General features: G+C 70.4%; 40 protein-coding genes. 24 read left to right on the forward strand and 16 right to left on the reverse strand.

Features of this window, described 5'->3' with window-relative positions; all coding sequences use genetic code 11:
- The coding region (alaS, locus tag OPU66_RS10150; protein WP_498553512.1) for an alanine--tRNA ligase at positions 1-2557 on the reverse strand (2557 nt) is incomplete at its 3' end.
- Between the two features lie 160 nt (positions 2558-2717).
- Positions 2718-3167 carry a glycine zipper 2TM domain-containing protein gene (locus OPU66_RS10155; RefSeq protein WP_498553513.1) on the reverse strand — a complete coding sequence of 150 codons (450 nt, stop codon included), beginning with the start codon at positions 3165-3167 and terminating at the stop codon, positions 2718-2720.
- Between the two features lie 137 nt (positions 3168-3304).
- Between OPU66_RS10155 and OPU66_RS10160 the strand changes: the two genes are divergently transcribed.
- Positions 3305-4258 carry an aspartate carbamoyltransferase catalytic subunit gene (locus tag OPU66_RS10160; protein ID WP_498553514.1) on the forward strand — a complete coding sequence of 318 codons (954 nt, stop codon included), beginning with the start codon at positions 3305-3307 and terminating at the stop codon, positions 4256-4258.
- Positions 4255-5490 (forward strand): dihydroorotase, encoded by a 1236-nt coding sequence (locus OPU66_RS10165; RefSeq protein WP_498553515.1) that lies wholly within the window; start codon positions 4255-4257, stop codon positions 5488-5490. The genes OPU66_RS10160 and OPU66_RS10165 overlap by 4 nt, the downstream gene beginning before the upstream one ends.
- A gap of 36 nt (positions 5491-5526) precedes the next feature.
- Here the strand turns inward: OPU66_RS10165 and OPU66_RS10170 are convergent, their stop codons facing one another.
- Genes OPU66_RS10170 through OPU66_RS10180 form a run of 3 tightly spaced genes read right to left on the reverse strand, consistent with a single transcriptional unit; the run spans position 5527 to position 8189 of the window.
- A complete protein-coding gene (locus OPU66_RS10170; protein ID WP_498553516.1) occupies positions 5527-6867 on the reverse strand; it encodes an SPOR domain-containing protein in 1341 nt (446 codons plus the stop codon).
- A gap of 21 nt (positions 6868-6888) precedes the next feature.
- Positions 6889-7455, reverse strand: a complete 567-nt coding sequence (locus OPU66_RS10175) for a hypothetical protein (RefSeq protein WP_498553517.1) — start codon at positions 7453-7455, stop codon at positions 6889-6891.
- 14 nt (positions 7456-7469) lie between these two features.
- Entirely contained in the window at positions 7470-8189 is a 720-nt protein-coding gene (locus tag OPU66_RS10180; RefSeq protein WP_498553518.1) for an AAA family ATPase, read from the reverse strand.
- A gap of 149 nt (positions 8190-8338) precedes the next feature.
- Here OPU66_RS10180 and OPU66_RS10185 point away from each other — a divergent pair, with 149 nt between their 5' ends.
- Positions 8339-9364: an SPOR domain-containing protein gene (locus OPU66_RS10185; protein WP_498553519.1), complete on the forward strand. Its 1026-nt coding sequence runs from the start codon at positions 8339-8341 to the stop codon at positions 9362-9364.
- A gap of 6 nt (positions 9365-9370) precedes the next feature.
- Complete coding sequence (locus tag OPU66_RS10190; RefSeq protein ID WP_498553521.1) at positions 9371-10549, forward strand: aspartyl/asparaginyl beta-hydroxylase domain-containing protein; 1179 nt, start codon at positions 9371-9373, stop codon at positions 10547-10549.
- Between the two features lie 28 nt (positions 10550-10577).
- Here the strand turns inward: OPU66_RS10190 and serB are convergent, their stop codons facing one another.
- On the reverse strand, positions 10578-11474 hold the full coding sequence (gene serB / locus OPU66_RS10195; protein ID WP_498553522.1) for a phosphoserine phosphatase SerB: 897 nt from the start codon (positions 11472-11474) through the stop codon (positions 10578-10580).
- Between serB and miaA the strand changes: the two genes are divergently transcribed.
- The 5 genes from miaA to OPU66_RS10220 all read left to right on the forward strand — a co-directional run bounded on the left by miaA (position 11473) and on the right by OPU66_RS10220 (position 16573).
- On the forward strand, positions 11473-12414 hold the full coding sequence (miaA, locus tag OPU66_RS10200; protein WP_498553525.1) for a tRNA (adenosine(37)-N6)-dimethylallyltransferase MiaA: 942 nt from the start codon (positions 11473-11475) through the stop codon (positions 12412-12414). The genes serB and miaA overlap by 2 nt on opposite strands.
- 39 nt (positions 12415-12453) lie before the next feature.
- A complete protein-coding gene (locus OPU66_RS10205) occupies positions 12454-14202 on the forward strand; it encodes an acetolactate synthase 3 large subunit (protein WP_498553526.1) in 1749 nt (582 codons plus the stop codon).
- A 4-nt stretch (positions 14203-14206) separates the two neighbouring features.
- Entirely contained in the window at positions 14207-14722 is a 516-nt protein-coding gene (ilvN, locus tag OPU66_RS10210; protein ID WP_498553527.1) for an acetolactate synthase small subunit, read from the forward strand.
- A gap of 73 nt (positions 14723-14795) precedes the next feature.
- Positions 14796-15815, forward strand: coding sequence for a ketol-acid reductoisomerase (gene ilvC, locus OPU66_RS10215; RefSeq protein ID WP_498553528.1), 1020 nt, complete (start codon positions 14796-14798; stop codon positions 15813-15815).
- Positions 15816-15919: 104 nt separating this feature from the next.
- The gene (locus tag OPU66_RS10220) at positions 15920-16573 is read left to right on the forward strand and encodes a YceI family protein (RefSeq protein WP_498553529.1); all 654 of its coding nucleotides are present in this window, start codon (positions 15920-15922) and stop codon (positions 16571-16573) included.
- A gap of 185 nt (positions 16574-16758) precedes the next feature.
- Here the strand turns inward: OPU66_RS10220 and OPU66_RS10225 are convergent, their stop codons facing one another.
- A complete protein-coding gene (locus OPU66_RS10225; RefSeq protein ID WP_498553530.1) occupies positions 16759-17154 on the reverse strand; it encodes a BLUF domain-containing protein in 396 nt (131 codons plus the stop codon).
- Between the two features lie 193 nt (positions 17155-17347).
- On the opposite strand from OPU66_RS10225, the gene leuA reads away from it, so the two are divergent.
- From leuA to aroB, 6 genes are all read left to right on the forward strand, one after another.
- On the forward strand, positions 17348-19051 hold the full coding sequence (leuA, locus tag OPU66_RS10230) for a 2-isopropylmalate synthase (protein ID WP_498553531.1): 1704 nt from the start codon (positions 17348-17350) through the stop codon (positions 19049-19051).
- A gap of 68 nt (positions 19052-19119) precedes the next feature.
- Positions 19120-20415, forward strand: a complete 1296-nt coding sequence (locus OPU66_RS10235; protein WP_498553532.1) for an MFS transporter — start codon at positions 19120-19122, stop codon at positions 20413-20415.
- Positions 20412-21332, forward strand: coding sequence for a cysteine synthase A (gene cysK / locus OPU66_RS10240; RefSeq protein ID WP_498553533.1), 921 nt, complete (start codon positions 20412-20414; stop codon positions 21330-21332). The genes OPU66_RS10235 and cysK overlap by 4 nt, the downstream gene beginning before the upstream one ends.
- 128 nt (positions 21333-21460) lie before the next feature.
- The gene (locus tag OPU66_RS10245; protein ID WP_498553534.1) at positions 21461-22612 is read left to right on the forward strand and encodes a cell wall hydrolase; all 1152 of its coding nucleotides are present in this window, start codon (positions 21461-21463) and stop codon (positions 22610-22612) included.
- 39 nt (positions 22613-22651) lie between these two features.
- Positions 22652-23224 carry a shikimate kinase gene (locus OPU66_RS10250; RefSeq protein WP_498553535.1) on the forward strand — a complete coding sequence of 191 codons (573 nt, stop codon included), beginning with the start codon at positions 22652-22654 and terminating at the stop codon, positions 23222-23224.
- Complete coding sequence (aroB, locus tag OPU66_RS10255; RefSeq protein ID WP_498553536.1) at positions 23221-24306, forward strand: 3-dehydroquinate synthase; 1086 nt, start codon at positions 23221-23223, stop codon at positions 24304-24306. The genes OPU66_RS10250 and aroB overlap by 4 nt, the downstream gene beginning before the upstream one ends.
- On the opposite strand, the gene OPU66_RS10260 is transcribed toward aroB, so the two are convergent.
- Genes OPU66_RS10260 through radA form a run of 5 tightly spaced genes read right to left on the reverse strand, consistent with a single transcriptional unit; the run spans position 24303 to position 28888 of the window.
- Positions 24303-24662, reverse strand: a complete 360-nt coding sequence (locus tag OPU66_RS10260; RefSeq protein ID WP_498553537.1) for a DUF423 domain-containing protein — start codon at positions 24660-24662, stop codon at positions 24303-24305. The two genes, aroB and OPU66_RS10260, sit on opposite strands and share 4 nt — an antisense overlap.
- A gap of 8 nt (positions 24663-24670) precedes the next feature.
- A complete protein-coding gene (locus OPU66_RS10265; RefSeq protein WP_498553538.1) occupies positions 24671-26461 on the reverse strand; it encodes a monovalent cation:proton antiporter-2 (CPA2) family protein in 1791 nt (596 codons plus the stop codon).
- Between the two features lie 16 nt (positions 26462-26477).
- Positions 26478-26915, reverse strand: coding sequence for an iron-sulfur cluster assembly scaffold protein (locus OPU66_RS10270; protein WP_498553539.1), 438 nt, complete (start codon positions 26913-26915; stop codon positions 26478-26480).
- Positions 26916-26974: 59 nt separating this feature from the next.
- Positions 26975-27505 (reverse strand): CvpA family protein, encoded by a 531-nt coding sequence (locus tag OPU66_RS10275; RefSeq protein ID WP_498553540.1) that lies wholly within the window; start codon positions 27503-27505, stop codon positions 26975-26977.
- A 9-nt stretch (positions 27506-27514) separates the two neighbouring features.
- A complete protein-coding gene (radA, locus tag OPU66_RS10280) occupies positions 27515-28888 on the reverse strand; it encodes a DNA repair protein RadA (RefSeq protein ID WP_498553541.1) in 1374 nt (457 codons plus the stop codon).
- 78 nt (positions 28889-28966) lie between these two features.
- On the opposite strand from radA, the gene OPU66_RS10285 reads away from it, so the two are divergent.
- The 9 genes from OPU66_RS10285 to OPU66_RS10325 all read left to right on the forward strand — a co-directional run bounded on the left by OPU66_RS10285 (position 28967) and on the right by OPU66_RS10325 (position 37942).
- On the forward strand, positions 28967-29731 hold the full coding sequence (locus tag OPU66_RS10285) for an endonuclease/exonuclease/phosphatase family protein (protein ID WP_498553543.1): 765 nt from the start codon (positions 28967-28969) through the stop codon (positions 29729-29731).
- A gap of 2 nt (positions 29732-29733) precedes the next feature.
- Positions 29734-32013, forward strand: a complete 2280-nt coding sequence (locus OPU66_RS10290) for a patatin-like protein (protein ID WP_498553545.1) — start codon at positions 29734-29736, stop codon at positions 32011-32013.
- 82 nt (positions 32014-32095) lie between these two features.
- On the forward strand, positions 32096-32446 hold the full coding sequence (locus OPU66_RS10295) for a hypothetical protein (protein ID WP_498553546.1): 351 nt from the start codon (positions 32096-32098) through the stop codon (positions 32444-32446).
- Positions 32443-33120, forward strand: coding sequence for an orotidine-5'-phosphate decarboxylase (gene pyrF / locus OPU66_RS10300; RefSeq protein WP_498553547.1), 678 nt, complete (start codon positions 32443-32445; stop codon positions 33118-33120). Before OPU66_RS10295 ends, pyrF begins: the two co-directional genes overlap by 4 nt.
- Positions 33121-33127: 7 nt before the next feature.
- The gene (locus tag OPU66_RS10305; protein ID WP_498553548.1) at positions 33128-33763 is read left to right on the forward strand and encodes a phosphoribosylanthranilate isomerase; all 636 of its coding nucleotides are present in this window, start codon (positions 33128-33130) and stop codon (positions 33761-33763) included.
- Positions 33760-34992: a tryptophan synthase subunit beta gene (gene trpB, locus OPU66_RS10310; RefSeq protein ID WP_498553549.1), complete on the forward strand. Its 1233-nt coding sequence runs from the start codon at positions 33760-33762 to the stop codon at positions 34990-34992. Before OPU66_RS10305 ends, trpB begins: the two co-directional genes overlap by 4 nt.
- A complete protein-coding gene (gene trpA, locus OPU66_RS10315; RefSeq protein WP_498553550.1) occupies positions 34989-35807 on the forward strand; it encodes a tryptophan synthase subunit alpha in 819 nt (272 codons plus the stop codon). Before trpB ends, trpA begins: the two co-directional genes overlap by 4 nt.
- Positions 35804-36655, forward strand: a complete 852-nt coding sequence (gene accD, locus OPU66_RS10320; protein ID WP_498553551.1) for an acetyl-CoA carboxylase, carboxyltransferase subunit beta — start codon at positions 35804-35806, stop codon at positions 36653-36655. The genes trpA and accD overlap by 4 nt, the downstream gene beginning before the upstream one ends.
- A gap of 12 nt (positions 36656-36667) precedes the next feature.
- Entirely contained in the window at positions 36668-37942 is a 1275-nt protein-coding gene (locus tag OPU66_RS10325) for a bifunctional folylpolyglutamate synthase/dihydrofolate synthase (protein ID WP_498553552.1), read from the forward strand.
- 3 nt (positions 37943-37945) lie between these two features.
- Here OPU66_RS10325 and OPU66_RS10330 read toward each other — a convergent pair whose 3' ends face one another.
- The 4 genes from OPU66_RS10330 to OPU66_RS10345 form a co-directional block, all read right to left on the reverse strand.
- Entirely contained in the window at positions 37946-38848 is a 903-nt protein-coding gene (locus tag OPU66_RS10330; RefSeq protein WP_498553553.1) for an iron-containing redox enzyme family protein, read from the reverse strand.
- Between the two features lie 68 nt (positions 38849-38916).
- Entirely contained in the window at positions 38917-40248 is a 1332-nt protein-coding gene (locus tag OPU66_RS10335) for an AmpG family muropeptide MFS transporter (RefSeq protein ID WP_498553557.1), read from the reverse strand.
- 117 nt (positions 40249-40365) lie between these two features.
- Complete coding sequence (locus tag OPU66_RS10340) at positions 40366-42087, reverse strand: putative bifunctional diguanylate cyclase/phosphodiesterase (RefSeq protein ID WP_498553554.1); 1722 nt, start codon at positions 42085-42087, stop codon at positions 40366-40368.
- Positions 42088-42154: 67 nt separating this feature from the next.
- Positions 42155-42571: Smr/MutS family protein (locus tag OPU66_RS10345; protein ID WP_498553555.1), on the reverse strand; the 417-nt coding region annotated here is incomplete at its 5' end.

Below are 42571 nucleotides of genomic sequence, written 5' to 3' on the forward strand. Positions count from 1 at the left end.
GCCGGCCGCCGCCGCCCTGCCCGCCCAGCGCCGCCACCGCCTCGCGCACCAGCGCGACCGCGTCGATCCGCCCGGCAAGATCGGCGGTGACACCGACCGCGACCGAGGCCCGGCCGTCATTGACCGCGACCAGCGCCGCGACGCCGGAGCCGAGCCGCGCCTTCAGATCGTCGACCGCGCCGCGCAGCCCCTTGGGGTCCAGCCCCTCGACCACCTGACCGATAAAGCCATGCCCGCCGACCTGTTCCGGGCCGGGTGCTGCGGCCCCGCCGCCGCCCCCGCCCAGCGCCAGCGCCTTTTTCGCCTCGGCCAGTTCGCGTTCCAGCCGCCGCCGCTCCTCGATCAGCGCGGCGACGCGCGCCGGCACCTCGTCGGGCGCGGCCTTGAGCGCCGCCGCCGTCTCGCGCAGCCGCTCGTCGCGCTGCGCCAGCCACAGCCGTGCCGCCTCGCCGGTCAGCGCCTCGATCCGGCGCACACCCGACGACACCGCGCTTTCGGCAACGATCTTGAACAGCGCGATGTCGCCGGTCGCATTGACATGCGTGCCGCCGCACAGTTCGACCGAATAGGCCGAACGGCCCATGGTCAGCACGCGCACCTCATCGCCATATTTCTCGCCGAACAGCGCCATCGCCCCGGCGGCAATCGCATCCTCGGGCGTCATCAGCCGGGTCGTCACCGCTTCATTGTGGCGGATCTGCGCGTTCACATCCGCCTCGATATCGGCGATTTCGGCGACGCTCAGCGCGGCGGGGTGCGAGAAATCGAAGCGCAGCCGGTCCGGCGCGACCAGCGAGCCTTTCTGCGTCACATGGCCGCCCAGCCGGCGGCGCAGCGCCGCATGGAGCAGGTGGGTGGCGCTGTGATTGGCGCGCACCTGATCGCGGCGCGCGGCATCGACCGACAGATGCACGGTGTCGCCCACCGCCACCGTCCCCGCCTCGACATGCAACTGGTGCGCGTGCAGCCGCCCCAGCGGCTTGGCGGTGTCGGCCACCCGGCCCGCCAGCCCCTTGTCGGAGGTGACGGTGCCGGCATCGCCGGCCTGGCCGCCGCTTTCGGCATAAAAAGGCGTCTGGTTGACGAGCAGCAGCACCTCCTCGCCCGCCTCGGCGCGGTCGACCGGCTGGCCGTCGCGGACGAGCGCGACCACCTGTCCCTCGCCCTCGGTGCCGGTGTAACCGATGAACTCGGTGCCGCCATGCGCCTCAGCCAGATCGAACCACACCTCTTCGGACGCCTTGGCCCCCGATCCCTTCCACGCCGCGCGGGCCGCCGCCTTCTGTTCGGCCATCGCCGCGTCGAAACCGGCACGGTCGACCCCCAGCCCCTGGGCGCGCAGCGCATCCTCGGTCAGGTCATAGGGAAAGCCATAGGTGTCATAGAGGCGGAACGCGACCGCGCCCGGCAGCGTCTGGCCGGGGGCCATGCCCGCCACCGCCTCGTCGAGCAGCTTCAGCCCCTTGTCGAGCGTCTGGCGGAAGCGGGTCTCCTCCTGCTCCAGCGTCGCCTCGATCAGCGGCTGGGCGCGCACCAGTTCGGGATAGGCGGCACCCATTTCAGCGACCAGAGCCGGCACCAGCCGGTGCATCAGCGGGTCCTTCGCCCCCAGAATATGGGCATGGCGCATCGCCCGGCGCATGATCCGGCGCAGCACATAGCCGCGCCCTTCATTGGCGGGCAGCACGCCGTCGGCGACCAGAAAGCCCGATGCACGCAGATGATCGGCGATCACCCGGTGGCTGGCGAGCGCCGCGCCTTCAGCCGGGGTGGCGGTGAGCGCGGTCGAGGTGCCGATCAGCGCGCGGAAGGTGTCGGTGTCGTAGTTATTGTGCACCCCCTGCATGACGGCGGCGATGCGCTCCAGCCCCATGCCGGTGTCGATCGAGGGGCGCGGCAGATCGCGGACGATCTGATTGTCCTCCTGCTCATGCTGCATGAACACGAGGTTCCAGATCTCGACGAACCGGTCGCCATCCTCGTCCGGGCTGCCCGGGGGGCCGCCGGGGATGTGCGCGCCATGATCGTAGAAGATTTCCGAACACGGGCCGCACGGGCCATTGTCGCCCATTGCCCAGAAATTGTCCTTGGTGGCGATGCGGATGATGCGATCATCACCCAGCCCGGCGATCTTCTTCCACAGCGCGAACGCCTCGTCGTCGGTGTGATAGACGGTGACGCACAGCCGGTCCGGGTCCAGCCCCCATTCGCGGGTAATCAGCCCCCAGGCGAGGGCGATCGCGCGCTCCTTGAAATAATCGCCGAACGAGAAATTGCCCAGCATCTCGAAAAAGGTGTGATGCCGCGCGGTATAGCCGACATTGTCGAGATCATTGTGCTTGCCGCCCGCACGCACGCACTTCTGCGACGACACCGCAGTCGAATAAGGCCGTGTTTCCAGCCCGGTGAACACATTCTTGAACGGCACCATGCCCGCATTGACGAACATCAGCGTGGGATCGTTCTGCGGCACCAGCGGCGCAGACGCGATGCGGGCGTGCCCTGCGGACTCGAAATAGTCGAGGAAGGAGCGGCGGATGTCGTTGGTCGCGGTCATGCTCCGCGATGTAGGCGAGGACCGCCGCGCGCTCAACCGTCGTGCTTATTGTGTGGTGTGGTGCGGGCCGGTGCCGTTCTCCCTGAACAAAAACACCCGGTGCAGCGACCAACCAAACACCCCCGGTGCCGGTCTTCCCGGCCACCCACCCCGGCCAGCGTCAGCGGCAGCGGTCCGAGCGGTCGACCTCGCGGCCGAGCAGCGCGCCGCCTGCCGCGCCCAGGATCGTCCCGACCGCGCGGTTGCGGCCGCCATCGACCGCCCGGCCGAGCAGCGCGCCCGCCGCACCGCCCAGGATCGCCCCGGTGGTGCCGCTGTCGCGGCGGCAGCGCTGGCCCGCCCAGGCGCGGCGGTCACGACGATCCCAACGTCCGTCGTCCCAGTCGCGGTCGCGCCCAGCCCAACGCCGGTCATTCCAGCGGCGATCATCGCGGCGGCGGTCGCCGCGCCAGTCGCGGTCATCGTCCCAATCGCCCCGATCCCAGCCTGCCCGATCCCAGCCTGCACCTTCCCAGCCGGCCAGCTGCACACCCGGATCGGCCGCCGCCGGCGCGCCAAACGCCGACAGCCCAAGGCCCGCAGTGGCGATCATGAGGATCAGTTTGCGCATGGTCCGTTCCTTGTCCGAAAACTTCATGCCGCCCTTGTGCCCGATCCTGTCTGAACGGGCTTTGATCGCGCCGTTCATCTGGCGAACAGGTGCGGGCGGAGGTGACGCGGTCGGCTGGCGGCGCTATCAGCGCGGCCATGTCCGCCCTTTTCTTTCCGCACCGCCATCTGCTCGGCATCGCCGGGTTGCAGCCGCACGAGATCGGCTTTCTCCTCGACGAGGCCGAACAATGGGTGACGATGAACCGCGCCACCCAGAAGCATGACAACCGGCTGCGCGGGCTGACGCTGATCAACGCCTTTTTCGAAAACTCGACGCGCACGCTGCTGTCGTTCGAAATCGCCGGCAAAAGGCTGGGCGCGGACGTGGTCAACATGCACGCCGCCCAGTCGAGCGTGAAGAAGGGCGAGACGCTGATCGACACGGCGATGACGCTCAATGCGATGCGCGCCGACATGATCGTGATCCGCCATGCCAGCTCGGGCGCGGTGCGGCTGATCGCCGACAAGGTCGACTGCCCGGTGCTGAACGCCGGCGACGGGCGGCACGAACACCCCACTCAGGCGCTGCTCGACGCGCTGACCATCCGACGGCGCAAGGGCGCGATTGCGGGCCTTGTGATCGCGATCTGCGGCGATGTGCTGCACAGCCGCGTCGCCCGGTCGAACATGCTGGCGCTGACTGCGCTTGGTGCCGATGTCCGCGTCGTCGCGCCGCCGACGCTGATCCCGCCTGATCTCGACCGGATGCATGTCCGCCAGTTCACCGACATGGATGCCGGGCTGGACGGGGCCGATGTGGTGATGATGCTGCGCCTGCAGACCGAGCGGATGGCCGGCGGCTTCGTGCCGTCGCTGCGCGAATATCACGCATTCTGGGGGCTGACGCCGGAACGGCTCGCCCGAGCCAAGCCCGATGCGCTGGTCATGCATCCCGGGCCGATGAACCGGGGGGTCGAAATCGCCTCCAGCGTTGCCGACGATCCGGCGCGCTCGGCGATCACCGAACAGGTTGAAATGGGGGTGGCGGTGCGCATGGCCTGCCTTGACGTGCTGACGCGCCGCGCGCGCGGAATGGAGGGCTGGGCATGACGGGCCGGGGCATGACGGGTCTGGAGACGACCGCGATCCTCGGCGCGCGCCTGCCCGACGGCAGCACAACGGACATCCTGATCGATCGGGGCGTGATCGCGCGCATCGGCGCGGTCAGCCCGCCAGCGGGCGCGCGGGTGATCGAGGCGGCGGGCGCGCTGCTCGCCCCCGGCATTGTCGATCTGGGCGTGTTCCGCGTCGACGGTCCGGCCTTTCGCTTTGGCGGCATCGTGCGCGCGGCGCTGATGCCCGATCAGGGACCGCCGCTCGACGATCCCGGGCTGATCCAGCGCGCCGCCTATTCGGGCAAGCCCGATATCTGGGTGCATCCGCTGGCGGCGGCGACGCGCGGGCTGGCGGGCGCGGAGCTGGCCGAAATCGGGCTGATGAAGGCGGCGGGCGCGCGCGGCGTCGCGACCGGGCGGCGCTGGATCGCCGACAGCGCGGTGATGGCGCGGGTGATGGCCTATGCCCGCGCCTTTGACCTGCCGGTGATCGCCCATGCCGAGGATGGCGGGCTGGCGGCGGGTGCGGTGGCGACGGCGGGCGAGACATCGACCCGGCTGGGCCTTGCTGCCGCACCGGCAATGGCAGAAGCGATGGCGATTGCCCGCGACCTGATGCTGGCCGAGGAAACGGGCGCGCGGCTGCACATCCGTCAGGTGACGACGGCGCGCGGTTTCGATCTGGTGCGCGCGGCCAAGGCGCGCGGCCTGCCGGTCACCTGCGGGATCACCCCGGCGCATCTGTTCCTGTCGGATCTGGCGACCGCCGATTTCCGCACCTTTGCCCATGTGTCGCCGCCGCTGCGCAGCGAGGCCGACCGGCTGGCGGCGCGCGCGGCGGTTGCCGATGGCACGGTCGACGTCATCGCATCGGGCCATGATCCGCGCGGGCCGGAAGACAAGCGTCTGCCCTTTGCCGATTCGGCGCCGGGCGCGGCGGGGGCGGAAACGCTGCTGCCGCTTGCGCTCAATCTGGTGCGCGACGGGCTGATTGACATGGGCCGGCTGTTCGAGCTGCTGGCCACGCGGCCGGCGGCGATCCTGGGGCTGGACGGCGGCGTGATCGCCGAGGGCGCGCCCGCCGATCTTGCGCTGATCGATCCCGATGCCCCCTGGCAGGTGTCGTCGGAGCGGATGAAGGCGGCGGCGGGCAACACGCCGTTCGACCGGCTGCCGGTGCAGGGCCGGGTGCTGCGCCTGTTCAAGGGCGGGCGCGAACTGGGCTGAGGCGGGCGGGCGCGGCCCGCCCCTTCATAAATCGGTTCAGCGCGCGGCGAGGCGCACGCCCGGCTTTGCCGCCCAGCGCGGCGTCATGTCGCCCGCGACCGGGCGGATGAAGCACTGACCGCCACGGGCGCGCAGCTTCAGGCACAAGGCGGCGGCATCGGCGCGGCTGTCGAACCCCGCCACCGCCAATCGGTAGACCAGCCCCGTGCCGTGGCGCGCGGTGGCAATCGCCGGGCTGTGGGTGCCGAGCATCGCCATGCGGCCGACCGCCGCCTGCCAGCCGGCCTCGGCGCGGGCGACGCTCGAATAGGCCCCGAGCTGGACGGCGAAGCGGCCCGAGGCTGCGGGCGTATAGGTCGCGCGCTGCAACCGGGCGATGGGCGATGGGCCGGACAGGACGACAGTGCGGGCGGCGGCACGCACCGCGCCAGCACTGGCCGGGACAGGCTGCACGATCTCGGCCGCGGGCGCGAACCGGATCGCGGGCGTCGGGGCGACCGGCATCACCGCGACCGGCACCGCAGCGGCGGGAACCGCAGCGACCGCAACCGGCGGCGGCGCGATATCGTCATCAAGGCGGCGCGGCGGCGGCGGCGCGGCGGCAGCCACGCGCTCGGCACTGGCCACAGGTGCGGCCGCGGGCAGCAGCGCCAGCCGCTCGGGCATGCCGGCATCGGGAACCGGGGTGATGCGCAGCATCGCGGCGACGCGCATCGCCGGGCGCGCTTCGGCGGCAAGGTCGGACCATGCGAGCAGCCGCCGGGCCACCAGCTGCGGCTTCAGGTCGAGCGAGGCGGCCAGCCGCGCCTCTGCCCAGCGCCCGGCCAGCGCATAGGCAAGCGCGAGATTCTGCCGGCTCTGCGGCGTCGACCGGCCGGTCTGCACCAGCTCTTCGAGCAGCGCCGCCCCCGCGCCCGGATCGCCGGCAAGGGCGAGCGCCAGCCCCCGGTCGGCAGCGGGGATATGGTCGGCATGTGCAGCGATCAGCGTGCGCGCGCCCTCGGCATCGCCGGTGCCGAGCCGGGCGAGCGCGCGCTTCAGCGCCGCGCCGGGATGGGCGGGATCGAGCGCGAGCGTGTCGGCAAAGGCCTGTTCCGCCGAAGCGAGCCGCCCGGCGGCCAGATAGGCGCGGCCGAGCAGCATCCGCGACCCGGCATTGTCGGGCACCAGCGCCACCGCATGTTCGGCCTGGATGACCGCCATGTCATGATCGCCGCGTGCCAGCGCGCGGGCCGCGCGTTCGGCGGCGCGCCCCGCCTCGCGCACCGCCTGGGCGGCGGGCGGCGCGGCGAAATCGGCATAGGCGTTCTGCGCAACGGTCAGCCCGGCCACGACCATCGAGGCGGCGGCCAGATGAAGGGACAGGCGGTGGCGCATGGGTGATGTCCTCTGGTGGCGCTAGCTGGCGGCGCGGGCGGGCACATGCCCGGCCAGCTCGTCCAGCTCGGGCATGGCGGCGAGAAACTGGTCCAGCGCCTCGGTCACGATCTGCTGGGCCGAGCGGTTGCGCACTGCCGAGGCCAGCCGCAGCCGCAAATGCCGGTCGCCATCGAGGCGCAGCGTGAACGCGGCCTTGCGGCCATGATCCGCGCGCAGCTGATCGGCCGGCAGGGTCGCCGGGCGGATGGCGGCGCGGCGCGGCGCGCGCCGGGCCGGACGGTCGGCGCGGACGATCGGCAGCACTGCGGCTTCGACCGCCGCTTCGGCGACCGGTGCTTCGATGGGCTGAACTTCAGCGGGCGCGGCAGCCGCGACCGGCAGCGGCGTCATCGCCAGCGGCACGGGGTCGACCGGCTGCACCGGCGCGGGCGGCACGTCATAACCCATGTCGTTCCAGCCCAGATCGTCGCGGGCGGCGGCGGCCATGCCGAACCCGGCAAAGCCTTGCGGGCGCATCGCGGGCTTGGCCTGACCCTTGCGGGCGAGCAGGCCGGACGACAGCGAGGCGAAGGGCTTGGCTTCCATGGCCCCCTCCCCGCTTACTGGCCGACGACGCGGCGGCCGAAGCCGCCAACGGGCCGCGCGCCGACCGCCGCGTGCGGCGCAGCGCCGGGCACGCTGAACACCGTGCGGCGGAAATTCTTTTCCAGCCGGTCGGCGACATAGGTCCAGAGTTCCTCGACCTCGCGGGCCGATTTGCCCGACGGGTCGACCTCCATCACCGTGCGGCCGTCGATCATCGAGGCGGCGAAATCGGTGCGGTGGTGGATCGTCACCGGGGCGACGGTGCCGTGCTGCGACAGCGCAACCGCCGCCTCGGAGGTGATGCGCGCCTTGGGCGTTGCGGCATTGACGACGAAGATCAGCGCCTTGCCCGCCCGGTCGCACAGATCGACGGTCGCGCCCACCGCACGCAGATCGTGCGGGCTGGGGCGGGTCGGGATGACGATCAGCTCGGCAACCGCGATCACGCTCTGGATCGCCATGGTGATGGCGGGCGGCGTATCGATCACCGCCAGCTTGAACCCCTGCTGGCGCAGCACCTCAAGATCGGCGGCAAGCCGGGCGACCGTGGTTTGCGCAAAGGCCGGATATTCGGCTTCGCGCTCGTTCCACCAGTCGGCGAGCGAACCCTGCGGGTCGATATCGATCAGCACGACCGGCCCGGCACCGGCCCGCTGGGCCTGCACGGCGAGATGGCCGGACAGGGTGGTCTTGCCCGATCCTCCCTTTTGCGATGCCATCGCAAGAACGCGCATGATGGTCCTCTCGGGGTGTTGCAGTCAGCCCGAGAGGTCGCATGCGAGGCGCTAAGATAGGGTTAAACCGGGGCTGTCGCGCCCCCGCGCGGCCCGGCGGCAAAAGGGGCGGAAATCCGGCTGGAACGATGCTTGGCGGCGCGTTAGGGATGATCGCTGCGGGGGAAAAAATGGCGCTCAACTCACGGTTCCGGCACAGGATATCGGCATTTGGCGGGCGGGTCTGGCCGGTCGCGGCGGTGCTGCTGCTGGCCGCACCGGGCAATGCATCGGCACTTGCGGCGACCGCGCCCGGCCAGGATGCGCCGCCCCCCGAACAGGCGGCAACGCCCGCCGCCGATCCCGCACAGATCACGCTGTGGCGGCGGCTGGCAGCGAGCGGCAATGCCGAGGCGCAATACCGGCTGGGCGATGCGCTGCGCCGGGGCATCGGGGTCGCCGCCGATGCGGCCGAGGCCGAGCGGATGTTCCGCGCCGCCGCCGGTCAGGGCCATGGCCCGGCAGGCGACGAGCTGGGGCTGCTGCTGTTTGCGACCGGCCGTCATCACGAGGCGATGGACTGGCTGGGCCGCGCGGCGGAACGCGGCGATCCGCGCGCGCGCTACATCTATGCAACCGCGCTGTTCAACGGCGATTATGTCGCGCGCGACTGGGGCCGCGCCTATGCGCTGATGGCGCTGGCGGCGCGCGACGGCCTGCCCGCCGCGCAGACCAGCCTGGCGCAGATGGACCGCTATATCCCCGCAAGCGACCGCGCCGCCGCGCTGCGCGCGGCCGGGCTGGACGGGACGGCCGGCAAACGCCCGGCCCCGACCCCGATCCGCCCCACGCCCGCCACCACCCCGCCCAGCCCGGCTGCCGCAACGCCCAAAGCCGTGGCCGCCCCGCCGCGCCCCGCCGCCCCTGCCCCGTCACAACCCGCCGCAACAGCCGCAAAGCCGGCCGGGCGCTACATCGTCCAGCTCGGTGCCTATGCCGGGCGCGCGCTGGCCGAGGCCGAGTGGCGAATATTCACCCGCCGCTTCCCCGAGCTTGCACCGCTGGGGCCGGCGATCAGCAGCGCCGGGGCGCTCACCCGGCTGCGCGCCGGGCCATTTGCCGACCGCGCGGCGGCCGAGCGGCTGTGCGCGCGGGTGACGGCGGCGCGGCTGCCCTGCCTTGTGCTCAAGGACTGACCGGCCATGACCCTGTCCCCCGCCGAGACCGACCGGCTGCTGCGCGAGGGCGTGGCGGCGATGCAGCGCCACGATGCCCGCGCCGCGCGCCATGCGTTCGAAACTGTCGCCGCCGCCGTGCCGCCCGGCCAGCCCGGGCCATGGCTGCTGATCGCCCAGGCCTGCCGGCTCGACCGCGACGATGCGGCCGAGCTGGCGGCGCTCGACCGGCTGCTCGCCGAACAGCCGCGCCATGTGCGCGGGCTGATCATGAAGGGCGATCTGTTCGACCGGCAGGGCGATGGCCGCGCCGCGCAGAGCTTTTACCGGCTGGCGCTGAGCGTCGCCGAGGCCGGGCCGCCCCCGCCGCCGGCACTGGCCGCCGATCTGGAGCGCGCGCGGCAGGGCGCGGCGCGGGAATCGGCGCGCTACCGCGCCCATCTGGACGAGACGCTGACCCGCGCCGGGCTGACGCCGGGCACGATGAGCGGGCGGGTGCAACATGCGCTGGCCCTCGCCAATGGCGAGGCGCGGCTGTTCCTGCAGGAACCGAGCAGCTTTTATTTCCCCGGCCTGCCGCAGATCCAGTTCTATGATCCGGCCGAGTTCGAATGGGCGGCGGAGATCGAGGCGCGGACCGAGGCGATTGCCGCCGAACTCGATGCCGTGCTCGCCCGGCGCGGCGACTTCGATCCCTATGTCACCAACGATCCCAACCGGCCCGGCAAGACCCACCGGCTGGTCGACAATCCCGATTGGGGGGCGTTTCACCTGCTGCGCGCCGGGCCGGTGCCGGGCAATGCCGACCAATGCCCGCAAACGCTCGCCGCGCTGGCGCTTGCGCCCCAGCCGGTGATCACCGGGCGCTCGCCCATGGCGCTGTTTTCACTGCTCAGGCCCGGCACGCATATTTTCGCGCATAACGGCATGCTCAACACCCGGCTGATCTGCCATTTGCCGCTGATCGTGCCGCCGGGCTGCCGGCTGCGGGTGGGCAGCGAGACGCGTGCATGGGAGCGCGGCCGGCTGCTGATCTTCGACGATTCGATCGAGCATGAGGCGTGGAACGACAGCGCGGAGACGCGCGTGATCCTGCTGTTCGAAATCTGGCGGCCGGAAATCTCGGCCGATGAACGCGCGGCGCTGACGGTGCTGTTCGAGGCGATCGACGCCTATCGCGGCGCCCCGCCCGACATGGATGGCTGAGGGTATGTGTGGCTGACCGGCAGGCCGCTCAGCCAATCCATTGCGCGCCGGGAATCCCCAGCGCGTGGAGGATCGCGGTCAGGTCGCCATGCCTGATCCCGGCATCGGCGGCAGCATGGGCGACGGGCTTGGCACGATAGGCAAGCCCCAGCCCGGCCTCGACCAGCATCGGAATGTCATTTGCCCCGTCGCCGACCGCGACCACCCGGTCGGGCGCGATCCCCAGCGCCGCCGCCTCGGCCAGCAGCCGCTGCCGCTTCGCCTCCGCCCCCAGGACCGGGGGGATGACCCGGCCCGTCAGCCGCCCGTCCGCCAGCTCGAGCACATTGGCAAAGGCAGCGTGAAAGCCGATCTCGCGCGCGACACGGTCGGCAAAAGAGGTGAAACCGCCCGACACCAGCACGCAGCGCACCCCGCGCGCCGCCAGCGTCGCCACCAGCGTGCGCGCGCCCGGCATCAGCCGCACCCGCTCGGCATGGCAACGGGCGAGCACCGCCTCCTCAAGCCCGGCGAGCAACGCCACCCGCGCCGCCAGCGCGGCGGCGAAATCCAGCTCGCCGCGCATCGCCCGTTCGGTCACCTCGGCCACCTCGGCCTTGACCCCGGCATAATCGGCCAGCTCGTCGATGCATTCGACGGTGATCATCGTCGAATCCATGTCGGCGACGAACAGGCCGGGCGGCGTGCGCGGCCAGCGCTGGACCAGAATATCGCACCCCGCCAGCGCCTGCCCGTCGGCGGCCGCGGCCTCGAGCGCGGCGCGGGCTGCCGCGCGGTCGCCGCCGAACACCAGATCCACCGCCCCGTCGCGCGCATGGCTGTCGGTGATTGGCGAGTCTGTCGCCGCGAGCACAGCGCGCGCGGCCGCGACTTGATCTTCGGGCGCGTCCGGCGTTGGAAGGAGCGTGGCAACGGATAACGACATGACGGCAATGGTCATTGCAGGCCCGACGGCCAGCGGCAAGAGCGCGCTCGCGCTGGCGCTGGCGCGGCTTGGCCCGGTGACGATCATCAATGCCGATTCCGCGCAGGTCTATGCCGATCTGCGCGTGCTGAGCGCGCGGCCGGGCGATGCCGACATGGCGGCGGCGCCGCACCGGCTGTTCGGCCATGTCGATGGCGCGACCGCCTGTTCGGCCGCGCATTGGGCGGCCGAGGCGCGCGCCGAAATCGCCGCCGCCCATGCCGCCGGGCGGCGGCCGGTGCTGGTCGGCGGGACCGGGCTTTACCTGCGCACGCTGCTCGACGGCATCGCGCCGGTGCCCGCGATCGATCCCGCCGTGCGCGCGGCGGTGCGGGCGCTGCCGGTTGCCGACGCCCATGCCGCGCTTGCCCGCGAGGATCCGGCGGCGGCGGCGCGGCTCAACCCGGCCGACACCACGCGCATCGCCCGCGCGCTCGAGGTGGTGCGCGCGACCGGGCGGCCGCTTGCCGCCTGGCAGGCCGAACGCGTGGGCGGCATTGGCGACCGGCTGGCGCTGACCGCGGTGGTGCTGACGCCGCCGCGCGACTGGCTCTACCAGCACTGCGACACCCGCTTTGCCGCGATGCTGGACGAGGGCGCGCTGGACGAGGTCGCCCGGCTGGTCGCGCGCGGGCTTGATCCCGCGCTGCCGGTGATGCGCGCCATAGGCGTGCCCGAAATCACCGCTCTGCTCGCCGGCACCATGACGCGCGACGAGGCGGTGGCGGCGGGCAGCCTCGCCACCCGCCGCTATGCCAAGCGCCAATATACCTGGTTCCGCCACCAGCCGCCGCCGGGCTGGCTGCGGATCGACCAGCCGCTCGATTCCGCCGCGCTCAAGGAACAAGCAATAAAGTTATACGAAATGGCGTTGACGCGACCGAATATTGCGGGTAGCTGACCGCTCCCCGCATCGTTCGAGCAGCAAAGGACCGACATCATGACCCGCGAGCGTTCAGGCGCAGACATCCTTGTGGAGGCGCTGACCGATCTCGGGGTGGAGGTCGTGTTCGGCTATCCGGGCGGCGCGGTGCTGCCGATCTATGACGCGCTGTTCCGGCAGAAGCGCATCCGCCACATCCTTGTCCGCCACGAACAGGCCGCCACCCATGCCGCCGAGGGCTATGCCCGCGCGACCGGCAAGCCCGGCGTCGTGCTCGTCACCTCCGGCCCGGGTGCGACCAATGCAGTGACCGGCATCACCGATGCGCTGATGGATTCGATCCCGATGGTCGTCATCACCGGTCAGGTGCCGACCAGCCTTATCGGCACCGATGCCTTTCAGGAGGCCGATACCGTCGGCATCACCCGCCACTGCACCAAGCATAATTATCTGGTCAGCCACCCGTCGCGGCTGGGCGCGATCGTGCATGAGGCGTTCCATATCGCCACCTCGGGCCGCCCCGGCCCGGTGGTGATCGACATTCCCAAGGACGTGCAGGTCGCGACCGCCACCTATGCCCGCCCCGGCCCGATCCAGCACAAGACCTATCGCCCGCAGGTCAAGGCCGAACCGGCAAAGATCGAAGCGGCAATCGACATGCTGGCGGCGGCGGAGCGGCCGATCCTCTATACCGGCGGCGGCATCATCAATGCCGGGCCGGGGGCGAGCCAGCTGCTGCGCGAACTGGCGCGGATCACCGGCGCGCCCGTCACCTCGACGCTGATGGGGCTGGGCGCCTATCCGGCCAGCGACCCGCAGTTTCTGGGCATGCTCGGCATGCACGGCACCTATGAAGCCAATATGGCGATGAACCGCGCCGATGTGATGGTCTGCCTCGGCGCGCGGTTCGACGACCGGGTGACCGGGCGGCTGGATGCGTTCAGCCCCGGGTCGCGCAAGATCCATGTCGATATCGACCGGTCGTCGATCAACAAGACGGTCAGGGTCGATCTGGGCATCGTCGCCGATGTCGGCCGCGCGCTTGAGGACATGGTCAGGGTGTGGAAGGCGCGGCAGCACCCCCGCCCCGACCTGTCCGGCTGGTGGGCGGAGATCGATGGCTGGCGCGCGCGCCAGTGCCTTGGCTTTCGCGAGGACGGGCCGGAAATCATGCCGCAGCGCGCGATCCGCGCGCTGTGGGAGGCGACGCGCGACAAGGCGCCGATCGTGTCGACCGAGGTCGGCCAGCACCAGATGTGGGCGGCGCAGCATTTCGGGTTCGAAGCGCCCAACAAATGGCTGACCTCGGGCGGGCTGGGCACCATGGGCTATGGCCTGCCCGCCGCCATCGGCGCGCAGATCGGCCATCCGGGCGCGCTCGTCATCGACATTGCCGGCGAGGCATCGATCCAGATGAACATCCAGGAACTGGCGACCGCGACCCAGTATCGTCTGCCGGTCAAGGTGTTCATCCTCAACAATGAATATATGGGCATGGTGCGCCAGTGGCAGGACCTGACCTATGGCGGCCGCCATGCCGAAAGCTATTCGGACGCACTGCCCGATTTCGTGAAGCTGGCCGAAGCCTATGGCTGGAAGGGCATCCGCATCGAAACGCGCGACGAACTGGACGACGGCATTGCCGACATGCTCGCCCATGACGGGCCGGTGATGGTCGATTGCCGGGTGGCCAAGCTTGCCAATTGCTTCCCGATGATCCCGTCGGGGGCCGCCCATACCGACATGCTGCTCGACCAGGCCGAAGTGTCCGGCGAGATGGACGACGAAGCCAAGGCCCTGGTGTAAGACGATGCGCCTGAAAGAAGCCGCGCGCGAGCGCCACACTTTGTCCGTGACCGTCGACAATGAAGCGGGCATCCTTGCCCGCATCGCCGGCATGTTTTCCGCCCGGGGCTACAACATCGAAAGCCTGACGGTCGCCGATGTGACCGAGGATGAAAGCATCAGCCGCATCACCATCGTGACGTGCGGCGCGCCGCCGGTGATCGAACAGATCATCGCCCAGCTCGACCGGCTGGTGCCGGTGCACAAGGTCACCGACCTGACCGAGCTTGGCCCGCATGTCGAGCGCGAGCTGGCGCTGGTCAAGGTCGCGGGTCAGGGCGATCAGCGCATCGAGGCGCTGCGCCTGGCCGATGTCTACCGCGCCCGCGTGGTCGATGCGACGACCGGCAGCTTCGTGTTCGAAGTCACCGGATCGTCGGAAAAGGTCGACACGTTCATCGCCCTGATGCGCGAGGTCGGGCTGGTCGAGGTGGCACGCACCGGCGTCGTTGCCATCGCGCGCGGCCGCGAGGCGGTCTAGGGTCATCACGCAACAGGATTGCGGGCCGCGCCGCTGATGGCCGGTCCGCGCACATGGAAAGGGGTCAATCGGAATGCGCGTTTATTATGACCGGGATGCGGATATCGGGCTGGTCAAGGGCCGGAAGATCGCCGTCCTCGGCTATGGCAGCCAGGGCCATGCCCATGCCCAGAATCTGCGCGATTCAGGGGTCGCCGAAGTCGCGGTCGCGCTGCGCCCCGGCTCCGCCACCGCCGCCAAGGCCGAGGCTGCGGGCTTCAAGGTGCTCGCCAATGCCGAAGCCGCGCGCTGGGCCGATCTGATCATGATCCTCGCCCCCGACGAGCATCAGGCCGCAATCTATGCCGAGGATCTTGCCCCCAATATGAAGCAGGGGGCGGCCCTTGCCTTTGCGCACGGGCTCAACATCCATTTCGGGCTGATCGAGCCGCGCGCCGATCTGGACGTGATCATGATCGCGCCCAAGGGGCCGGGCCATACGGTGCGGTCCGAATATCTGAAGGGCGGCGGCGTGCCGTGCCTGATGGCGGTGCATCAGGACGCCTCGGGCAATGCGCATGATCTGGCGCTTGCTTATGCCTCGGCGATTGGCGGCGGCCGCTCGGGCGTGATCGAAACCAACTTCCGCGAGGAATGCGAGACCGACCTGTTCGGCGAGCAGGCGGTGCTGTGCGGCGGGCTGAGCCACCTCATCACCGCCGGCTTCGAAACGCTGGTCGAGGCCGGATACGCGCCCGAAATGGCCTATTTCGAGTGCCTGCACGAAGTGAAGCTGATCGTCGACCTGATGTATGAAGGCGGCATCGCCAACATGCGCTATTCGATTTCCAACACCGCCGAATATGGCGACATCACCACCGGCCCGCGCATCATCACCGACGAGACCAAGCGCGAGATGAAGCGCGTGCTCGAGGATATTCAGGCCGGGCGCTTCGTCAGCCGCTTCGTGCTCGACAACCGCGCCGGCCAGCCCGAGCTGAAGGCGGCGCGCAAGCGGGCGGCCGCGCATCCGATCGAAAAGGTCGGGGCGGAGCTGCGCGCGATGATGCCGTGGATCGGCGCGAACAAGCTGGTCGACAAAAGCCGCAACTGACGCGCCCGCGGGGCTTGAACCGCGCCGCACCACCCCCGACATGCCGGGTCGCCCGCCGCTCAACCGGCCGGGCGACCCACAAGCCTGATCCGGGAGGACCACCGATGACGCGCCTTGCCCCTGCCGCCGCCATGCTGCTTGCCCTGCCCGTGCTGGGCGGATCCTTCGCCACCGGCCTCACTGCCGTCGCCCAGACCGCCCCTGCCACGCCCGGCGCGGTCGATCCGTCGCGCGTCGCGCCCGGCCGCTATGCCACCGATCCGTCGCACACGCTGATCGGCTATTCGGTCAACCATTTCGGGTTCAACGATTATTTCGGCATTTTCGGCAACGCGACGGGCACGCTCGACATCGATCCGGCGCGCCCCGAACAGGCCAAGGTCGCGATTGACGTGCCACTGACCGGGCTGGTCAATGCCAGCGCCAAGCTGACCGAACATATGCTGGGCACCGATTTCTTCGACGCTGCCCGCCATCCCGGCGCGCGGTTCGTGTCGACCCGGATCATCCCCGATGCGGCCGACCGCACCAAGGCGCGGATCGAGGGCGAGCTGACGATCCGCGGCGTCACCCGCCCGGTCACGCTCGCGGCGCGGTTCACCGGTGCGGGCGTCAACCCGATGTCGCGCAAGGCGACCATCGGCTTTCAGGCCGAAGCGGTGATCAAGCGCTCCGAGTTCGGCATGACCTATGCGCTCGGCCCGGTCGGCGACGCGGTGACGCTCGACATCAGCGTGGCGTTCGAAAAGCAGGGCTGATAGCTGCGGCGCGGCTTACGCCGGGTTTGTCTGTTGCGCGCCTCACGGCGCGGGGGCGGCACCGGCCCGCACCCCCACCCGGCCTCCCATAGCGTATCCTGCCGTTGGGAGGCCGGGTGGGGGTGCGGGCCGGTGCCGTTCTTCCCAGCTGACAACTCCCGCTGCCGTTCTTCCCGGGCAGTCTCTCAGATCGCCGCGTAGCTGGTGAACAGCGCCCGCACCGTCGCCGATGCGCTGCCGGTCATCTTCTCGGCCAGTGCCGCCAGATCGCCGCCGGCGGCGATTTCGCGATAGGCCATGTCCCAGTCGCCGAAATCGCGGCTGTCGATCTCGCGCTCGCCCAGCCGCACCATCGCGAAATGGCGGGGATCGGCGGCGATACGCTGATAGGTGGTGCGCACCGCCTCCGCCTCGCCCTCGATCACCTGCAGGAACCGGCGGCCGTTGAACAGCAACAGCCCGGTCAGCCCGGCCTTGGGATTGTTGCGGCGCGAGGCGGCGAGGATCGCGTCGACCAGACCGGGCTCGACCGGCTGGCGGGCGGTGCTGATATAGCTGAGCTGGATCATCGCTTTGGCCACCGGGCGGGGAGTTGGGCGGCGAGTTGGACAGGGTTTGCGCGGTCGCTCATTCCCTTCTATAGAGCGGAAATGATCCGCGCCGGCCTTCTGCTGCGACTTACGCGCCCTTAGGCGCGCCCTTCGCTGCGGCTGCGGCCGCCCTCGCGCCTAAGGGACATTTCCCCGCCCCTCCCGCCCGAGAGCGACACCGACCATGCTGCGCGACCCGTCTGTCAAATACCGTCCCTTCCCCGCCATCAATCTGCCCGACCGGCAATGGCCGGGCCGCACCATCACCCGCGCCCCGCGCTGGCTGTCGACCGACATGCGCGACGGCAATCAGGCGCTCGCCGACCCGATGGATGCGGAAAAGAAAACCCGCTTCTTCGACCTGCTGGTACGGGTCGGGCTGAAGGAGATCGAGGTCGGATTCCCCTCGGCCGGGGCGACCGAGTTCGATTTCATCGCCGATCTCGTCCGCTCGGGCCGCGTGCCCGAGGATGTGACCGTGCAGGTGCTCACCCAGTCGCGGCGCGACCTGATCACGCGCAGCTTCGATGCGCTGGACGGCGCGCACCGCGCCATCGTCCATCTCTACAACGCCGTGTCGCCGGCCTGGCGGCAGATCGTGTTCGGGCTGGACCGGGCGGGGGTGAAGGCGATTGCCGTCGAGGGCGCGTCGATCCTGCGCGACGAGGCCGGCAGGCGTCCCGGCACCGACTGGCGGTTCGAATACAGCCCCGAAACCTTCTCGACCGCCGAACTCGATTTCTCGCTCGAGGTGTGCGAGGCGGTGATCGACATTCTCCGCCCCACGCCCGAGCGGCCGCTGATCCTCAACCTGCCGGCGACGGTCGAGGCAGCCGGTCCCAATGTCTATGCCGATCAGGTCGAATGGTTCTGCCGCCATATCAGCCGGCGCGACAGCGTCGTCATCAGCGTCCATCCGCACAATGACCGGGGCACCGGCGTCGCCGCCGCCGAACTGGCGCTGATGGCCGGGGCGGACCGGGTCGAAGGCTGTCTGTTCGGCAATGGCGAGCGCACCGGCAATGTCGATCTCGTCACACTGGCGCTCAACCTTTACACTCAGGGCATTGATCCGGAACTGGATTTTTCAAATATCGACGAGGTGATCCGCACGGTTGAATATTGCAACCGCCTGCCCGTCCACCCGCGCCACCCCTATGCCGGCGATCTGGTGTTCACCGCCTTTTCGGGCAGCCATCAGGATGCGATCAAAAAAGGGTTCGCGGCGCAGGCGGCGCGCAACGACCAGCTGTGGAACGTGCCCTATCTGCCCATCGATCCGGCCGATCTCGGCCGCTCCTATGAAGCGGTGATCCGCGTCAACTCCCAGTCGGGCAAGGGCGGCGTCGCCTGGGTGCTCGAACAGGACAAGGGGCTGAAACTGCCCAAAAGGATGCAGGCCGAGTTCAGCCGCCATGTCCAGGCAATGGCCGACGCCACCAGCCGCGAGCTGGATGCCGAGGATATCTGGCAGCTGTTCCGCCAGACCTATTTGCTGGATGGCGGCGGGCGGTTCGCGCTGGTCGAGTATCAGGAAAGCGCCGAGCGCACCGGCCCGGCCGAGCGCGCGCAGCGCATCTTTGCCGGGCGGCTGGCGGTGGACGGGGCCGAACGCTCGGTCAGCGGCCGGGGCAATGGCCTGATCTCCTCGGTGCTCGACGCTTTGCGCGCGGCGTGCGGGGTCGATTTCGACGTCGCCGACTATGTCGAACATGCCATCGGCCATGGTGCCGACGCACAGGCCGCCGCCTATGTCGAATGCCGCGCGGCCGACGGGACGAGCTGGTTCGGCATCGGCATCGACGCCGATGTCGCCACCGCCAGCGTCCGCGCGGTGCTGAGCGCGGCCAATCGCCTGCCAGCAGCGGGGCCGGCGGCGGGAGCATAGTCTGGATTGGGCGGGGCAAAGCCGGCACCGCTTGCGGCCCGCCGCCCCGCCCGCCTAGAGAGACGGCCGTGTCCGATCCTGCCACCCCCCGCTCGCCGCTGGCCATCCGCGATTTCCGGCTGTTCTGGATCGCCCGCTTCTCGGCGGTTCTGGCGACGATGGCGATGGTCGTCGTCATCGGCTGGCAGGTCTATGACGTCGCGCGCACCGATTACGGGATGACCCCGCGCGAAGCGGCGTTCCAGCTCGGCCTGCTCGGCCTTGTCCAGTTCGTGCCGCTGGCGCTGCTCACCCCGGTCGCGGGCTGGGTGGCCGACCGCTATGAACGCCGGCTGGTCGCGCGCATCGCCAATGGCATCGACCTGTCGATCGCGCTGATGCTGGGCATCGCCACCTCGGCGGACTGGCTCAACCTGCCGTTGCTGTTCGCGCTCGCGGCGCTGCACGGCGTGGCGCGGGTGTTTGTCGGCCCGTCAATGGCGGCGATTGCGCCCAATATCGTGCCGCCCGCGCTGCTGCCGCGCGCCATCGCGATGAGCTCGATTGCCTGGCAGAGCGCCTCGGTCGGCGGCCCGGCGCTGGGCGGGTTCCTCTATGCCGCCGATCCGGCGCTGCCCTATTGGCTGTGCGCGGCCTGCATGGGCATTGCGATGGTGGCGCTGACGCCGATCCGGCGGGTGGTGCCGCCGCCCATTGCCGGCCATGCCCATCCGCTGCGCCAGATGGTCGACGGCCTGACCTATGTGCGCGGCCACCGCTTCCTGCTCGGCGCGATCACGCTCGATCTGTTCGCCGTGCTGCTCGGCGGGGCGACCGCGCTGCTGCCCGTCTATGCGCGCGACATATTGCATGTCGGTCCCGAAGGGCTGGGCCAGCTGCGCGCCGCCCCGGCGGTGGGCGCGGCGACGGTCGCCCTGTGGTTCGCGATCCGGCCGCTTCACGCCAATGTCGGGATCAAGATGCTGCTCGCCGTCGCCGGCTTTGGCGGGGCGACCATAATTTTCGGCCTGTCCCAGTCCATGGTGCTGTCGCTTGCCGCGCTGGTGGCGCTTGGCGGGTTCGACATGCTGTCGGTCTATGTCCGCTCCTCGCTCGTCCAGCTGCACACCCCCGATGCGATGCGCGGCCGGGTGTCGGCGGTGTCGGGGCTGGCGATTTCCGCCTCGAACGAGCTGGGCGAGCTGCAATCCGGCTTTGCCGCCGCACTGCTCGGCGCGGTCGGCGCGGTGGTGTTTGGCGGCGTCGGCGCGGTGGCAGTGGCCGCGATCTGGTATTATCTGTTCCCCGAGATCAAGGGCGCGCGGAGCTTCGCACCGCCCGAACCCCGGCGCGACGGCGCGCCCAGCCAGGAGATGCCCGCATGAAGGCCCAGTCGATCCTCGAGACCGTCGGCAACACCCCGCATGTCCGCATGCAGCGGCTGTTCCCCGGGGCAGAGGTGTGGATCAAGTCGGAACGCACCAATCCGGGCGGGTCGATCAAGGACCGGATCGCGCTGGCGATGATCGAGGATGCCGAACGCTCGGGCGCGCTCAAGCCCGGCGGCACGATTGTCGAGCCGACATCGGGCAATACCGGCATCGGCCTTGCCATGGTCGCGGCGGTCAAGGGCTATAGGCTGGTGCTGGTGATGCCCGAAAGCATGTCGCTTGAACGGCGGCGGCTGATGCTGGCTTATGGCGCGACCTTCGACCTGACGCCGCGCGAAAAGGGCATGAAGGGCGCAATCGAGCGCGCGATCGAGCTGGTCGAGCGCACGCCCGGCGCATGGATGCCGCAGCAGTTCGAAAACCCGGCCAATATCGACGTGCATGTGCGCACGACCTCGGCCGAAATCCTGGCCGATTTCGCCGACCAGCCGGTCGATGTGCTGATCACCGGCGTCGGCACCGGCGGCCATATCACCGGCTGCGCGGAAGAGCTGAAGCGCCACTGGCCGGCGCTCAAGGTCTATGCGGTCGAACCGACGCTGTCGCCGGTGATTTCGGGCGGCCAGCCCGCCCCGCACCCGATCCAGGGCATTGGCGCGGGCTTCATCCCCGCCAACCTCCACACCCAGGCGATTGACGGCGTGATTCAGGTCGATCCCGCCGACGCCAAGGACATGGCGCGGCGCGCGGCGCGCGAGGAAGGGATGCTGGTCGGCATCAGCTCGGGCGCGACGCTCGCCGCCATCGCCCAGAAGCTCCCCGAACTCGCGCCCGGCGCGCGCGTTCTGGGGTTCAACTATGACACGGGTGAGCGCTATCTGTCGGTGCCGGACTTCCTGCCCGAGGCGTAAGCGGAAAGCCGGTCACGCGGGGGCGGCACCGGCGCGCACCCATCCCGGTTCGGGACAGCGCCCGCCCCCGGCCCTGACAGGCTGGCCCGGCCATGCTATGGCCGCGCTCCCCTGGGTGTGAGGGTGGCATGAAGATCGCGCATCATCTGCCGGGCCGGCATGATCTGCTGGCTGCGGCGACCGTGTTGCTGGCCCTTGGCGCAGCGACACTCGCCAGCCGGAGCGCCGGCCGCCCCTCCGCGCCCGCGCGCCCGGCAGTCGCGGCGGTGCAGACCATGGCGGCGCCCGCCCTGCCCGCCCCACCGGTCGAGCCGCTCGCCTATCGTGCGCTCAGCCCCGCCGATGCCGTTGCCGCCAATGCGCGGGTGCCGTTTTCGACCGCGCCCAACCCCGCCGCGCGCCCCTTCCGGCTGAAGGGAGAGGCGGAGATGCTCGCCCGCTCGGTCGACTGTCTGGCGGCGGCGGCCTATTACGAGGCTTCGGCCGAGGGCGATGACGCGATGCGCGCGGTCGCCCAGGTGGTGATCAACCGGCTGCGCCACCCCGCCTTTCCCAAGACGGTGTGCGGCGTCGTGTTCCAGGGATCGGAACGGACGACCGGGTGCCAGTTCACCTTCACCTGCGACGGCGCGCTTGCCCGCCGTCCGGCCCCGGCCATCTGGGCGCGGGCGCGCGAGATTGCGGCCGCGGCGCTTGACGGCCGCGTCTACCGGCCGGTCGGCCATGCCACCCATTATCACACCAACTGGGTGGTGCCGTACTGGAGCGCCTCGCTCGACAAGGTGACGGCGGTCGGCAGCCATTTGTTCTTCCGCTGGAGCGGCTGGTGGGGCACCCCAGGCGCGTTTCGCGGCGGCCATGGCGGGTCCGAAGCGGTGATCCCGCTGATCGCCGCCATCTCGCCCGCGCATCGCGGCGCGGACGATGCGGCGCTGGCCGAAGCGGCAGGCCCGCCGCTGGAGCTTAACCGCCGCGGCGCGCGCACGCTCGACATCGTCTCGCCGGGCGGCGACGCCTTTGTCGTCGTGCTCGACCGCGGCGTGTCGCCGGCCAGCCTGCCGGCACTCGCCTTGTCGGCCTGTGGCGAACGCGCCTTCTGCAAATTCATGGCCTGGACCGACGCCGGCAAGGCCCCGCGCGCCTTCCCGGTCGAGGGTGCGGCGCAACAGGCCCTGTCCTTTTCCTATCTGCGCAACCGCTCAAACGGGTTTGAAAAAATGCTGTGGAACTGCCGCGAGTTCGCGCGCAGCGACCCCGGCCAGTGCATGAAGACCAGCTGACCGCTTGGCAGCGGGCGGCCGGGGGGTTAGCGACTGTCTGTGGCCGCCGATCCCGCCCCGCCTGCCCCTGCCCGCCCCGCCCGTGGCGCAGCCGCGCCCGCGCGCATCGACCGGCCGATCGTGCTGATCGGGCTGATGGGGGTCGGCAAATCGACGGTCGGGCGGCGGCTGGCGCAGCGGCTGAACCTGCCCTTTGTCGATGCCGATGACGAAATCGTCGCGGCCGCGGGCATGCCGATCACCGAAATCTTCGAACGCTATGGCGAGCCTTATTTCCGCGACGGCGAACGCCGGGTGATCGCCCGGCTGATCGACGGCACGCCCAAGGTGATCGCAACCGGCGGCGGCGCGTTCATGAACGCCGCCACCCGCGCGCTGATCCTCGACAAGGCGATTGCCATCTGGCTCGATGCCGATGTCGACACGCTGGTCGCGCGGGTGAAGCGGCGCGACACCCGCCCGCTGCTCAAGGGCCGCGATCCGCGCACCGTGCTGACCGCGCTGGCCGCCGAGCGCAACCCGGTCTATGCGCTCGCCCCGATCCGCATCCGCAGCAACGCCGCCCCGCACCAGCAGACGGTGCGCGCGATCCTGAAGGCCCTGAACGCATGATCCGCATTCCCGTCGCCCTGGGCGAGCGCAGCTATGACATCGTGATCGAAGCGGGCGGGCTGGCGCGGGCGGGCGATCTGCTGGCCCCCTATCTGCGCGGGCGCACCATCGTCGTCACCGACAGCGAGGTGGCCGCGACCCAGCTGCCGCGCCTTGCCTGTCCGGGGATCGAGCCGATCATCCTGCCGGCGGGCGAAGCGACCAAAAGCTGGGCGCAGCTGGCGGCTCTGTGCGACCGGCTGCTGGCGCTGGAGGTGGAGCGGGGCGAACATATCGTCGCGCTTGGCGGCGGGGTGATCGGCGACCTTGCAGGCTTTGCCGCCGCCATCGTCAAGCGCGGCATCGGCTTTGTGCAGATCCCGACGACGCTGCTCGCCCAGGTCGACAGCTCGGTCGGCGGCAAGACGGCGATCAACACCGGCGCGGGCAAGAATCTGGTCGGCGCATTCTATCAGCCGGCGCTGGTGCTGATCGATCCGCTGGCGCTCGACACGCTGCCGCCGCGCCAGCTGGCGGCAGGCTATGCCGAGGTCGTCAAATATGGGCTGATCGACGATCCGGCGTTTTTCGACTGGTGCGAAGCGCATGGCGCGGCGCTGCTTGCCGGCGATGGCGATGCGCGCGTCCATGCGATTGCCACCAGCGTCAGCGCCAAGGCGCGCATCGTCGCCGAGGATGAGCGCGAAACGAGCGGCCGCCGCGCGCTCCTCAATCTCGGCCACACCTTCGGCCATGCGCTGGAGGCCGAAACCGGCTTTTCCGACCGGCTGCTGCACGGCGAGGCGGTGGCGGCGGGGATGGCGCTTGCCTTCGGCTTTTCAGCCGCGACCGGCCGCTGCCCGCCCGCAGACGCCGCGCGCATTGCCGCGCATCTGCGCGCCTGCGGCCTGCCGTTCGACCTTGCATCGGCCGGGATCGATGCGTCGGGCGCGACGCTGGCCGCGCATATGGCGCATGACAAGAAAAAGGCCGGCGGGCGCGTGCCCTTCATCCTCGCGCGCGGGGTGGGCGCGGCCTATGTCGACCCCGATGTGACGCTGGCCGAGATCGCCGCTTTTCTGGACGCCAGCCGAGCGCTCTAACGCACCCGCCAGGCGACCATGATCCAGCCAAGGATCATCAGCGCGCCGCCAATGGGCGTGACCGCGCCCAGCCAGCGCGGCGCGCCCAGCGCCATCGCGTAAAGGGTGAGCGCAAACACCGTCGCGCCGATGAACAGCGCCCAGACCGGTGCCCCGCGCGCCCCGGGCATGCGGGCGAGCAGGATGACGGCCAGCGCATGGGCGAGCTGATAGGCCGATCCGGTGCGCAGCCATTCGGCGGCCTTGCCCGCCGCGCCATGCGCGCCGAACGCCCCGGCGGCGATGGCGAGCGCCGCCGACAGCGCGGCCAGCCGCACCGCCAGCCCCCCGGATCCTGCCGCGCCGCGCCGTGCCATTCAGCCCCTCACCCGCTTTCCGCCGGGATCGGCGCGTCGGCGGCGGTGGCCGCATCCGATCCGTCCATCCGGATCATGATATCGTCGGCGGCATGGATGTCGCCGGTGCGCGCCTGTTCGGCCAGCCGCCGGCCATCGACATCGCGGTAATGCTGCTCCGCCCGGTCGATCTCGTCACTGTCGATCTCGAGCGCGACCATCGCCTCGCGCGCCATGGCAATCGCCGATTCATATACTTCGCGCACCGCGCCGGCGATCGGCGCGTCGTGCAGGCGCATCATCTGTCGCCGGTCGAACGCGCGGACGAAGATCTGCGCGCCGGGAAAGGCATGGGCGATGACCTGCATCTGCGCGGTATCGAGCTGCCCGCCATCGATGCAGAACAGGATCAGCTGCGCATCCGCCGCGCCGGCAAGGCGCAGCAGATCGAGCCGGGTGCCGTCGCCGAAATAGACCTTCACGCCAAAGGCGATGCTGGTGTCGATCTGGCTGGCCTTGCGGTCGATCATCGTCACCGACAGGCCCTGCGCGGCGAGCATCTGGCCGACCGTCTGGCCGAACCGGCCCCAGCCGACGACGATGGCGCGCGCGCCATCCGCCTGCGGCCCGGCCAGATCGCTGCGGTCGGCCGGGGCCTCGCGGAACCGCCGGCCGAGCATCATCAGGAACGGCGTCGAGGCCATGGACAGGGTGACGACGGCGCTGAACAGGCTCGCCGCCTCGGGCGCGATCAGCAGCGCCGCCTGCGCCTGCGCGAACAGCACAAAGCCGAACTCGCCCCCCTGGCTCAGCAGCAGGCCCATGCCCAGCGCCTGCCGCCAGGCCATGCCGAAGCCGCGCGCGAGCAGGCAGATCACCGCCGTCTTGATCGCGATCAGCCCGGTCGCGATGGTCAGCACCATCAGCGGCCGGGCGATGATCGCGCCCAGATCGAGCAGCATGCCAACGGCGATGAAGAACAGGCCGAGCAGGATCGAGCGGAACGGATCGACATCGGCCTCCAGCTCGTGCCGATAGGGCGAATCGGCGAGCATTACCCCGGCGATGAACGCGCCGAGCGCCGCCGACAGGCCGAGCGCCTGCATCGCCGCCGCGCTGCCCAGCACCGCGAACAGCCCGGCGGCGACGAACAGCTCGCGCTCGCCCAGCCCGCCGATCAGCCGGAACAGCGGGTTGAGGACATAGCGCCCGGCAAGCACCAGCGCGGCAATCGCGCCCACGGTCGACAGGCCGAGCAGCCAGCCGGGCGGCGCATCGGCGGGCGCGGGTGCGCGCGACAGCGCCGCGACGATGGTGATCAGCGGGACGATCGACAGATCCTGAAACAGCAGCACCGAAAAGGCGCGCTCGCCAAAGGGGGTGCGCAGCCGCCCCGCCGATTCGAGCATCGGCAGCACCTGCGCGGTCGAGGACAGCGCAAGCGGCAGGCCGATGGCGATGGCGGCGGCAAGGCTCAGCCCGGTCGCCAGATAGATGAACAGCGCCAGCGCGATCCCGCACAGCACCACCTGCGCCAGCCCGAAGCCGAAAATGTCGCGCCGCAGCCGCCACAGCCGCTGCGGCGAAAGCTCCAGCCCGACCAGAAACAGCAGCAGCGCGATGCCCAGTTCGGCAATGCCGAGCTTGGCCTGCGCATCGCCGACCAGCGCCAGCCCCTGCGGCCCGATCAGCGCCCCGGCGACCAGATAGCCGAGTACCGCCCCCAGCCCCAGCCGCCGGAAGACGAGCACCAGCACCAGCGCCGCGCCCAGCATGACGACACCGTCGCGCAGCAGCCCTGCGGGTCCATGCCCTTCCATCAGCCCCGCCATTCCATCAACGCCGCCCTTCCACGAGCGCGGCCCCGGCCGCTGCCGCCACCGCCTCGAACGGCAGGCGAATCGCGCCGTGCCGCCCGGGATGCGCGCGCGCGCGGGCGAGCAGGTCGAGCCCCGGCCAGTCGCCGGGATCGTCGGCCGCCCCGGCCAGCCATGCGGTAAGCTTGTCGCGCGCCGCCGCCAGCTCGTCCGGCGTGCGGCCGATCGCCGCCCGCGCCATCAGACAGGCCGATGCCTGGCCGAGCGCACAGGCCGACAGCTCCATCCCCAGCGACGCGACCCGGCCGTCAGCGCCCAGATCGAGATCGACGGCGATGCTGCTGCCGCACGGCACGGCGCGGCGTTCGGCCGTCGCCATCGGCGCGGCCAGCCGGCCGAGATGGGGGATCGACGCCGCCAGCCTCAGGATCTCGGTGGTGTAGAGCGGCGCGGTCATCGGCCCAGACTTAGGCGAGACCGGCCATGGTTTCACCCCCTGATCGGCGGATGATCGGTTCAGGGGCGCGCGGCCGCCTCGTCACGCCCGTCGCGCCCGTCGCGCTGGCGGTGCAGATAATCGACCATCGCCCGGCTGGTCGCATTGAGCAGCGGATAGGTGCGCGCGTCGCGCAGCCAGGCCGGGCGCTGGCGCGGCCCGCCTTCGATCAGGTCGACGAAAAAGGCGAGGACGAGGAACATCAGGCTGGCGGCAAGCAGCGCCTTCAGAAAGCCGAAGCCGAAGCCGAGCGCGCGGTCGAACGGGCCGAGCAGCGACTGGCGGGTGCGCGCGCCGAGCGACCGGGCAAACAGCCGGCCGAGCATGAAGGTGCCGGTGAACAGCAGCAGAAACGCCCCCGCCGCCGCCCCGGTGCGGCTGCCGATCATCGGCGTCAGCAGATCGGCGGTCGCGCCGTGCCCGACGCGGACGGCGATCACCGCCAGCACCCAGGCGATCAGCGACAGGCTTTCCTGCACGATGCCGCGCAGTCCCCCCATGACCGCGCCGGCGCCGAACAGGAACAGGACGATGACATCGAACGCAGCCATAGCCTGCGGCTAACCCCGGCCAAGCAGATGGTCAACGAGGCCGCCGAGCCGCCCGAACCGGGTCAGGCCGATCCCCTCCGCCCCGGCAACGCCGCCCGGCACCAGCGCCTGTTCAAAGCCGAGCTTCGCCGCCTCGCGCAGGCGCAGCGCGGCATGGGCGACGGGGCGAACCTCGCCCGACAGCGCGATCTCGCCAAACGCCACCGCCTCGGCGGGCAAGGGCCGGTCGGTCAGCGCCGACACCAAAGCCGCGGCCACCGCCAGATCGGCGGCCGGATCGGTGATCCGGTAGCCGCCGGCGATGTTCAGATAGACCTCGGCCGTCGAAAAGCTGAGACCGCAGCGCGCTTCGAGCACCGCCAGAATCATCGCCAGCCGCCCGCCGTCCCAGCCGACAACGGCGCGGCGCGGCGTCGCCCCGCTTTGCAGCCGCACGGTCAGCGCCTGGATCTCGACCAGCACCGGCCGCGTGCCTTCGAGCGCGGGGAAGACGACCGCGCCGCTGACGCTGCGGTCGCGGTGGGTGAGGAACAGCGACGAGGGGTTGGCGACCTGTTCCAGCCCCTCATGCCCCATCGCGAACACGCCGATCTCGTCGGTGCCGCCGAACCGGTTCTTGATCGCGCGCAGGATGCGATATTGGTGGCTGCGCTCGCCCTCGAAGCTCAGCACCGTGTCGACCATATGTTCGAGCACGCGCGGCCCGGCGATCGATCCGTCCTTGGTGACATGGCCGACCATGACGAGCGCGGTGCCGCGTTCCTTGGCAAAGCGGATCAGTTCGCCCGCCGCCGCGCGCACCTGGCTGACGGTGCCGGGGGCGCCCTCGATCAGGTCGGAATGCATGGTCTGGATCGAATCGATGACCAGCAGATCGGGCGGCGTGTCCCCGCCCAGCGTCGTCAGAATGTCGCGCACCGAGGTGGCGGCGGCCAGCCTGACCGGGGCCGCGCCCAGCCCCAGCCGCCGGGCGCGCAGCCGCACCTGATCGGCCGCTTCCTCGCCCGACACATAGGCGACCGAGCGGCCCGCCCCGGCGAGCAGCGCCGTGGCCTGCAGCAGCAGCGTCGATTTGCCGATCCCCGGATCGCCGCCGATCAGCGTCGCCGATCCGGCAACGAACCCGCCGCCCAGCGCACGGTCCAGCTCGGCAATGCCGGTCGCCATGCGCGGCGGCAGCGGGATGTCGGCATCCAGCCCGACCAGCTCGATCCGCCGCCCGCCCGATTGCAGATTGTGGCGCGCCTGAAACGGGCTGGCAGGCACCGCGCCCTGATCCTCGACCAAAGTGTTCCATTCGCCGCAGTCCGCGCACTGCCCCGCCCATTTGGACGAAACCGCGCCACAGGCCTGACAGACATAGCGTTTCTGGGGCTTGGGCATATTGCCGGTCTAGGCGCTCGCGCGGCCGGGGCAAAGCCATTTGCCTTTCACCCCCCGCCCCGGCAGGGTCGGGCGGTGATGGCCCAACCCCTTTCGACCCAGCCCTTTTCAAACCAGCCCGTAACCATCCGCGTCGCCAGCTATAATATGCGCAAGGCCATCGGCACCGACCGCCGCCGCCGGCCCGACCGGGTGATCGAGGTGCTGAATGAAATCGGTGCGGACGTGGTTGCGTTGCAGGAGGCCGACCGTCGGTTCGGCAAGCGGGAAAGCGCGCTGCCCGCGCCGCTGCTCGCCGATCACAGCCGCTACCGCGCGGTCGGCTTTCCGCTGCACAATGGCGGCATGGGCTGGCACGGCAATGCGCTGCTGGTCAGCGACGCGGTCGAGGTGCTGGACAGCGACGTGCTCCACATCCCCGCGCTCGAACCGCGCGGCGCGGTGGTCGCCGAACTGCGGATCGGGGGCGTGGAGCTGCGCGTGATCGGCATGCATCTCGATCTGTCGGGCCTGTGGCGGCGGAGGCAGGCGCATGCGATCCTTGCCCGGCTGGCCGATGCGCCGCCGATGCCGACCGTCGCGATGGGCGATCTCAACGAATGGACGCGCGACCGGGGCTGTCTGCGCGATTTCGGCCAGTCCTTCGCCTTTGCGCCGTGCGGACGCAGCTTTCACGCCAGCCGGCCGATCGCCGCGCTCGACCGGATCATGTACGGACCGGAGCTGGATCTGGTCGATTGCGGCGTGCACGGCACCCCGCATGCGCGGCGCGCGTCCGATCATCTGCCGATCTGGGCCGAGCTGACGCCCGCCGGCACCCCCGGCTGCCCAAAGGAGAGCTGAGGATGCGCGAAAAGGAACTGCGCCTCGCGCTCGTCTGCTATGGCGGGGTCAGCCTTGCGGTCTATATGCACGGCATCACCAAGGAGATCTGGCACCTCGCCCGCGCCAGCCGCGCCTATTGCGACAGCCGCTATCTGACCGGCGCGCCCGAAATCTACCGCCAGCTGCTCGACCGGATCGAAACCCATTCCGGGGTGCGGCTGACCGTGTTTGCCGACATCATCGCCGGGGCGAGCGCGGGGGGGATCAACGGCGTGTTCCTGGCGCGCGCGCTGTGTTCGGGCCAGTCGCTCGATCCCCTGACCGATCTGTGGCTGGAAGCGGCCGATGTCGAACGGCTGATCGATCCCGATGCGCGCGCCGGGCGGTTTTCCAAGCTCTGGGCGCTGCCGCTGGCGATGATGGCGGACCGCAGCGGCGATGCGATGGCGAGCGTCGATCCCGCGACCCGTGCCGAGGTGAGGCGCAAGCTCGGCTCGTTCGTGCGCGCGCGCTGGTTCGAACCGCCCTTTGGCGGTGAGGTGTTCACCGGCCTGCTGCTCGATGCGTTCGACGCGATGGAGGCCGCGCCCGCCGGCCCGCCGCTGATGCCCGACGGCCAGCCGCTCGACCTGTTCGTCACCGTCACCGATTTTCGCGGCCATCCGCAGCGGCTGCGCGTCAACAGCCCGGCCGAGGTGGTGGAGACAGAACACCGGCTGACCTTCGCCTTTTCCGACCGCGCCGATGCCGGGCTGGGGGCAAGCGCCGAACTTGCCTTTGCCGCGCGCGCGACGGCCAGCTTTCCGGGGGCCTTCCCGCCCTTCACCGTGGCCGAGATGGACCGGGTGCTCGCCGCGCGCGGGCGCAACTGGCCCGGGCGCGAGGCGTTTCTGCACCGGATGCTGCCGCGCCATCATCAGGCCGGCATGGCCGATGCGGCGGTGATGATCGACGGATCGGTGCTGTCGAACGCACCGTTCCAGCCGGCGATCCAGGCGCTGAAGAACCGCCCGGCGCGGCGCGAGATCGACCGGCGCTTCGTCTATATCGATCCCAAGCCCGGCATTCGCAGCGTCCGGCTGGGCACGACGGCGGCCGAACAGCCGGGGTTTTTCTCGACCATTCTGGGCGCGCTCGCCGAGATTCCGCGCGAACAGCCGATCCGCGACAATCTGCAGGCGCTCGACCGCCGCTCGCAGCGCATCCAGCGCACGCGGCGGGTGATCGAATCGCTCGAATCCGAGGTCGAGGAGGCGATCGAGACGCTGTTCGGGCGCACCTTCTTCCTCGACAGCCCGACTCCGGCTCGGATCGCGGCCTGGCGCGCCCGCGCACAGGAGGCCGCGGCGCGGCAGGCCGGCCATGCCTATGCCGCTTATGGCCATGCCAAGCTGGCGGGTATCATCGACGAACTCGCCCGGCTCGCCCAGTCGCTCGCCCCCGATGCCGTGACCGCCGAACAGGCGCATGACGCGCTGTGGCGCGCCGCCCATGGCCGGGGGCTGGACCGCATCGGCGCGCGCGGCGGCGGCGCGACGCCGGCGGCGATCGCGCTGTTCCGCGCCCATGATCTGGGGTTCCGCATCCGCCGGCTGCGCTTTGTGCTGCGCCGGCTGGGCGTGATGCAGGACGAGGATCGCTGCGCCCCGCGCGAGGCCGAGGCGATGGAGGCCGCGCTCTATGCGACGCTCGCCCCCTATCTCGATCGCGAAATGACCGGCTTTTACGGCCCCGGCCATGCCGCGCGGGCGGCGGCGGTGGCGAGCGAGCCGGATGCGTTCCTGACCGCGATGGAGGCGGCGCGCGACCTGAAGCGGGTCGACGAGGCCGCCGATGCGGCGATGTCGGCGGCGCTCAGCGCCTTTCCCCGCGCCGAGCGGCGGCATCTGCTGTTCGCCTATCTGGGCTTTGCCTTTTACGACATCGCCACGCTGGCGCTCAACGACGGCGACTGGGGGGGCGAGTTCGATCCGATCAAGGTCGACCGCATTTCGCCCGACGATGCGGTGGCGATCCGTGCCGGGGGCGCGCAGGCGACGCTCAAGGGTGTGCGCTTCAACAGCTTCGGCGCGTTCTTCAGCCGGGGCTACCGCGAGAATGACTATCTGTGGGGGCGGCTGCACGGCGCGGACCGGCTGATCGACATTCTGCTGTCGACCCTGCCGGCACAGCGCGCCCTGCCGCCGGGCATGGCGGCAACGCTGAAACGGCAGATATTCCACGCGATTCTGGACGAGGAAGCCCCCCGGCTTACGGCGGTGGCGGAGCTGATCGCGGCGCTGCGCACCGAAATCGGCTGAGTCCGCCACGCGACGCCCGCCCGCCCCGCCTTGGCGGATGCCGGGGGTGGCGCTTTGGCGGCGCGCGCTCTAGGGTCGGGTCATGTCGTTCCTGAAGACCCTGTTCTGGATCGTGCTGGCCGTGACGGTCGCGCTGTTCAGCTTTGCCAACTGGACCATCGTGTCGGTGCGGCTGTGGGACGGGCTGGTGATGGATATCAAGCTGCCGGTGCTGCTTGGTTTCGCCTTCCTGCTCGGCCTGGTGCCGCCGCTTTTGCTGTGGCAGGCGGCGCGCTGGCGGCTGCGGCGGCAGGCGATGATCCATGCCGGTCAGGCGGCGATGGCCGCCGCGCCGCCGGCTGCCCCGGCCGGAGCGGCTGAGCCGGAGCCCGCGCCCGTATCGGTTGGCGTCGCGCCCGTCGCCATCGCGCCCGTGCCGCCGGGGGGCGCATGACCAGCCCCGTCTATGTGGCGCTCGACACGCCCGATCTCGCCCGCGCCCATGCGCTCGCCCAGGCGGTTCGCCACCATGTCGGCGGGATCAAGCTGGGGCTGGAGTTTTTCTGCGCGAACGGCCCGGCCGGGGTGCGCGACATGGCCGATCTCGGCCTGCCGGTGTTCCTCGACCTCAAGCTGCACGACATTCCCAACACCGTTGCCAAGGCGGTGCAGTCGCTCAGCCCGCTCGCCCCGCATGTGCTGACCGTCCATGCCGCAGGCGGCCGGGCGATGATGGAAGACGCCAAGGCGGCGGCCCCCACCGGCACCAAGGTGGTGGCGGTGAGCGTGCTCACCAGCCTTGATGCGACCGACCTGGCCGAAACCGGCATTGCCGGCGATCCCCATGGCCAGGTCGAACGGCTGACCGCCCTTGCGCGCGAGGCGGGGCTGGACGGCGTCGTCTGTTCGGGGGCCGAGGTGCGCGCGGCGCGCGCGCTGTGGCCGGGCGGGTTTTTCGTCGTGCCGGGGGTGCGCCCGGCCGGGACCGAGGCCAAGGGCGACCAGAAGCGCGTCGTGACGCCGCGTCAGGCGCTCGACAATGGCGCGTCGATCCTCGTCATCGGCCGGCCGATCACCGGGGCGGAGGAGCCCGATCTCGCCGCCCGCGCCATCGCCGCCACGCTCTAGGCCGGCGATGCGCGTCACCGCCAAGATTTGCGGGCTGTCCACGCCCGAAACGCTCGATGCCGCCATTGGCGGCGGGGCGAGCCATGTCGGCTTTGTCTTTTATCCGCACAGCCCGCGCCATCTGGCGTTCGGCGCGGCAACGGCGCTGGCGGCGCGCAGCGGCGGGCGCGCGGGCCGTGTGGGCGTGTTCGTCGATCCCGATGATGCGCTGGTCGCCGCCGCCATCGAGGCGGGGCAGCTCGACATATTGCAGCTGCACAAGACCGCGCCCGCCCGCGCCGCCGCGCTCGCCGCCCGGTTCGCCCGCCCGGTCTGGGCCGCAATCGCGATCCGCACCCGCGCCGATCTGGCCGAAGCGCGCGGCTGGCAGGGGCTGGCCGAACGGCTGATCTATGATGCCAAGACGCCCGAAGGCACGCTGCCGGGCGGCATGGGGATGCGGTTCGACTGGGCGCTGCTCGACGGTTTTGCCCATCCCTGCGCCTGGGCGCTGTCGGGCGGGCTGGATGCGGAGAATGTCGCCGATGCCGTGGGCCGCACCGGGGCGCGCATGGTCGATATTTCCTCGGGCGTCGAAAGCGCGCCGGGGATCAAGGATGTGGACAAGATCGCCCGCTTCCTCCAAGCGGTCGCCCAGCTATGACACGGACAAACTCGCTGCAAAGCCAGCCCGACGCGCGCGGCCATTTCGGCCAGTTCGGTGGACGCTATGTCGCCGAAACGCTGATGCCGCTGATCCTCGACCTTGAACGCGCCTATCGCGCGGCCAAGGACGATCCCGGTTTCGCCGCCGAGTTCGACGATCTGCTGGCAAACTATGTCGGCCGCCCCAGCCCGCTTTATTATGCCGAGCGGCTGACCGAGGCGCTGCGCGCCGACGCGCCCGAGGGCATGGGCGCGCGGATCTATTTCAAGCGCGACGAGCTCAACCACACCGGCGCGCACAAGATCAACAATTGCATCGGCCAGATCCTGCTCGCGCGGCGGATGGGCAAGACGCGGATCATCGCCGAAACCGGCGCCGGCCAGCATGGCGTGGCGACCGCGACGGTCGCCGCACGCTTCGGCCTGCCCTGCACCATCTATATGGGCGCGCGCGACGTCGAGCGGCAGTCGCCCAACGTGTTCCGGATGAAGCTGCTGGGGGCCGAGGTCCGCCCGGTCGAAAGCGGCGCACGGACGCTCAAGGACGCGATGAACGAGGCGCTGCGCGACTGGGTCGCCAATGTCGAGGACACGTTCTACATCATCGGCACCGCCGCCGGGCCGCACCCCTATCCGGAGCTGGTGCGCGATTTCCAGTCGGTGATCGGCCGCGAGGCGCGCGCCCAGATCCTCGAACGCGAAGGGCGGCTGCCCGATCTGCTGGTCGCGGCGATCGGCGGCGGATCGAACGCCATCGGCCTGTTCCACCCGTTTCTCGACGATGCCGATGTGAAGATGCTGGGCGTGGAAGCCGCCGGCAAGGGGCTGGCGACCGACGCCCATGCCGCAAGCCTGGCGGGCGGGCGGCCCGGCGTGCTGCATGGCAACAAGACCTTCCTGCTGCAGGACGAGGACGGCCAGATCGCCGAGGCGCATTCGATTTCGGCGGGGCTGGATTATCCGGGCATCGGGCCGGAACATAGCTGGCTGCACGAGATCGGCCGCGTCACCTATGACAGCGCGACCGACGACGAGGCGCTGGACGCGTTCCAGCTCGTCTGCCGCACCGAAGGCATCATCCCCGCGCTCGAGCCGAGCCATGCCATCGCCGCCGTCGCCCGGGTCGCGCCGACGATGCGGCGCGACCAGATCATCATCGCCAATATGTGCGGGCGCGGCGACAAGGACATCTTCACCGTCGCCGAAGCGCTGGGGGCGCGGCTGTGACCGGGCGCATCGCTTCTGCCTTTGCCCGCGCCCGGGCCGAGGGGCGCGCGGCGCTCGTCACCTTCGTGACCGGCGGCGATCCCGATCCGGCGACGACGCCCGCGATCCTCGACGCGCTGGTCGCGGGCGGCGCGGACGTGATCGAACTCGGCATGCCGTTCACCGATCCGATGGCCGACGGCCCGGCGATCCAGAAGGCCAATCTGCGGTCGCTGGGGGCGGGCACCCGCACCGCCGATCTGCTGGCCATCGCCAAGGGGTTACGCGCCCGTCACCCGGATGTGCCGCTGGTGCTGATGGGCTATGCCAATCCGATGCTGGCGCGCGGGGCGGACTGGTTTGCCGATGCCGCCGCCGCGGCCGGGGTCGACGGGGTGATCTGCGTAGATACCCCGCCCGAAGAGGATGACGCGCTCGGCCCGGCGCTGCGCGTGCGCGGCATCCATCCGGTGCGGCTGGCGACGCCGACCACCGATGCCGCCCGCCTGCCCGCCGTGCTCGGCGGCGCATCGGGCTTTGTCTATTATGTCTCGGTCGCCGGCATCACCGGGCTGCAACAGGCCGCCCCCGATGCCGTCGCCGCAGCGGTCGCGCGGCTGAAGGCGGCGACCGATCTGCCGATCGCCGTCGGCTTTGGCGTCCGCACGCCCGAACAGGCGGCCGCCATCGGCCGCACGGCGGACGGCGTCGTCATCGGATCCGCGATTGTCGAGCTGGTGGAGGCGCACGGCGCCGATGCCCCGGCGGCGATCCGGTCTTTCGTGTCGGCCCTGGCGCATGCGCTGGCCGGCGCGCGTCAGGAGGAAAATGCATGAGCTGGCTGAGCCGCGTCCGCAACGCGCTGCCTTTCGTCGCCAAGCGCGATACGCCCGACAATCTGTGGCACAAATGCCCCAGCTGCGGGCAGATGATCTTCACCGCCGAATATGAGGAAAATCTGTCGGTCTGCCCAAAATGCGACCATCATGGCCGCATCGGCGGCCGGGCGCGGTTCCGGCAGATTTTCGACGACGGCAGCTTCACCCTGCTGCCACAGCCGCGCGTGGCCGAAGATCCGCTGCGCTTCCGCGATTCCAAGCGCTATGCGGACCGTATCAAGGCCGCCCGCGCGACGACCGGTGAGGCGGATGCGCTGCTCAATGCGCGCGGCACCATCGGCGGCCGCCCGGCGATTGTCGGCGTGCAGGATTTCGCCTTCATGGGCGGATCGATGGGCCTGGGCGTGGGCGAGGCGATCATTGCCGGCATCCGCGCGGCGGTGGCCGAACGCCGGCCCTATATCATCTTCACCGCAGCCGGCGGCGCGCGGATGCAGGAAGGCATTTTGTCGCTGATGCAGATGCCGCGCACCACCGCCGCGATTGCCGAGCTAAAGGAAGCGGGCCTGCCCTATATCGTCGTGCTGACCGACCCGACCACGGGCGGCGTCACCGCATCCTATGCGATGCTGGGCGATGTCCAGATCGCAGAACCGGGGGCGCTGATCGGCTTTGCCGGGCAGCGGGTGATCGAACAGACGATCCGTGAAAAGCTGCCCGAAGGGTTCCAGCGCGCCGAATATCTGCTCGACCATGGCATGCTCGACATGGTCGTGCCGCGCGCCGAGCTGCGCGAGACGCTGGGCCGGCTGCTCGCCTATCTGGCGCCGCCCGTTACCGCCTGACCGGTCCCGGCGATGGATTTTGCCCGCTCCGCCGACCCGGCGGTCCAGCGCCAGCTCGACCGGCTGGCGGCGCTGTCGCCGGGCCGCGACATATTGGGACTGGAGCGGATCGCCGCGCTGCTCGCCCGGCTCGGCCATCCGGAACGCCGGCTGCCGCCGGTGTTCCATGTCGCGGGCACCAACGGCAAGGGATCGACCTGCGCGGTGCTGCGCGCGGCGGCCGAGGCGGCGGGGCTGGTCGCCCATGTCTATACCAGCCCGCATCTGGTGCGCTTCAACGAACGCATCCGCGTGGCCGGCACGCTGATCGACGATGCGCTGCTTGCCGCCCTGCTGGCCGAGGCGCTCGACGCGGCCGGCGATATCGGCCCCAGCTTTTTCGAGGTGACGACGGCGGCCGCCTTCCTCGCCTTTGCCCGCACGCCCGCCGATCTTGCGATCATCGAAGTCGGCATGGGCGGGCGGCTCGATGCGACCAATGCGCTGGCGGAAGCCGCGATCTGCGGCATCGCGGCATTGGGCCTCGACCATCAGGCATTTCTGGGCACGACGCTCGGCGAGATTGCCGGGGAAAAGGCCGGGATCGCCCGCGCCGGCACCGGAATCGTCACCCTGTCCTATCCCGACGAAGCGGAGGCGCGCATCGACGCGGTGGTCGCCGCGCGCGGTGCACGGCGCATCCGCCGGGGCCGCGACTGGGATGTCGGCATATCGGGCGACCGGATCGCCTATCGCGATGCGCACGGCACGCTTAATCTGCCGCTGTCGGCGCTGGCCGGGCCGCATCAGGCGGAAAATGCCGGGCTGGCGGTGGCGATGCTGCGGCATCAGCGCGCGGTGACGGTGGCGGATACGGCGCTGGCGCGCGGGCTGGCCGATGTGCGCTGGCCCGCCCGGCTCCAGCGGCTGGGCGATGGTCCGGTCGCGCGGGTCGAAACCTGGCTCGATGGCGGGCACAACCCGTCCGCCGCCGCCGCCATCGCCGCGCATTTCGCCGGGCAGCCGCCGCTCGACCTGGTGATCGGCATGCTGGCGAACAAGGATGCGGAGACGTTTCTGCGCCTCCTCCGCCCGGTCGCGCGGCGGGTGATCGCGGTGCCGGTCGCCGGGCATGACCACCATGCCCCCGAGGCGCTGGCGGCGATGGCACAGGCACTGGGGCTGGACGCGGCGACCGCGCCCGATCTGCCCGCCGCGACCGCCGGGCTGACCGGGCCGGTGCTGATCACCGGCTCGCTCTATCTGGCCGGGGTCGCGCTCGACCTGAACGGCGAGCCGCCGCGCTGAGGATCAGGCTGCTTCCGCCCCGCCTTCGAGCAGGGCGGCATAGCGGTCGAAACAGCGTGCGGCGCAGACCATGCGGATCAGCGCCCCTTCGGCAATCGGCCGCGCCCGCGCCGGATCCTCGGCGACCAGCGGGTGAAGAACATGCGCGTTCCAGCCCGCGCTGTGCTTGATGTCGATATGGGCGTGGAGATCGTAATAGAGCCGGGCGCGCTGGCCATGGCCCAGCCGCTTCAGCCCCGCCGAGACATGGGTGCAGCGCCAGGGTGCGGTCAGTTCGACGACGCCAAGCGCGCCGATCGACAGCCAGGCATGGCGCCGTGTCGTCGCCATCGCCGTCATCGCATTGGCGAGGGCGAGCGATTCCCAGACGGTAGCATCGATATCGGGTGTGATCGCCATCGCTGTCGCCAGCTCGCCCAGCAGCAGGCCATGCACCCCGCGCATCTGGCCACGCCCCATCTCATCCCAGTAATTCTCCGCCAGCTCGAGCTTGGGGCCGGGCGGCATCTTGACCTGTGTGAGCGCGACCAGATCGTCGAACCCTGCCTCGCCGGCCGCTTCCTGCGTCAGGAACCAGCGCATCTGGCCATCGGTCGCGCTGTCGGCAAGCCAGCCGAACAGCGGATGATTCTGGCCCGGCCCGTCATCGGCCAGCGCCGCGAACCAGCGGACAAAGCCATCGGCATCGCCCGGCGCGGATGCCGCCAGATCGGCCACTTCGGCCCGCAACTCGTCAATGAACGCCCCTTCGAGGCGCAGCATCTGCACCTCCCGGTCCATGCCGCCCCGCCAGTCGGTGTCGGGCATGCCGGGGCCAAGCCGCGCCCGGTTCCATTTCGCCAATGTGCGCTGGAAATGATTGGTGTGGAACTGATGGCCGATGGCCATATCCAGTCTGGTCGCCACGACGGGGCTTCTCCGGCTGTTGATCTCAACCGGACAATGATCGGCGGGACGGGCTTGTTCCCGCCCGGTCAGGCTTTCGCGTCCGCGGCCTGACCGGCGCTGCCCATCGCCGCGTCGATCAGCCCGGCGCGCATCATCGCCCAGAACAGCAGGATGCCGGGCAGCGCGAGCAGCGTCGTCAGCAGATAGAAATCGACATAGCCGAGCGCCTTGATCATCGCGCCGGCCGTGGTGCCCGTCACCAGCCGCCCGACAATGCTGGCAGCGGCCGAAATCAGCGCATATTGGCTGGCGGTGAAGCGCAGATCGGTCAGCGCGGCGAAATAGGCGACCACCGTCACCCCGCCAATGCCGCTCGCCAGATTTTCAAAGCCGATGGCCGCGGCCATACCCCAGTTGGAATGGCCGGCGAGCGCGAGCAGCGCAAAGCCGAAATTGGACACCGCCATCAGCACCAGGCTGATCATCACCGACCGTTTCAGCCCCAGCCGCGCGAACAGCACCCCGCCCAGAAAGATGCCGACCAGATAGGCGATGAAGCCGATGCCGACATCATAGGTGGCGATTTCATCATTGGTGAAGCCGAGATCGTTGAACAGCAGCCGGAAGGTCAGGTTGGCAACGGTGTCGCCGATCTTGTGCACCAGAATGAACAGCAACACCAGTAAAGCACCGGAACGACGGAAGAATTCCGTGAGCGGTCCGACGATGGAGGCGATGATCTGGGCCATGCCGCGCTGTTCGGCCGGGGGGCGGTGGCGCTGGGGTTCGCCGAACACCAGCCCGGCGAGCATCGCCGGCAGCGCAAAACCGGCACAGGCGATATAGGCCGGGGTCCAGCCATGCCGGGCGGCGATGTAGAGCGCGAGCGCCCCCGCCCCGGCCGATCCGATCCGCCAGCCATATTGCGACATGCCCGAGCCGGTGCCGAGCTGGCGCGGCTCCAGCAGCTCGATGCGATAGGCGTCGATCACGATATCGAAGGTCGCGCCCGCCAGCCCGACCAGAATCGCCGCCACCGCCATCGCCATCAGCCCGGCCCCGGGGTCGGCAAGGCCGAGATTGACGACCGCGGCCATTACCAGCGCGCCCGCCAGCAGCAGCCAGGACACGCGCTGGCCCAGCCGCCCGATCAGCGGCAGCCGCACCCCGTCGACGATCCACGCCCAGAGCGGTTTCAGATTATAGACCAGAAACGCGAGCGTGAAGGCGGTCACCTCCTTCTTGTCGATCCCGGCCTGGGCAAGCCGTGTCGTCAGCGTCGCGCCGATCATGGCGAACGGAAAGCCCGACGACACGCCGAGCAGGAACGAGGCGATCGGCGCGCGTTCGAAATAGGGCGCGACCAGATCGGTCAGCCGCGCGGCGCGCGGCGCATCCGCATCCGGAATGGTCGTCATCGGCGGCACGACCGCGCCCGGCCGGACCGGAGCGCGCACAGACGGTCAGTGATCATGCCGCCTGCTTGGCACGCGCAAGGCCGCGCGAACACTGTTTTTTGGGCGGGGTTCTGCCCCTTATCCGGGCAACGCCCCCGGCACCGGCGGATGGCTGAGCGCATGGCCGCGCATCCAGTCGAGAAAATCCTGTTCGGGCATCGGCCGCGCAATCGCATAGCCCTGGACAAGATCGCAGCCGATCACGCGCAGGATCGCCAGCTGCTCGGCGGTTTCCACCCCCTCGGCCACCACCTCATGGCCAAGGCCGTGGACAAGCCCGGTCACCGCCTGGGCGATGGTGCGCGCGGCAGCGCAGCGATCGATATCGGCGGTCAGCGAGCGGTCGATCTTCACCCGGTCGATCGGCATGTCCTTCAACCGGGCAAAGTTCGAATAGCCGGTGCCGAAATCGTCGATGGCGATCGTCACGCCCTCGGCGCGCAGCCGCGCCAGCTCGGCCAGCGTCTCGTCGCCGCACTGCATCGCCATGCTTTCGGTGATCTCCAGCTCGAGCAGCGCGGGCGACGCATCGTGGCGCACCAGCGCGTCGCGCAGCCGGGTGAAGAAATCGGGGCGCACGATCTGGCGCGGGCTGACATTGACCGCCAGCCGCCCGATCCCGCTCGCATGCGGCCCCAGGCACTCCCCCAGCCGCTGCCAGTGCGCGAGGCGGCGGGCAAACTCCTCCAGCGCCCAGTCGCCCAGATCGTGGATGATGCCGCTTTCCTCGGCGCGGGGAATGAAGCTGCCCGGCGCGCGCAGCCCGTCGACCGGATGGTGCCAGCGCATCAGCGCCTCGACCGCGGCGATGCGGCCGCTTGCCAGCTCAAGCTGCGGCTGGAACACGAAGGTGAACTCGCCCCGGCCCAGCGCATCGCGCAGCTCGCGCTCCAGCCGGTTATTGTCGGCCAGCCGCTCGGCCAGCATCGGGGTGAAGCTCTGCACCTGCCCGCGCCCGCGCTCCTTGGCGTGATACATGGCGGCATCGGCGGCGCGCATCAGTTCGGACAGGGTCCGCCCCTGCGCCGGGCTGATCGCCACGCCGATCGACGCGCCGATCTCGACCGGCTGGCCGGCGAGATCGAACGGCTCGGTCAGCGCGAACAGCAGCGCGCGGCCGATCTTCTCCGCCTCCTCGCGCGCGCCCACGCCCGGTGCGAACAAAGTGAACTCATCGCCCGCCAGCCGCCCGATCAGCGGCGGGGTGGCAAAACGCAGCGGCGCGCCTTCGTCCGGGGCCACCACCGTGCGCAGCCGGTTGGCGACCTTGCCCAGCAGCAGATCGCCCTGCGCATGGCCGAAGGAATCATTCACTGCCTTGAACTTGTCGAGATCGATGAAGAACAGCGCGCAGGGCGCATCGCCCGCCTCGCGCAGCATCCGTCCCGCCTCGCGCCGGAAATGCACGCGGTTGGCCAGCCGCGTCACCGGATCGAACATGGCAAGGTGATGCACGGTATCCAGATTGGCGCGCACCTGCGCCATCAGCCCGTCCATCGCCCCGGCCAGATCGGGCAGCACCGCCGTCACGCGCGGCGGCGTGGGCGACACCAGATCGCCCTCGGCCGCCAGCGACAGCCGCTCGATCGCCGCATCGACGGCATCGGCATGGCCCGACACCGCGCGCTCGGCCGAGGCCCAGCTCATCGCGCCGCAGATGATGGCGATGATAATCGCCTGGGCAAGGTCGGCACCCGACGCGCCCATCCCCGCGCCCGCGAACAGGGCGAGGATGAACGCGACCGCGCCGACACAGAAGGCGAAGGCGACGGCGCGGCTCTTGAGCGTCATCCCCTCCACTGTTTCCGCCCCATCATCGCGCTGCCAGCCCTCCCCAAGGTTCCGGGCCGGTCATGACAAAGCCGGGTTAAGATATTCTCGATCCGCGCGGGCGGCGCAGCACGATATAGAGCGCGCCCGCGCCGCCATGGCGCGGATGGGCGGTGCGCACGGCGGCAATCGCCGCGGCATGGCGCGATGCGGCCAGCCAGTCGCCGACCGCCGCACGGATCGCCCCGCGCCCCGATCCCGGCGCGCGCGGCCGCCCGGTCACCAGCAGCAGCACCCGCGCCCCGCGCGCAATCGCCTCGGCCAGCCCGGCATCGAGCACGCGGTAAGCGCCATCAAGGCTGTGGCCGTGCAGATCGACCGCAAGATCGGGCGACACCAGCCCGCGCGCCAGCTTGCGATCCCAGCTGCCGTCGAGCGTGTTGGCCGGGGCGGGCGGCGGCGGGCTGGCGGGTCGGGGCGGCGCGGGGGGCGCTGCGGCAGCGCCACGCGGATT

It is taken from the genome of Sphingomonas sp. URJC2 (assembly GCF_059803575.1).

Coding starts and splice junctions, on each gene's coding strand:
- OPU66_RS10260 (WP_498553537.1), bottom strand. CDS start 24,662: ATGGCACGGCGCGGCGCGGCAGGATCCGGGGGGCTGGCGGTGCGGCTG.
- OPU66_RS10245 (WP_498553534.1), top strand. CDS start 21,461: ATGAAGATCGCGCATCATCTGCCGGGCCGGCATGATCTGCTGGCTGCG.
- OPU66_RS10275 (WP_498553540.1), bottom strand. CDS start 27,505: ATGGCTGCGTTCGATGTCATCGTCCTGTTCCTGTTCGGCGCCGGCGCG.
- OPU66_RS10205 (WP_498553526.1), top strand. CDS start 12,454: ATGACCCGCGAGCGTTCAGGCGCAGACATCCTTGTGGAGGCGCTGACC.
- OPU66_RS10155 (WP_498553513.1), bottom strand. CDS start 3,167: ATGCGCAAACTGATCCTCATGATCGCCACTGCGGGCCTTGGGCTGTCG.
- OPU66_RS10285 (WP_498553543.1), top strand. CDS start 28,967: ATGGCCCAACCCCTTTCGACCCAGCCCTTTTCAAACCAGCCCGTAACC.
- OPU66_RS10270 (WP_498553539.1), bottom strand. CDS start 26,915: ATGACCGCGCCGCTCTACACCACCGAGATCCTGAGGCTGGCGGCGTCG.
- miaA (WP_498553525.1), top strand. CDS start 11,473: ATGACGGCAATGGTCATTGCAGGCCCGACGGCCAGCGGCAAGAGCGCG.
- OPU66_RS10185 (WP_498553519.1), top strand. CDS start 8,339: ATGATCGCTGCGGGGGAAAAAATGGCGCTCAACTCACGGTTCCGGCAC.
- OPU66_RS10160 (WP_498553514.1), top strand. CDS start 3,305: ATGTCCGCCCTTTTCTTTCCGCACCGCCATCTGCTCGGCATCGCCGGG.
- OPU66_RS10165 (WP_498553515.1), top strand. CDS start 4,255: ATGACGGGCCGGGGCATGACGGGTCTGGAGACGACCGCGATCCTCGGC.
- OPU66_RS10290 (WP_498553545.1), top strand. CDS start 29,734: ATGCGCGAAAAGGAACTGCGCCTCGCGCTCGTCTGCTATGGCGGGGTC.
- ilvN (WP_498553527.1), top strand. CDS start 14,207: ATGCGCCTGAAAGAAGCCGCGCGCGAGCGCCACACTTTGTCCGTGACC.
- serB (WP_498553522.1), bottom strand. CDS start 11,474: ATGTCGTTATCCGTTGCCACGCTCCTTCCAACGCCGGACGCGCCCGAA.
- OPU66_RS10325 (WP_498553552.1), top strand. CDS start 36,668: ATGGATTTTGCCCGCTCCGCCGACCCGGCGGTCCAGCGCCAGCTCGAC.
- OPU66_RS10170 (WP_498553516.1), bottom strand. CDS start 6,867: ATGCGCCACCGCCTGTCCCTTCATCTGGCCGCCGCCTCGATGGTCGTG.
- OPU66_RS10295 (WP_498553546.1), top strand. CDS start 32,096: ATGTCGTTCCTGAAGACCCTGTTCTGGATCGTGCTGGCCGTGACGGTC.
- OPU66_RS10180 (WP_498553518.1), bottom strand. CDS start 8,189: ATGCGCGTTCTTGCGATGGCATCGCAAAAGGGAGGATCGGGCAAGACC.
- OPU66_RS10190 (WP_498553521.1), top strand. CDS start 9,371: ATGACCCTGTCCCCCGCCGAGACCGACCGGCTGCTGCGCGAGGGCGTG.
- ilvC (WP_498553528.1), top strand. CDS start 14,796: ATGCGCGTTTATTATGACCGGGATGCGGATATCGGGCTGGTCAAGGGC.
- OPU66_RS10305 (WP_498553548.1), top strand. CDS start 33,128: ATGCGCGTCACCGCCAAGATTTGCGGGCTGTCCACGCCCGAAACGCTC.
- cysK (WP_498553533.1), top strand. CDS start 20,412: ATGAAGGCCCAGTCGATCCTCGAGACCGTCGGCAACACCCCGCATGTC.
- pyrF (WP_498553547.1), top strand. CDS start 32,443: ATGACCAGCCCCGTCTATGTGGCGCTCGACACGCCCGATCTCGCCCGC.
- OPU66_RS10335 (WP_498553557.1), bottom strand. CDS start 40,248: ATGACGACCATTCCGGATGCGGATGCGCCGCGCGCCGCGCGGCTGACC.
- radA (WP_498553541.1), bottom strand. CDS start 28,888: ATGCCCAAGCCCCAGAAACGCTATGTCTGTCAGGCCTGTGGCGCGGTT.
- OPU66_RS10220 (WP_498553529.1), top strand. CDS start 15,920: ATGACGCGCCTTGCCCCTGCCGCCGCCATGCTGCTTGCCCTGCCCGTG.
- accD (WP_498553551.1), top strand. CDS start 35,804: ATGAGCTGGCTGAGCCGCGTCCGCAACGCGCTGCCTTTCGTCGCCAAG.
- OPU66_RS10175 (WP_498553517.1), bottom strand. CDS start 7,455: ATGGAAGCCAAGCCCTTCGCCTCGCTGTCGTCCGGCCTGCTCGCCCGC.
- leuA (WP_498553531.1), top strand. CDS start 17,348: ATGCTGCGCGACCCGTCTGTCAAATACCGTCCCTTCCCCGCCATCAAT.
- OPU66_RS10265 (WP_498553538.1), bottom strand. CDS start 26,461: ATGGAAGGGCATGGACCCGCAGGGCTGCTGCGCGACGGTGTCGTCATG.
- aroB (WP_498553536.1), top strand. CDS start 23,221: ATGATCCGCATTCCCGTCGCCCTGGGCGAGCGCAGCTATGACATCGTG.
- trpB (WP_498553549.1), top strand. CDS start 33,760: ATGACACGGACAAACTCGCTGCAAAGCCAGCCCGACGCGCGCGGCCAT.